At 49.1% G+C, this 54,851-nt stretch carries 62 protein-coding genes and 5 pseudogenes; 20 read left to right on the top strand and 47 right to left on the bottom strand.

Annotated features, from left to right (window positions below; translation table 11 throughout):
* Positions 1–484: 484 nt before the first annotated feature.
* From CWM61_RS24525 to CWM61_RS24515, 3 genes are read right to left on the bottom strand one after another with little or no spacing between them, the layout of a single operon-like run.
* Positions 485–802: a hypothetical protein gene (locus CWM61_RS24525; protein ID WP_100632099.1), complete on the bottom strand. Its 318-nt coding sequence runs from the start codon at positions 800–802 to the stop codon at positions 485–487.
* Positions 803–816: 14 nt separating this feature from the next.
* Entirely contained in the window at positions 817–1,167 is a 351-nt protein-coding gene (locus CWM61_RS24520; RefSeq protein WP_023340954.1) for a hypothetical protein, read from the bottom strand.
* Positions 1,164–1,436 (bottom strand): hypothetical protein, encoded by a 273-nt coding sequence (locus tag CWM61_RS24515; protein ID WP_100632098.1) that lies wholly within the window; start codon positions 1,434–1,436, stop codon positions 1,164–1,166. Before CWM61_RS24515 ends, CWM61_RS24520 begins: the two co-directional genes overlap by 4 nt.
* A gap of 600 nt (positions 1,437–2,036) precedes the next feature.
* Here CWM61_RS24515 and CWM61_RS28890 point away from each other — a divergent pair.
* Complete coding sequence (locus CWM61_RS28890; RefSeq protein WP_133122474.1) at positions 2,037–2,726, top strand: trypsin-like serine peptidase; 690 nt, start codon at positions 2,037–2,039, stop codon at positions 2,724–2,726.
* A gap of 9 nt (positions 2,727–2,735) precedes the next feature.
* Positions 2,736–4,028 carry a hypothetical protein gene (locus CWM61_RS28885; RefSeq protein WP_133122473.1) on the top strand — a complete coding sequence of 431 codons (1,293 nt, stop codon included), beginning with the start codon at positions 2,736–2,738 and terminating at the stop codon, positions 4,026–4,028.
* Between the two features lie 500 nt (positions 4,029–4,528).
* On the opposite strand, the gene CWM61_RS24500 is transcribed toward CWM61_RS28885, so the two are convergent.
* The 25 genes and pseudogenes from CWM61_RS24500 to parM form a co-directional block, all read right to left on the bottom strand.
* The gene (locus CWM61_RS24500; protein ID WP_223156217.1) at positions 4,529–4,648 is read right to left on the bottom strand and encodes a type I toxin-antitoxin system Hok family toxin; all 120 of its coding nucleotides are present in this window, start codon (positions 4,646–4,648) and stop codon (positions 4,529–4,531) included.
* Complete coding sequence (locus tag CWM61_RS29990) at positions 4,593–4,745, bottom strand: DUF5431 family protein (protein ID WP_224222653.1); 153 nt, start codon at positions 4,743–4,745, stop codon at positions 4,593–4,595. The genes CWM61_RS24500 and CWM61_RS29990 overlap by 56 nt, the downstream gene beginning before the upstream one ends.
* 175 nt (positions 4,746–4,920) lie before the next feature.
* Positions 4,921–5,160: a hypothetical protein gene (locus tag CWM61_RS24495; protein WP_052451810.1), complete on the bottom strand. Its 240-nt coding sequence runs from the start codon at positions 5,158–5,160 to the stop codon at positions 4,921–4,923.
* Positions 5,160–5,387, bottom strand: a complete 228-nt coding sequence (locus CWM61_RS24490) for a hypothetical protein (protein WP_100632096.1) — start codon at positions 5,385–5,387, stop codon at positions 5,160–5,162. The genes CWM61_RS24495 and CWM61_RS24490 overlap by 1 nt, the downstream gene beginning before the upstream one ends.
* Complete coding sequence (locus tag CWM61_RS24485; RefSeq protein ID WP_100632095.1) at positions 5,387–6,115, bottom strand: plasmid SOS inhibition protein A; 729 nt, start codon at positions 6,113–6,115, stop codon at positions 5,387–5,389. The genes CWM61_RS24490 and CWM61_RS24485 overlap by 1 nt, the downstream gene beginning before the upstream one ends.
* Positions 6,112–6,543 carry a conjugation system SOS inhibitor PsiB gene (gene psiB / locus CWM61_RS24480; protein WP_100632094.1) on the bottom strand — a complete coding sequence of 144 codons (432 nt, stop codon included), beginning with the start codon at positions 6,541–6,543 and terminating at the stop codon, positions 6,112–6,114. The genes CWM61_RS24485 and psiB overlap by 4 nt, the downstream gene beginning before the upstream one ends.
* 44 nt (positions 6,544–6,587) lie before the next feature.
* On the bottom strand, positions 6,588–8,645 hold the full coding sequence (locus tag CWM61_RS24475) for a ParB/RepB/Spo0J family partition protein (protein ID WP_100632093.1): 2,058 nt from the start codon (positions 8,643–8,645) through the stop codon (positions 6,588–6,590).
* A gap of 69 nt (positions 8,646–8,714) precedes the next feature.
* Positions 8,715–8,963, bottom strand: coding sequence for a DUF905 domain-containing protein (locus CWM61_RS24470; protein ID WP_100632092.1), 249 nt, complete (start codon positions 8,961–8,963; stop codon positions 8,715–8,717).
* A 48-nt stretch (positions 8,964–9,011) separates the two neighbouring features.
* Positions 9,012–9,554 carry a single-stranded DNA-binding protein gene (locus tag CWM61_RS24465; protein WP_100632091.1) on the bottom strand — a complete coding sequence of 181 codons (543 nt, stop codon included), beginning with the start codon at positions 9,552–9,554 and terminating at the stop codon, positions 9,012–9,014.
* A gap of 713 nt (positions 9,555–10,267) precedes the next feature.
* Positions 10,268–10,588 (bottom strand): hypothetical protein, encoded by a 321-nt coding sequence (locus tag CWM61_RS24455; protein WP_100632089.1) that lies wholly within the window; start codon positions 10,586–10,588, stop codon positions 10,268–10,270.
* 36 nt (positions 10,589–10,624) lie between these two features.
* A pseudogene (locus CWM61_RS24450) lies at positions 10,625–10,868 on the bottom strand (DNA polymerase III subunit theta).
* 193 nt (positions 10,869–11,061) lie between these two features.
* Positions 11,062–11,253, bottom strand: a complete 192-nt coding sequence (locus CWM61_RS24445; protein WP_100632088.1) for a hypothetical protein — start codon at positions 11,251–11,253, stop codon at positions 11,062–11,064.
* A gap of 42 nt (positions 11,254–11,295) precedes the next feature.
* Positions 11,296–11,802 carry an antirestriction protein ArdA gene (locus CWM61_RS24440; RefSeq protein ID WP_100632107.1) on the bottom strand — a complete coding sequence of 169 codons (507 nt, stop codon included), beginning with the start codon at positions 11,800–11,802 and terminating at the stop codon, positions 11,296–11,298.
* A gap of 44 nt (positions 11,803–11,846) precedes the next feature.
* Positions 11,847–12,275 (bottom strand): antirestriction protein, encoded by a 429-nt coding sequence (locus tag CWM61_RS29705; protein WP_100632087.1) that lies wholly within the window; start codon positions 12,273–12,275, stop codon positions 11,847–11,849.
* Positions 12,276–12,954: 679 nt separating this feature from the next.
* The gene (locus CWM61_RS24425) at positions 12,955–13,722 is read right to left on the bottom strand and encodes a hypothetical protein (protein ID WP_100632086.1); all 768 of its coding nucleotides are present in this window, start codon (positions 13,720–13,722) and stop codon (positions 12,955–12,957) included.
* Between the two features lie 53 nt (positions 13,723–13,775).
* A complete protein-coding gene (locus CWM61_RS24420) occupies positions 13,776–14,195 on the bottom strand; it encodes a DUF1380 domain-containing protein (RefSeq protein WP_100632085.1) in 420 nt (139 codons plus the stop codon).
* Positions 14,196–14,204: 9 nt separating this feature from the next.
* Entirely contained in the window at positions 14,205–14,426 is a 222-nt protein-coding gene (locus tag CWM61_RS24415) for a hypothetical protein (protein ID WP_001568042.1), read from the bottom strand.
* A complete protein-coding gene (locus CWM61_RS24410; protein WP_001568041.1) occupies positions 14,426–15,127 on the bottom strand; it encodes a DNA methylase in 702 nt (233 codons plus the stop codon). Before CWM61_RS24410 ends, CWM61_RS24415 begins: the two co-directional genes overlap by 1 nt.
* A gap of 71 nt (positions 15,128–15,198) precedes the next feature.
* Positions 15,199–15,392: pseudogene (locus CWM61_RS29700) on the bottom strand (hypothetical protein); the annotation flags it as partial.
* Positions 15,393–15,513: 121 nt separating this feature from the next.
* Positions 15,514–15,849, bottom strand: a complete 336-nt coding sequence (locus tag CWM61_RS24405) for a hypothetical protein (RefSeq protein WP_100632084.1) — start codon at positions 15,847–15,849, stop codon at positions 15,514–15,516.
* Positions 15,846–16,067: a hypothetical protein gene (locus CWM61_RS24400; RefSeq protein WP_020805715.1), complete on the bottom strand. Its 222-nt coding sequence runs from the start codon at positions 16,065–16,067 to the stop codon at positions 15,846–15,848. Before CWM61_RS24400 ends, CWM61_RS24405 begins: the two co-directional genes overlap by 4 nt.
* 67 nt (positions 16,068–16,134) lie before the next feature.
* A pseudogene (locus CWM61_RS30245) lies at positions 16,135–16,376 on the bottom strand (hypothetical protein); the annotation flags it as partial.
* Positions 16,377–16,535: 159 nt separating this feature from the next.
* Positions 16,536–16,766 carry a hypothetical protein gene (locus CWM61_RS24395; protein WP_023329036.1) on the bottom strand — a complete coding sequence of 77 codons (231 nt, stop codon included), beginning with the start codon at positions 16,764–16,766 and terminating at the stop codon, positions 16,536–16,538.
* 62 nt (positions 16,767–16,828) lie between these two features.
* The gene (locus CWM61_RS24390) at positions 16,829–17,500 is read right to left on the bottom strand and encodes a plasmid partitioning/stability family protein (protein ID WP_001568039.1); all 672 of its coding nucleotides are present in this window, start codon (positions 17,498–17,500) and stop codon (positions 16,829–16,831) included.
* Positions 17,501–17,502: 2 nt separating this feature from the next.
* Positions 17,503–18,474 (bottom strand): plasmid segregation protein ParM domain-containing protein, encoded by a 972-nt coding sequence (parM, locus tag CWM61_RS24385; RefSeq protein WP_100632083.1) that lies wholly within the window; start codon positions 18,472–18,474, stop codon positions 17,503–17,505.
* Between the two features lie 232 nt (positions 18,475–18,706).
* Here parM and umuD point away from each other — a divergent pair, with 232 nt between their 5' ends.
* Complete coding sequence (gene umuD / locus CWM61_RS24380) at positions 18,707–19,138, top strand: translesion error-prone DNA polymerase V autoproteolytic subunit (protein WP_001568036.1); 432 nt, start codon at positions 18,707–18,709, stop codon at positions 19,136–19,138.
* Positions 19,138–20,409, top strand: coding sequence for a Y-family DNA polymerase (locus CWM61_RS24375; protein ID WP_100632082.1), 1,272 nt, complete (start codon positions 19,138–19,140; stop codon positions 20,407–20,409). Before umuD ends, CWM61_RS24375 begins: the two co-directional genes overlap by 1 nt.
* 81 nt (positions 20,410–20,490) lie before the next feature.
* Here the strand turns inward: CWM61_RS24375 and CWM61_RS24370 are convergent, their stop codons facing one another.
* From CWM61_RS24370 to repE, 3 genes are all read right to left on the bottom strand, one after another.
* Positions 20,491–21,465 (bottom strand): ParB family protein, encoded by a 975-nt coding sequence (locus CWM61_RS24370; RefSeq protein ID WP_165785307.1) that lies wholly within the window; start codon positions 21,463–21,465, stop codon positions 20,491–20,493.
* Positions 21,465–22,670, bottom strand: a complete 1,206-nt coding sequence (locus CWM61_RS24365; RefSeq protein WP_015632469.1) for an AAA family ATPase — start codon at positions 22,668–22,670, stop codon at positions 21,465–21,467. The genes CWM61_RS24370 and CWM61_RS24365 overlap by 1 nt, the downstream gene beginning before the upstream one ends.
* An 814-nt stretch (positions 22,671–23,484) precedes the next feature.
* Positions 23,485–24,240: a replication initiation protein RepE gene (gene repE / locus CWM61_RS24355; protein WP_012539983.1), complete on the bottom strand. Its 756-nt coding sequence runs from the start codon at positions 24,238–24,240 to the stop codon at positions 23,485–23,487.
* Between the two features lie 630 nt (positions 24,241–24,870).
* On the opposite strand from repE, the gene CWM61_RS29515 reads away from it, so the two are divergent.
* Both CWM61_RS29515 and CWM61_RS24345 read left to right on the top strand, forming a co-directional pair.
* Positions 24,871–24,984 carry a hypothetical protein gene (locus CWM61_RS29515; protein ID WP_032072094.1) on the top strand — a complete coding sequence of 38 codons (114 nt, stop codon included), beginning with the start codon at positions 24,871–24,873 and terminating at the stop codon, positions 24,982–24,984.
* A gap of 128 nt (positions 24,985–25,112) precedes the next feature.
* Positions 25,113–25,370: a hypothetical protein gene (locus CWM61_RS24345; protein ID WP_032408936.1), complete on the top strand. Its 258-nt coding sequence runs from the start codon at positions 25,113–25,115 to the stop codon at positions 25,368–25,370.
* A gap of 57 nt (positions 25,371–25,427) precedes the next feature.
* On the opposite strand, the gene CWM61_RS24340 is transcribed toward CWM61_RS24345, so the two are convergent.
* The 4 genes and pseudogenes from CWM61_RS24340 to CWM61_RS24330 form a co-directional block, all read right to left on the bottom strand.
* A complete protein-coding gene (locus CWM61_RS24340; RefSeq protein ID WP_022644886.1) occupies positions 25,428–26,213 on the bottom strand; it encodes a site-specific integrase in 786 nt (261 codons plus the stop codon).
* A 2-nt stretch (positions 26,214–26,215) separates the two neighbouring features.
* Complete coding sequence (locus CWM61_RS24335) at positions 26,216–26,854, bottom strand: hypothetical protein (protein WP_022644887.1); 639 nt, start codon at positions 26,852–26,854, stop codon at positions 26,216–26,218.
* Between the two features lie 48 nt (positions 26,855–26,902).
* Entirely contained in the window at positions 26,903–27,223 is a 321-nt protein-coding gene (locus CWM61_RS28880) for a hypothetical protein (RefSeq protein WP_032072060.1), read from the bottom strand.
* A 127-nt stretch (positions 27,224–27,350) separates the two neighbouring features.
* Positions 27,351–27,599: pseudogene (locus CWM61_RS24330) on the bottom strand (hypothetical protein); the annotation flags it as partial.
* A gap of 92 nt (positions 27,600–27,691) precedes the next feature.
* On the opposite strand from CWM61_RS24330, the gene CWM61_RS24325 reads away from it, so the two are divergent.
* The 6 genes from CWM61_RS24325 to CWM61_RS28875 all read left to right on the top strand — a co-directional run bounded on the left by CWM61_RS24325 (position 27,692) and on the right by CWM61_RS28875 (position 34,175).
* Positions 27,692–27,880 (top strand): hypothetical protein, encoded by a 189-nt coding sequence (locus tag CWM61_RS24325; protein WP_100632079.1) that lies wholly within the window; start codon positions 27,692–27,694, stop codon positions 27,878–27,880.
* 174 nt (positions 27,881–28,054) lie between these two features.
* A complete protein-coding gene (locus tag CWM61_RS24320) occupies positions 28,055–29,326 on the top strand; it encodes a metallophosphoesterase (protein ID WP_100632078.1) in 1,272 nt (423 codons plus the stop codon).
* Positions 29,327–29,339: 13 nt separating this feature from the next.
* Positions 29,340–30,410 carry a GTPase-associated system all-helical protein GASH gene (locus tag CWM61_RS24315; protein WP_100632077.1) on the top strand — a complete coding sequence of 357 codons (1,071 nt, stop codon included), beginning with the start codon at positions 29,340–29,342 and terminating at the stop codon, positions 30,408–30,410.
* Entirely contained in the window at positions 30,407–31,348 is a 942-nt protein-coding gene (locus CWM61_RS24310) for a TRAFAC clade GTPase domain-containing protein (RefSeq protein ID WP_206054237.1), read from the top strand. The genes CWM61_RS24315 and CWM61_RS24310 overlap by 4 nt, the downstream gene beginning before the upstream one ends.
* Positions 31,345–32,223, top strand: coding sequence for a TRAFAC clade GTPase domain-containing protein (locus CWM61_RS24305; RefSeq protein WP_227521401.1), 879 nt, complete (start codon positions 31,345–31,347; stop codon positions 32,221–32,223). The genes CWM61_RS24310 and CWM61_RS24305 overlap by 4 nt, the downstream gene beginning before the upstream one ends.
* Positions 32,199–34,175: a hypothetical protein gene (locus CWM61_RS28875; RefSeq protein ID WP_165785306.1), complete on the top strand. Its 1,977-nt coding sequence runs from the start codon at positions 32,199–32,201 to the stop codon at positions 34,173–34,175. The genes CWM61_RS24305 and CWM61_RS28875 overlap by 25 nt, the downstream gene beginning before the upstream one ends.
* A gap of 59 nt (positions 34,176–34,234) precedes the next feature.
* Here the strand turns inward: CWM61_RS28875 and CWM61_RS30240 are convergent.
* Positions 34,235–34,527: pseudogene (locus CWM61_RS30240) on the bottom strand (hypothetical protein); the annotation flags it as partial.
* A gap of 377 nt (positions 34,528–34,904) precedes the next feature.
* Between CWM61_RS30240 and CWM61_RS24290 the strand changes: the two are divergent.
* Together CWM61_RS24290 and CWM61_RS24285 are read left to right on the top strand one after the other, a co-directional pair.
* Complete coding sequence (locus CWM61_RS24290; protein WP_100632074.1) at positions 34,905–35,489, top strand: hypothetical protein; 585 nt, start codon at positions 34,905–34,907, stop codon at positions 35,487–35,489.
* A 176-nt stretch (positions 35,490–35,665) separates the two neighbouring features.
* Positions 35,666–37,495 carry a hypothetical protein gene (locus tag CWM61_RS24285; protein WP_100632073.1) on the top strand — a complete coding sequence of 610 codons (1,830 nt, stop codon included), beginning with the start codon at positions 35,666–35,668 and terminating at the stop codon, positions 37,493–37,495.
* Between the two features lie 168 nt (positions 37,496–37,663).
* Here the strand turns inward: CWM61_RS24285 and ppl are convergent, their stop codons facing one another.
* Positions 37,664–40,351, bottom strand: a complete 2,688-nt coding sequence (gene ppl, locus CWM61_RS24280; protein ID WP_100632072.1) for an anti-phage protein Ppl — start codon at positions 40,349–40,351, stop codon at positions 37,664–37,666.
* A gap of 150 nt (positions 40,352–40,501) precedes the next feature.
* A complete protein-coding gene (locus tag CWM61_RS24275; protein WP_100632106.1) occupies positions 40,502–41,332 on the bottom strand; it encodes a hypothetical protein in 831 nt (276 codons plus the stop codon).
* Between the two features lie 250 nt (positions 41,333–41,582).
* Here CWM61_RS24275 and CWM61_RS24270 point away from each other — a divergent pair, with 250 nt between their 5' ends.
* Positions 41,583–41,765 carry a hypothetical protein gene (locus tag CWM61_RS24270; RefSeq protein WP_100632071.1) on the top strand — a complete coding sequence of 61 codons (183 nt, stop codon included), beginning with the start codon at positions 41,583–41,585 and terminating at the stop codon, positions 41,763–41,765.
* Positions 41,766–41,881: 116 nt separating this feature from the next.
* Here CWM61_RS24270 and CWM61_RS24265 read toward each other — a convergent pair whose 3' ends face one another.
* Both CWM61_RS24265 and CWM61_RS24260 read right to left on the bottom strand, forming a co-directional pair.
* Positions 41,882–42,772, bottom strand: coding sequence for an HNH endonuclease (locus CWM61_RS24265; RefSeq protein WP_100632070.1), 891 nt, complete (start codon positions 42,770–42,772; stop codon positions 41,882–41,884).
* On the bottom strand, positions 42,769–44,580 hold the full coding sequence (locus CWM61_RS24260; RefSeq protein ID WP_227521400.1) for an AAA family ATPase: 1,812 nt from the start codon (positions 44,578–44,580) through the stop codon (positions 42,769–42,771). Before CWM61_RS24260 ends, CWM61_RS24265 begins: the two co-directional genes overlap by 4 nt.
* Positions 44,581–44,859: 279 nt before the next feature.
* Here CWM61_RS24260 and vapB point away from each other — a divergent pair, with 279 nt between their 5' ends.
* From vapB to CWM61_RS24240, 4 genes are read left to right on the top strand one after another with little or no spacing between them, the layout of a single operon-like run.
* Positions 44,860–45,090 (top strand): type II toxin-antitoxin system VapB family antitoxin, encoded by a 231-nt coding sequence (gene vapB, locus CWM61_RS24255; RefSeq protein WP_100632068.1) that lies wholly within the window; start codon positions 44,860–44,862, stop codon positions 45,088–45,090.
* Entirely contained in the window at positions 45,087–45,503 is a 417-nt protein-coding gene (locus CWM61_RS24250; protein WP_100632067.1) for a type II toxin-antitoxin system VapC family toxin, read from the top strand. Before vapB ends, CWM61_RS24250 begins: the two co-directional genes overlap by 4 nt.
* A 33-nt stretch (positions 45,504–45,536) precedes the next feature.
* Positions 45,537–45,731 (top strand): hypothetical protein, encoded by a 195-nt coding sequence (locus tag CWM61_RS24245; protein WP_100632066.1) that lies wholly within the window; start codon positions 45,537–45,539, stop codon positions 45,729–45,731.
* 16 nt (positions 45,732–45,747) lie between these two features.
* On the top strand, positions 45,748–45,978 hold the full coding sequence (locus CWM61_RS24240; protein WP_100632065.1) for a hypothetical protein: 231 nt from the start codon (positions 45,748–45,750) through the stop codon (positions 45,976–45,978).
* Positions 45,979–46,284: 306 nt separating this feature from the next.
* Here CWM61_RS24240 and CWM61_RS24235 read toward each other — a convergent pair whose 3' ends face one another.
* From CWM61_RS24235 to CWM61_RS24205, 7 genes are read right to left on the bottom strand one after another with little or no spacing between them, the layout of a single operon-like run.
* Positions 46,285–47,172 carry an ABC transporter substrate-binding protein gene (locus CWM61_RS24235; RefSeq protein ID WP_100632064.1) on the bottom strand — a complete coding sequence of 296 codons (888 nt, stop codon included), beginning with the start codon at positions 47,170–47,172 and terminating at the stop codon, positions 46,285–46,287.
* Positions 47,169–48,410 carry an ATP-grasp domain-containing protein gene (locus CWM61_RS24230; protein ID WP_100632063.1) on the bottom strand — a complete coding sequence of 414 codons (1,242 nt, stop codon included), beginning with the start codon at positions 48,408–48,410 and terminating at the stop codon, positions 47,169–47,171. Before CWM61_RS24230 ends, CWM61_RS24235 begins: the two co-directional genes overlap by 4 nt.
* A complete protein-coding gene (locus CWM61_RS24225; protein WP_100632062.1) occupies positions 48,407–49,627 on the bottom strand; it encodes an MFS transporter in 1,221 nt (406 codons plus the stop codon). Before CWM61_RS24225 ends, CWM61_RS24230 begins: the two co-directional genes overlap by 4 nt.
* On the bottom strand, positions 49,624–50,679 hold the full coding sequence (locus CWM61_RS24220; RefSeq protein ID WP_100632061.1) for an FAD-dependent oxidoreductase: 1,056 nt from the start codon (positions 50,677–50,679) through the stop codon (positions 49,624–49,626). The genes CWM61_RS24225 and CWM61_RS24220 overlap by 4 nt, the downstream gene beginning before the upstream one ends.
* Positions 50,669–52,213 carry a class I tRNA ligase family protein gene (locus CWM61_RS24215; protein WP_100632060.1) on the bottom strand — a complete coding sequence of 515 codons (1,545 nt, stop codon included), beginning with the start codon at positions 52,211–52,213 and terminating at the stop codon, positions 50,669–50,671. The genes CWM61_RS24220 and CWM61_RS24215 overlap by 11 nt, the downstream gene beginning before the upstream one ends.
* Positions 52,206–52,592 carry a cupin domain-containing protein gene (locus CWM61_RS24210; RefSeq protein WP_100632059.1) on the bottom strand — a complete coding sequence of 129 codons (387 nt, stop codon included), beginning with the start codon at positions 52,590–52,592 and terminating at the stop codon, positions 52,206–52,208. Before CWM61_RS24210 ends, CWM61_RS24215 begins: the two co-directional genes overlap by 8 nt.
* A gap of 16 nt (positions 52,593–52,608) precedes the next feature.
* The gene (locus tag CWM61_RS24205) at positions 52,609–53,853 is read right to left on the bottom strand and encodes a SidA/IucD/PvdA family monooxygenase (RefSeq protein WP_100632058.1); all 1,245 of its coding nucleotides are present in this window, start codon (positions 53,851–53,853) and stop codon (positions 52,609–52,611) included.
* 439 nt (positions 53,854–54,292) lie between these two features.
* Here CWM61_RS24205 and CWM61_RS24200 point away from each other — a divergent pair, with 439 nt between their 5' ends.
* Positions 54,293–54,634, top strand: coding sequence for an NIPSNAP family protein (locus CWM61_RS24200; protein ID WP_100632105.1), 342 nt, complete (start codon positions 54,293–54,295; stop codon positions 54,632–54,634).
* Positions 54,635–54,851 lie beyond the last annotated feature (217 nt).

Raw genomic sequence — 54,851 nt, 5'->3', positions numbered from 1 at the left:
AGCTTTATCGCCGGCACGGTGAAAGCGGCGCGGCCGGAACGGTCGCAGCAAGCGCTGCCGTTGACCTTGACTTCAGACATCAGACACTAGCCGTCAGGCCCGAAACCGCTTTGCGGGTTCGGCGGAGCCCGGCAGGTGCGCAGCAGCTGCCATGGCGGAGTGTGGCTCGACGACTGGACAGCGCAGCTGGCCAGGAGCCGAAGGGGTCCAGTGTGGGGGTGCTTTTAAGCCTTTTCAGGTTTTAAAGGGACACAGCAGGAAAGAAAACCATCACAGGAAGGAACGGGGGAGTATCAGAACAAAAGCCCGCAGAGTAAACACGGGCTGAGCCAACTGGCGAATCGAGATAGGTCAATATATGCAACATACAGCTCAATAACCGGGCCGGATATTATGATCCGCGTCACAAAATTAACACCACCACATATAGGGATTTATAAATTCCTGAAACTGCAGTTGTCCGGATCACAGACAGGTCAGGAGGTTACTTATCGTTGTTTTCACTCAGATTATTCGCTTCGAACGCGATAAGAAATGCTTTCAGCCCGGCACAAAACGCATTGAATTCTTCCGGCGTAACCTCTGCGGATCGGTTTATTCTTGCTCCGCGAAGATGAGAATTACCGGATGCATTTTTTTCCGCCCCGGCACTGCGGATTATCGAGTCGGCCCGGCTTTTTGAACATGGAACACCGCCCAGGCTGATAATTTGTGCAACATCTTTCCTGTTGAGGCAGCCAATCGCCCCGGCAATCATCTTAAGATTAGCCGTAAGTTGTCTGCAGGAAAGTACGTCACCCATCGGTTTTACCTCCTTCAGCGATCGAGCCGCTCGACGGTGGCCAGCAGTTGTGGATAGGTCGCTGACAGGCACTTTTCATACAGTGATTCAGCCGCGGGGATACCCTCCAGATAGTAATCCGAGTCCCGGATTTCCTGAGCCAGATATTCAATAAAGGCGGGTTCCACAACGGAGCCATTCAGCACATTAAGCAGAACCTGTGTTTCTTCGTCATCGAGAGGAAGGGCACAGGCGCGAACCAGATGCGCATAGCGATCAAAGATATTATTCAGCCGTTCAGTCACCCCTTCCCTGTGGGAGTTCAGATGTGCTCGCAGCTTAGGCGAAGGCGTGAAAGAGGGGTTGCGGGAGATCTCTTTTTTCATTGGTTATCCTCAGCATACTGGCCCGACATAATTAAGAATTTGCGCCGCTCCCTCACGAACTGTTGGTACCATTTACGGGCAACACTGGCCAGATCATCCTCAGAAGCGCCACAGAAAAGCGTACTCCCCATAAACCCTCCCCCACGGCAAATCTGAGCACCGGTGTTACCAGGGCGTCCCGGGGACTCCAGGTGAACATAGCCGCCACTGTCGGGTGCGTAAAAACTGAAAATTTCGCCGGTTTTACGGGATTTTATCGTGAAGTTCATGCTTGATCTCCTTTGGCTCACCCGCGACTGCGCTTCGCCTCTCTGAGTTAAGTGGATTAATTACTGTTCATTACACAGACAATAGTATGACAGGAGTCATACAAAATCCAGTAAAGAGAGGAAATGTTGAACACAAAAGATAATTAATGCTGATATGTACGCATCCATTAGCATTAATACCCGGTGCATATAAATTTCCCGGCGTCCCGCAGACTGATTCGACGCCTTTCAGCACTGTAGCTCTTGCGCAACAAGCCGTTACTCATGGTCAAGCGCCTCATTGTTTCCCATTGCGGCCAGCAGAACTGGACGGGATTACCAACATTTTAGCGTAGGAATGATGTAAAGAGGATTTATAATAACCGGTTAGGCTGCTAAGAAGTATACAAAATAACACTGTGCATTAAAATACAGTTTTCATTTATTAAACAACGATGTTTCCCAATAACTTAGCAATTAAAAAAAAGAAATGAGCTTTATAAGCTTGCATTTAAAAATCAATCTGCTATACATGCATTATGTACACCATAAATTACTAACGCTACGCCCATAAACCCAATCGCTTGTAATTCTACATCATTGTGTAGAAAGGTGGTGATTATGAATTCAAAAAATCCCCAAAATGCTTTGTTAAATAACATGAAGCCATTTAGTTCATCACCAGGCGTTCCACCCAGGCAAACTATTGATGAAAAAATATGGCCATGGAGTTCTATTGGGCTATTGGAAGTTGGCAACCAGAATGCTTCTGTTTTTGGTTCAGGATTCATGTACGCCCCAGACGTTATTGTTACAGCCAAACATAATTTTACTCAAGTCTCAGACTGGGATGCTGCCGGTGTATGGCTTGAGTTTAATTCAAACGAAACGTTCCATAAAAAATATGATATATATCCACCTCAATTTCATAGTCAACTCGATTTAGCGATAGCTATATTAGCCGACTGTAACGTCAATCCGTTAAATATAAGTCATATTATACCTTCAGAAGACATACTTCTTGGAGGGTATGGAGTTGTCCGCAGTGATGGTTCCAAATGGTTAACATACGGTAGTGGGAAGATAAGTAAAACAAATTTAAGCAGTGTCACTTATTTGTTAAATACAAATGAAGGTGATAGCGGCGCTCCAATTATCATTTATGACAAAACATATAAAGTAATAGGTATACACACTCAGGGTTTGAATGATACAGATGGGAGCTCAAATTTCAACCATGGTATATTATTAACTCAAAATGTTATTTCAGATATAAACAACATGATCAGTGCGGCTCGCAATAATATATAGGGTGAAATAATGAAAGTTAATACAAGAGATTTTTTTACCTTACTAACTTTAATAACATCTATGAGTTTTACCAGTGGATGTTCTTCAGGCTTCCCCGGAGCTAGACCAAAAACGTATGCGGCTCCCGGTGAGGCTAGAGTATTTGCAAGCACTGACAGATGCCCACATGCGCCAAGCGGATTAGAATCTGCAATTGTCGTATCTGCAGTTGCAGCCATTACATCCCAGGCATTATCAAATTTCGCAACCGTTCTGGAGAAAGGCGCAGAGGGAGGGGAGTTACAAAGCAGCACGTCCATATTGAACATGAATCTTGACCCGGGAGTTATTCCCCGGTGTATAGTAATCGTTCGTGGGGATTTTGAAAGTACATCATTAAATAGTAGAGCGTTAAGCACTAATAATATATTTAATTTCTCTCCACCCTCTGCTGAACAAAGTAAAAGAATAACTTCATTAAATTTACCTTCAATTTATAGAGTGGATCATTTAATTGAAATAAGTGTGATTCCTTCATCTAATAAAACGGCTTTAGCATTTGCACCAAACTTTGTGCGTATCGACAAATCAATTGATGGATCAAAATCCGGCGAAAGGGACTTGTCTGTTTCTCTAAAATTCAATAATTCAAGCTCTACAGAGAAAGGTAGCGTGATATTAATTCAAAACAATAAAATCGGAAATACCCCAACCGTTTACACCAAAGATATTAATACAGACCAGTACCCAATTGAATCTCCCTGGTTCTCCTCATTTAATACACTCCAGACTACTAGTAATGTGACTGCAGACGGTTCAGCACCTCATACTGAAAAGAGAAAAGGAACAGTTAAAAGTGTCCCAAATGACCCAAGGAAACAGCCGGAAACAGTTTTCTCAAAAAGTGATTTATCTCTTCCTGTAACATTAACATCGACAGTCATAGAAACCAGGCCAACTAATGAGGGCTTGGCTTTTATTGCGGCTATATTTACTTCAATCAAACCAAAAATAGAAGATAGCCTCAAAGAATATTATGACCCAACAATTCAATTAAATACCGAAAAAAATTCCCTGACAAATCAAACAGATTATTTAATGGCATTGCAACAAGCTGAATCATCACTCATAGACTATTGTTCCGGCATGAAACAGGATAACTCGGCTGATGGTAAAAAGGATAGACTGGTTAAATCGGGTACTGCACGTATAGACCAACTGAAGGCTAACAAAGCAGCCCTCGAGGCTGGTATTTATCCTCCATACAAGGAACTCGTCAGGCTTTCATCTGAAAATACTAACGGTGATAGTATTTGCCAGTAGAGCAATAAGGGTATCCGTCTTTACTGGTATGAAACTCTGTAAGGTAACAGCTCAATGAGTCGCGAAAGTGGCTTTTTCGTGGATGCTGGATGGACCGAATTACCTGAATATCCAACGTCAAAGAGATATAGTTATCTCTTTGAATACTTACCGCACAAGGCACTAAGTTTATTTTGAACGTCTGTCTGGAGTTCAGCAGAAGGTTCTTGAGTTACTGTGGGCACAACAGATTCTTAAACCACACTAACAATAACTTTTCCCGGCAATAGCTAATGGATGCGAACACTAGTATTAGCATGAATAGCGGGCAGCGCCGGAGGCGCTACCGCCTCCCCCCGTTCCCCGCAGGGGAACTGCCCTTACCGGAAGTTAAGGCGTGCGGTCGCATCGGGAAGGAAAAAGGGGCTACCGGCGAACCGGCAACCCCTTCATAAAGGCGCTTCAGGCATGACAGACATCATCTCCCCTTAATGGCGGGGGTTTCCCCCCGCCGGGGTTAGCTACTTAGCGGATTCGTAAGCCATAAAAGCCGCCACCTCCCTGTTCGTGTCCCTGTACCGGATTTCACAGAGTGATTTCCGGGTGAGGTAAGTGAATATCAACAGTGTGAGGCACACTATTAATACACACCCGAGCAGAGTGTTTCGCGGCAGTTTCATGGCCTTCTTCTCCTTGCCTCGCGGCATCTAAGAGGCTATCCTGATGTTGTCTAGGCATACAGGTGGCCTCGTGGGTTAATGAAAATTAACTACGGGGCTTTCTGCTTTCTGCCACACAACACGGTAACAAACCACCTTTACGTCATGAGGCAAAAAGCCTCAAGCGCCGATGTCATTATACCCTGTCGTCTCTCATCCACCCAGGACTAACAGTCTGATAACTGAATATATCCTCAAACACCTCCTGACTCGTTTTCTCTCTGTAAACCCAGCGCCTGCCGGATTTCAGCCGCCCGTTGTTCACTACCGGCGTTCTCTCCGGCGCGATACACCAGACTGATTAAGGACAGTAACTCCTCCCTGTCTTCTGAAGTCAGCTTGACCTCCAGACGGCACAATACTTTTCCGGTGACCGCATGGCGAAATACCGTTCCCACATCCTTCCGATCAAACTTCCGGCTGACAATACTCATCAGAACTCCCTGTCGCTGTTTCCTGCAGACCAGTCCCTGATTTGTTCATCCAGCGCCTGAATATGCTGATCGACATATTCAACCAGCCGCTCTGTTTCTGTTTCCAGCCAGCCACTCAGCCCGTCCCATTCACAGGTCATTTCTTTAAGTCGGGAAGAAATGGTATTCAGTTTATTGCGCTGGCTGCGGGCCACCTTCAGCTCCGTTTTGCAGGGGTTATTTCTCATTATTTTCTCTCCTGCAACTCAAGTTTGTTGGGAACCAGCCAGCGTTCGCGTTCCAGAATGTGTTCCCCGGTTCCCCTGACGATAAAACTGATTTCATGCATCACCTCATACAACGGTGCATGACTGTAACGCAGCCAGACCAGCTCCCTGAGTGAGGCGAATCGCGTCTGCCAGCGCCAGAAGGCCGGTTCCAGCTCACTCGCGTCAAACTCGTCGCTCCACCGGGTGTACCAGGTGCAGACAGTTTCTGGTGACTGAAAATTCAGTTCTGTGACAGCCTGTCCCAGCAGGTTCTGACGCAGTAACCAGGACTGCTCGACCTGACGGGCTTCACGGCGCATTTTTCGGGTGAAGGCAATGTCCTGACGTTTCAGCCTGCGTATTGTCCGGGTATGAAGGACCTCCGGAAAAAGTTCAGCCTGCACATCCATTGTCAGCGGCAGCGGACAGTATTCCCCGTGGCTGGAGATAAGCATATCCAGAGCCTCTTCCACCTGTTTCAGGCTGGAAAGGCGGTCTTTTGGATCACGGTGAAGGCCAGGGATGCGGCGGGCAACGTCACTATTAATCCGGCTGCAGCCTGTCAGCAGGCGCAGGAATGTCCGGACGTGTGGCATCGATGGCAGACGTGCGCCACGCTGGCGAGCCTCTTCCACCGTCATGATGGCCTGCAGCGCTGCCTGACGGGCTGGCTTCAGGGATACAAGAGCACTGGATGACGGGATCATTGTGCGCCCTCCTGTGACAGCGTGTTGATGATGCTGGCAAACGAGTAGCCACCGGCGTCAAGACACTCGATGAGATCCAGAGTGTGGGTGATGAGTTCAGGGTTGAATGCATCCATCACGCGAACGACAGAGAACGGCTGTCCGTCACGGGTAACAAAGACCACTATCCAGCGAGGATTCAGCTCCCCCGGACTGCATACCGCCACATCAAAGTGACCATGAGGGGGGGTAAAACGGATCTGGACAGGAAAGAAGCCGCCAAATTCGCACCGGTATTCAGCATTCACGGACCAGCCGGACGGTGAGGTCAGATCGCGCATGACTGCGTGGCTCAGCTCCCGGCGGAAATCTTCACCGGCAGCGCGGTAGTCTTCCAGCTCGTCGGTTGACATGGTTTTCAGGACATCCAGAGTCAGTAAAGTTTTCATTTTTAGTCTCCCTTTCGCCGCCCCCGAAGGGGCGGCTTCCGTGATCAGGCGGCGCAAGCCGGGTTGTTATGGTCAGTGACGTCGTCGGAATCAGCGTTTGTATCGTTCTGACTCGTTACCAGGCTGAGTTCAGACTTTGCAGCAAGCTGTTTCTGGTTGTCTGCACTGGTCATCCATTCCGGAACCCAACGGATTTTTGAGAGGAAGTGCTCTGCATGTTCAGCGGCATCCTTTTTCTTCATTTTCGCGGCGTCCAGTGCTGCGCCTGCCAGTCCGGCCTGAGAGAGTGCCTGTACAATGTGTGGCAGCTTCATGTGCGAGAAAAGGTTATCAGCCGTCGGTTTCCACCAGTCACGAAGGTCAAACTGAATGGCGTTTTCCACCCCATCCAGCGAACTCTGGTGTTTACGACCAAATTCATCCTTGCTCTGTACACCATCAATGGAACAGGCGGTGCAGAAAGCCATCAGCGCCATCAGGGTTGCGCCATCGAGCGTAAAGAAGGTGGTCATATCCTTTCGCCAGTTTTCCGGCAGCAGGGCTTCAAGACGTTCTTTTTCTGACTGGATGGCCTGAAAAGCAACGCTGTTTTCACCGTCAGGTGCTTCACGGGTCAGCGCGTAATGCGACACACTCACGCTAATGCAGAACGGCTCTTTGACGGACGTCGTGGTATGGAAAACCGAGTTACACATTTTCCAGACCATCAGCGCGACGGCTTTCTGCGGCTGCTGCAACAGGGCCGCCTGAACCGCCAGTGTGCGTTCAGAAGAAAGGCGGGTCAGCAACGGAACACTGACGGCGTCCAGCGGATCGACTTTTTCAGGGGCCTGATCGGTGGAGGCATCCTTCTCCTCCATTTTTTCATCGGCGCGCAGTACTACGCCACGCTGCACCGTCACCTCATGACCATTCCAGGAAACCACCACACCGGAGGTCTGCTTATATTCATCCGTCCATGCCCGGTGTTTTGCCCGGTGCGCGATGGTCTGCTGTTCTTCCCAGACGGCTTCCAGAGCCCCGGCCACGACATCAGCATTCACGCCGGGGTTCTCGTCTTCATACTTAGCCTCCAGAGCTTCCAGCTCCGCAAGACGTTCTGATTCTGTCTCAGAATATTCAATCGGTGGAACAGACTGCAGACGCCAGATTTTAGTGTCCTTCCCGTAGTGTGAAATCGGGTCAAGACGACCATCACACCATGACCAGCCTTCCGCTTCGCGGAGGTGCTCCGCGATATTCTGCAGTTTTTCCAGCAGGGCGGTATCGAGCGATGCGCTTTTGACATAGCCGCCGTTTTCGCTGCTGAAGAGATCAACCCGGATTTCTTCCGGACTGAATGCGGCCTGCCCCACAAAGCGGAATTTATCGCCGTTTGTGGAGACCTCTTCTGAGGTAATGAGGTTACGGATCGAGGAAACTGATACTTCATTATTCCAGGACCGTTTGCGAGCGGATTCCAGCACTTCCACCTGGCGTTTCTGATCGCTTTCGAGCGCCAGTGCCTGGCAGTGTTCGGTGGTGATTTCATCTTTCGCCAGCGCCTCCAGAATTTCGGGAGCCAGTTCGGTCAGCTTCAACATGCGCTGAACATGACGGGTACCGAACCCAAGCCAATCGCCAATCTGCGCGGGAGTTTTCCCCTGCTCTGCCAGCGTGCGGAATCCGGCGATCTGTTCAGACGGATGCATTGCCATCTGCTGTTCGTTTTCTGCCATTGATGCAGCAACAGCCAGTTCATCAGGTACCTTTTTCACCATCACCTGATATCCGGCATCGATACGTTTTTCACTCTGCAGGAGCTGCAGCGCTTTCAGGCGACGACCACCTGCAGCCACACCACACAACCCGTCAGGGAGAGAATGAACGACCAGATTCTGCAACAGGCCAAGCGCATCAATGGAATCTGCCATTGAGCGTACTTTCTCCGCCGGATAAGGGATGGTCCTGACGTTCAGGGGAGATTTCACCAGGGCCGTCACCGGGACATACTCAATCGGTGCGGCATCGAGAGCCGCTTTCAGCGCTTCGGCTTCAGCAGCTTTAAGGGATTTTTTGCTGGTTTTTGGAGCAGTTTTTACCTTAGACTCTGTTGCAGACATAATTGATACCTCTTAGCTATTGATGAATGTCTGCCGGACAGCCCACCTGTCCGGCCTTCTTCTTACTGCTTACTTCGTTTTGCGTACTCCGTAGTCCCGGATATAACGGTTCATCAGGTCCTCGCCGCCCGGTTCAAAATTCCAGACGCGCCAGACCATGCTGCCGTCATCCTGATGACGGACGACAAGGCGAAAATGGGTCCCCTGGTCATCTTCAATCGCCACATTCTGATACTGCGCTGCGACAACCTGAGCCTGCTCGCGGGTAAACGTGCCATCCGGCAGGGATTCAAGCGGGGACAAAACGTTATGGTCCATGTGTTTCTCCTTTTCTGCCCCGCCTGAACGGGGCGTCTTCATCGTGGTTTAAAAGGGCGCGTCATCATCCATTGGTGGGAAATCATCCGGGAGTGGCTGAGGCGGTTGCTGAGGCGGGGCGGCATCCTGACGGCCTTTCTTACCGCCCTTCGCTTTCGGGGATTTAGCTGCTGCCTGAGCAGGTTGTGCCGGGGTGGCAGGATTCTGCGGCTGCGCGGCGCTCTCAGGTACACCGGATTCACGGCGGCCGCCGAGCATCTGCAGGGTGCCGTTCTGCCCGACCAGCACCTCGGTGACGTAGCGCGTGACTCCGGCATCGTCCTGCCAGTTGCGGGTGCGCAGCTGGCCCTCGATGTAGACCTGTGCGCCTTTACGCAGGTATTCGCCCGCCACTTCCGCGAGCTTGCCGAACATGACAACACGGTGCCACTCGGTGTTTTCGCGCATCTCTCCCGTCTGCTTGTCACGCCATGTTTCAGACGTGGCCAGCGTCAGATTGGCCACTGCGCCCCCGTTGGGCATGTAACGCACCTCGGGATCCTGTCCCAGATATCCGACCAGAATGACTTTGTTAACGCCACGTGCTGCCATGATGAATCTCCTTAATCCGTTGTTTTGCCTTTTAAAACCATCACCCGTTGAGTTGCCGGGGCCGCGGTTTTGACTTTGTGCGGGGACCTGCTGAACCTGCCCCCTGGATAAAACCTTCACCCGTTTGAGAGCCGTTCGCCGCGAGGGCAAAGACGCCACGGCCTGACGCATCTGTCCGGGGCAGGACACAAAAGTTTTTGCGGTTCCATGCAAAAAGTTTTGTGGACTGTTCATTACACCCTGGACAGCCAATGCGACAGGTTGTGGCTATGTCAGCCCGGGCGAATGGACTCAAACGGGTGATACGGCACCAGGGGAAAGGAGCAGGCACCCGCCGCAACGACGAAGAGCGCGTGCGCGAAACGGCGTTGCCCTGCAGAGTGCCGGCAGCTTTATCGCCGGCACGGTGAAAGCGGCGCGGCCGGAACGGTCGCAGCAAGCGCTGCCGTTGAACTCAGACATCAGACACTAGCCGGCAGGCCCGAAACCGCGTTGCGGGTTCGGCGGAGCTTACCGCGTCTTTTCGCGGTTAGCGGAGTGTGGCTCGACGACTGAACCGCGCCAGCGGGTCAGGAGCCGAAGGTGGCCCCGGGGCAGATTGTGTGAAAAGAAAGTTAAACAGAGGAAGAGCTGCAGCAAGATGGAGAGTACCGGTAGGTCTGGTCTGGTCTGGTCTGGTCTGGTCTGGTCTGGTCTGGTCTGGTCTGGTCTGGTCAGGACTGAGATTCGCCCTTCTCTTTTCTGTACTGAACAACGCAGTACCAGGCAGAAGCAAGGAAAGCGAAAACGGTGATCAGGACACGAAATTCGTCACCCGGCTCTTTCCCCTGCAGCATCAGCGTTATGATGATGCCGGCAACGATAATCCACGCCATGCCACTCCAGAGGAGCAGCTTATCCGCCACGACATTAATCAGAACAAAAGCAACGGCCAGGATAGCCCCCCACAGGGCCGGAACAGGCTGAAACGGAATAAAAAACAGGTTAATACCGGTTAAAAGCGTCACGGCAGCAAACATCATAGACATACGCACAGATTCCCCTCCCTGGACACACTGACTGTAAGAATATCAATTCTGCTGATCATCGCCCGGTTTATTATATTCGGGTGCATTTGCGCGCGGCAACTGCTGACTGTTCAGTCGATGTACGCGGAGCCGTTCATGGAAATATTCGCGCATGTGTTCAGGCTGTTCCCGTTCAACAAGCTCAGGCACACATCCTTTCCTGCCAGGCAACGGCAGCGGCCACCTTATCGACGGCAACTTTGTCCTGCTCCTCTTTTGGAAAAGAGGCGATATTCCACTTTGACATATGTATCACCGGTCTGCTTTACAGGAAGATATCCCTGATAATACGCGTATTCCCGGACAACAGCGACTGACAACGGAGAAGAGAGTGCGCGGCGCCGGAGGCGCGGCGACGACTCTCTCCGGCAGGCGCAGCCTGCCAGGGTTTTGCGCGCGGACTGACAGGCACCCTCCGGCCCGGACGCCTGCCATCGAGCTTACTGGCCCTTGCCGCCCTGTATGATAAAGTGTCCGCCAATGTAGACGGCACACTGACAGGTCATGTATTCGCAGATTTCATCCATCACCTGCGCAGTGGTCAGTTCCCGCTGACCGGCATCGCGGCGGCGGGCATTAATCAGGGCTTTGTACTGTCGCAGGATATCGCGGCTTTGTGGTGCAAGTTTCATGTGCTTTCTCCTTAACCGGCGGGCTTCCCGGCCTGATATTAATCAGTTGCTGAATACATAGCCTTCATGGAAGACATAGCCGCTGCTGAACAGATCCCGCGCGTAAGCCTCATAATCGAAATAGACGCGCAGGGATTCAGGCACCTCGTTTAACAGGCCGTGATCCTCCACAAAGCCATAAGCAAAATCCTCCTCGCTTTCAGCCTCGCCGCAATACGCATCATCAAAGGCGTCATAGTCGCACTCGCCGGTATATTCCGCCCAGGCCACAAACGCGGCGGCGCGTCCTTCGTCCTGAGCCTGCCGGAATGCCTCGATAAACGCCCACTTAACAGAGGATTCAGAGGCAAACTGTGACGGAATACCCTCGATGTCCTGAAACATAAACTCGGGGTCATCCTCGGCGGCATGCAACGCCCGGCAGGCGTCATAAAATTCGTCTTCGTCGTCGAAATCGGTTAAATCAAACCATTTGCCAAAAATACTGCCGCTGTTGTACTGGTGATACGTGCCCACGTAGATGGCCGGAGTGGTGATGGATGAATTCATTTTTTCGTCTCCCTGCGGGGCGGCATGGCCGCCCCGGTCGTTAATCAGTCCAGCGCGGCGTAAATGGCGTTGCATTCCGGGTGAAGGGTAATGTGATTCCAGAGCTGGGCATCACGCAGCATATAAAGGCGAGTCAGTGCCGGGTTACTGCTGTCATGATGGGCCGCCAGACGGCGATTAATCGCCAGGCTGGTCAGAATAATGCCCGCCGCGTCGGCGCTGACCATGCGATCAAACCAGTTTTCACTGTTGAACAGATGAACCCGGCCACAATCCGGCATCATGTAACCGCCGCCCTCTGGCAGCCGGATAAAGTGCCAGAACTCACTGCTGTATTCAGGCATCCATTGTTTCGCCAGCGCATACACCTGCAATTCTGCGAGCATAAAATCAGCGCCGAACATGTAGGGCATAAAAGACAGGCGGTCACACTCTTCAACATTCAGGACGGGGCGTGTTGTCACATACTGCATGGTAAAACCTCCGTAATCACATGGACTGCGGCACCGGGTTGTGCCGTGCCGACACGTCAGCCCGGCGGAAAGCGGAAGATGCAGGGGCGACACCGGAGGCCGCAGCGCAGATAAAGCGCGAAGCGGGTCTGGACGGTTTTCGAGCGAAACCTGAGCGAGAAAACGACGGGAAGAACGGCGAGCATCATAAAAAAACTGCGACCGGGCGAGGATGGCGGCGTCAGCGAACCCTTGCATCTGCAGCAGCCGGGCTAAAGTGAAGGCACGGCACTACCCGTCGCGATGCAGGAGGTTGAATACAGGGTTTCTCCCCCCGTTTTTCGACCACAGGGAGAAAAGCGGAAGCAGATGTCGCGACGCGACAGACGCAGGAATAAGGCCACAGACCGGAGGGATGGGGCCGGGTGAAGCGGAGCCGGCGGCAACGGCAAGCCGGCGACTTCCTTATCCGGAGATGGGTGCGCCAGCAAACTCCAGCCTCTGCGGCTGCCGGGCTAAAGTGAAGGCACGGCACAGCCAGCACACGGCACGGCGATAACAGAGGGTTGTGTTCACCCAAAAGGCCCGGAAACCGGGCCGGGTGGACGCGGAGCTGGCACGGCGACATCCTTATCGCACCACTCCTCCTGTGCCGGCAGGCTGACAAGGGAGGGTCCCCCTCCCCTGATGCGCCGGGCTGTCACTCCTGAGTTCTGCTGGCGCGGGCCTCTCTCACCATTTCCCTTAAAACCCGGCGATCAAACCAGCGCCGGACCGGAGTGTCCGTAAAACGCAGCTGATCAGCGATAACCCCTGCGCTCCTGATAGTTTCCTCCCGCTCGTTAACCAGGGTGAGCAGGACCGGGCAGAATCGCGCATCGCGAATAAGAATGGCATCGAGGACCTGATCCAGCCTGTCGGTTTCGTCTTCGTCCAGGCAGTTATCATGATCATACTCCACGGCCAGCAAGCGCCAGTCACCGATCCGCCTGTCCATCAGACGGGGATTGACGGACGACGTCAGCGCGGCGGCGATGCGCTTCGTATCCCGGTGGACGATTTCCGATATCTGCGTGAGGGAGGCTTTCAGGAAGGCCAGCAGATCGTCACATTCCGCCGCCGTCAGCCACTCCTGAGCGTAAGGCAGGCGGATAACCTGACAGTCAGCCAGCCGCTCCGGATGCGGATATGCCTGCACCGGAAAGAGATGCAGACGAGCCGGGGTTCCCGCCAGCCGCCGGGCGCTGGCGAGCAACAACGCTGCCCAGCCATACGTCAGCGGCTGACAAAGCTGTTCCGTAAGCGTGAGGATTTCCACGCCACTGAGAGAGCCGCAGGCGGCAAGCCAGCCGGGTACGGTTTCAGGGGCGACGGGCGCCATATCAACAGTGTCGGGCCAGCCAGCCTGGCGCAGCATCCGGTCGCCGTGACGCAGAATAAGCGTGTTAAGGGTTTCATTTTTCATCATTATCGTCTCTGTCCGGGGTATATCACCCCGCAGCGTGGCGGGGCGATCTGCTGTCAGCTTTTCAGTAATGCCCGCACTTTTGCTGTATCCGCCAGGCGGCGCATTACGCTTTCCGGCACCGGGAGATTGCGATCCCGTGCGGTCCATTCCCTGTCCCACAATGCCTGTTCGGCGGTAATCAGCAGGGTTTCAAGCAGGTCAACCGGCACAGTCACCCTCTTCCCGTTCTCTTTCACCTGGTCTATCAGTGCCATCACCAGGCCAGCTGACACGCCCGACTCAAGCCGTTGTTCTTCCGGTATAGCGTCCATGCGTTCCAGTACTGCCCTTACGTCATGTTCTGAAAAGGAATATTCCATCCCGTCAGCCAGTGCTTCAATATCCGCCGGGGTCCAGATAATCAGGTTCAGCGGGGTTTCTGCGGGATATTGCTCATTCAGCATCCTGCAAAGATCTTCACGGGTTCCGTACATGTTCTCTCCTCAATCCAGAAAGCTTTCATCGAGCATCAGTGCAATATTGAACGCCTCATCCATCAGGACGCTGAGACGTCGCAGACTGATACCGGCAAGCCGTTCCGCCAGTCCGTCGTACCGGTAGTGGTACGTGTCTTCCAGCACTTTCAGGGTGGTTTTCAGGTCGCAAAGATTGTTCGCCAGCCCGGCCATATCGCGGCGCAGGGCTTCGTGTCCGTCGTAATTCATTACGCGGCCTCCGGGAGCCATTCATCGTTCGCCGCCGGGGTATTGACGGCCCGGTGCATGGCGGCCAGTCGTTCGGTTCCGGCCCGGTGGTACTGCGCCAGCATTTCGATGCCGATATAGCGGCGTCCGGCACGGTATGCAGCGACGCAGGTCGAACCGCTTCCGGCAAACGGGTCGAGAACAATCGCGCCCGGGGCGCTAAATGACTCAATCAGCGGCTGTAGCGCCTCCACCGGTTTCTGCGTCGGATGCAGGGTATTACCGGTATACGGGAAGGGCAGCACATCCGGCAGCGGTTTAAGGGGCGGCACGGGGCGGCCTTTGGCAAGGACATAAGCCCCTTCATGGCAGTAGTCCACAAATCCGCGTCGGGCCCTGGCGTTACGACGGTTGGAGGCATAGTTTTTGGTGAACACAAGCTGGCCCACGGCATAGAATCCTGCCGCCTTCCACGCGGCCATAAAGCGGTCCACACGGTTCCAGCCGTAGAAGCTCACCATCAGCGCGTCTTTTTTAAGGACGCGATACATCTCCAGCGTGGCCGGTTGCAGCCACTCGTCCGTCACATCCCCGGCAATCTGTCTGCCCTGACGGTCCTTAAAACCGACGAGGTAAGGCGGATCGGTCACAATAAGGTCCACGGCACGGTCGGGGAATCCGCGCATCACATCAATACAGTTCCCGAGAATGAATCTGGACATGGCAGCACTCCTGTAGTCTGAGGGGGCAGGAGGCATCACCGCGATACCGTTCCCTGCCGCACGCTGCCTGTTCATCGCGTCCGGTCACGGGTCAGGCCGACCGTGGAATACCGCAGCCGTCCGTCTTTTCGACGGCAAGGATATGCCGCGAAAGCGGCTTGAAGGGCGTTCCTTAAAAGGGCGAGGGACTGGCGTACACTCTCAACGACGCCGGGCCGGAGCGGAAAAACCGCCCGTCCCGTACCAGACCGGACGCGAGACACTGGCAGCGGGTGGCAGGTTCATCCCCCCGCGCCGCCTGGCGGTCGCGGATAAAAGCGGAGCCGGAAAAGGCGACGGCATCAGAAGGGCAAAAAAACAGGGCATTGCGCCCTGTCGGTTGAAGGTCAGCGTGTGATATCCCGCCAGTCATTTCCGTACTCATCCATGATGACCGGTGCATCGGGTGTGCCGGAAATCACCCACGCATCAAGAAATCTGAGGCCACGCAGGATGCTGTTTTCCACGTCATCGAGCAGGACGATGCTGTTGAACCAGACGACACCCTGCAGGTACTGCCAGCAGTGTCCGTCGTCCTCCCGGCTTAATGCTGGCCACCAGGTACGACCCATTGCCTGAATACCCGCTTCGGCATGTTCCAGGTCGGGCGCACAGACAATAAAGTTGACCATAATTTCGACGTCATCGACATCGACACTCATACCGATCAGCCAGTTGTTCATGCTCGTTTCACCTCGTCGATTGCCGCCTGCAGGTGGCACCAGTTGAAGCCGTCATTCGCATCATGGCTGTCCTGCGCACGCTCCATCGCCGCCTCGATGTCACCCTCCGTGAGCGAGTCGTCGAGTGAGAGAAAATCATCAGCCAGCCAGAACGTGCCGCAGCACAGTTCGTCTTCCGGGTACTGCGCCAGACGGGCGCTGAAAGCTTTAACGGTCATACGTTTTTCCATTCTCTTTTCGGGCGGTATCCGCCGACTCCTCTGTGGTCAGTGTGTGCAGGAGATATCACCGCGATACCCTTCCCTGCCGCACGCTGCCTGTACGCCGCGACCGGTCACGGGTCAGGCCGACCGTGGAATACCGCAGCCGTCAGTCGTTTCGACGGCGAGGCTATGCCGCGAAAGCGGCTTGAAGGGCGTTCCTTAAAAGGGCGAGGGACTGGCGTACACTCTCAACGACGCCGGGCCGGAGCAGATAAACCGCCCGTCCCGTACCAGACCGGACGCGAGACACTGGCAGCGGGCGGCAGGCTTGCGTTAACGCCAGGTGAATGGGGGAATTGTCGGCTACCTGTCCACAAATCCGGGGCTTAAGATTGTGGATAACCTGAAGGCAAAGGACGGAGAAGCGCGGGAGAACAGACGCCACCACGCCTGTTCTTTTTTTGAACAACCAGAAAATTTGTATCAGCGGTTCAGGGATTTATCCCCGGCCAGGGACAGGCCAATATAGACGCCCGCCCCCCAGATGACCTGCGACAAAATGAAAACCCACTGCGGAACGTCGAAAACCAGAAGCGGAAGCAGACATATCGTCACAATGCCAATCAGCCGGCTGCCAAATTTTCTGCGCACCGGTTCACTGCTGTCGACGGGAATGCGGGCGAGACGGAGAACATTTCTGAATCCTGGTGACATGAGAACCTCCCTGGGATGCCAGTCATTTGAAATCGGTGTAGTAGTGGATGTGATTCGTACTGTTAGTCGCCGAATGCACGCCGCATATTTTTCTTTATTTCCCGGGTATCCGACCCGGACACCGGCGCGGCAGATGCTGCCGGCGTATCCGGTACTGCAGCTGCAGCCCTGTTCACGTCAGCGGTGCCGGCCATCTGCTGAACCAGTGCCTGCAGCTCACTGACCGAGGTGGGCGGTACCGGCATACTGGCCAGCAGGCGCGGCAGTTCCGGCGCCGTCGTGTGGAGGGCAAGACCGGTGATAATCAGGTTTCTCAGCAGATCCCCACGCAGACGGGATGACGCTTCCGTCAGCACACTTTCCACCCGTTCCCCACTCCGGCCATTCTGAAGCGTCAGGGTGTAACGCCGGCGCTGGTATTCTGTCTCCGGTGACACAGGCAGAGCAGCCTCGCCATTTTCGGGCTCATCCGGAAGGCCGGTGAGTGAGGACCAGGTTCCGGAGACCAGGGCCATCACGGCGCAAAGGCGGACAGCGCTCAGTTGCCCGGCAAAGAACACCGGGATCAGCGCCGGTAAACGGGCATCCACCTGGTATACCACCGCCCCGGCGGTGGCGGCGGTACGGATGAACTCACCGCGCAGGGGCTGTGAGATGGTGCTGATGGTTGCCATTGCCGCGATGTCGGTGCGATCGTCGCTGTGCAGATAGAAAGAATACTGGCCGTCCGGCACGTTTAGTCCTCTTTATTGTAAAGGGCAATCTCCCTGGCCAGCGCCATCTGCGGATCGCCGATAACCTCGATACGGTCAGGAGCCAGAGGCCAGGCCTGACGGATAGCTTCTTCTATGAGGGAAGCCCCTCCCCCGACCAGGAATACCCGGTTAACGTTCCTGAAGGCCGTCAGCTCACTGGTGACACGCGCCCCCAGGGAAGTGATCGCCTCTGCTATTTTGTTCCGAACCTCGTCGATTTTACCGGCATCGTTGATCACACGCTGCAGATACTGACGATCATTGCGGTTGCGGATGATAGTGTCAGCGATGAGGGCGCTGGTTTCGCTGTCTGCCGCCCGCAGCGCGCCTGAAGCTGCGCGGGTGACCTGTGACACGCCGACAGACGGATTACCGTGCACCGCACTGATATCATCAAACTGGCCGACAATCACACCGGCATCGAGCGTGGTGCCACCGAGATCGATAATCAAGGTGGTCTCCGCGGGGCCGGGCTTCAGCTCCGCGAGACGGGAGAACGCCGCCGGTAGTGATTCCGGCATCACCTTCACGTCCGTTACGGTAAATGCCCTGCCCTTATTCAGAACCAGCTCACGCATCAGGTTTTCCCGTTTGCGTCGTATGTTCTCCTCGTTCCGCTGGCAGTCCCCGTCGTAATACTCACTCAGGGGCAGCGTCACGGTCAGGCTCACCGGCTGCGGCTCCAGTCCGCTGTTCAGCAGCGCATGATGCACGGCCAGCAGGTTGAGATCACCGTACTGATATTCCACGTTTGTTGTCGGGATGGCATCCCGGCTGACGCTGTCCCAGGTGTATTTCAGCGTACCCACCTGATAGTTGAACGTTGCCGCACTGAATTCCGCCACTTTCCAGCCATGACGGAAGGAGTTCGCAGAAACCCGGGTCTGAAGCTCATCTCCTTCAAACCATGCCAGCTTAACATTAGTTGAACCATCATCGCAGTAAATATTCATCATTATGCTCCGTTAATTACACTCAATTTGATACTAATTATACGAGCAAAATGAAAAAATCAAAGTAATACTTCTCAATATGAGCAATATAAAAATATCAAAATGATTAATTTAAGCATTTTGAACACTTTTATTTACTCAAAATGTTCTTAAGGCATGCAATCTGGATTATCGTCACGCTGTTAAATACACTGTATGTATAACCAGTGAAATTAGAGTATCAGGAGGAAAGATGAAGCTACAACTTTTCAGCACCGGGAAAGAACTCCCGCCACAGGCCCATCCATTGTTTGCCGATCTGGCCAGCTGCGGTTTTCCCAGCCCTGCTGCTGACTATGTCGAGTCCGATCTGGATCTCCATGATTACTGCATACGGCATCCGAGCGCGACGTACTACCTGCGTGCCAGCGGAGACAGCATGGCCGACGGCAGTCTGTACAATGGCGATCTGCTGGTTGTGGACAGTGCTGAAAAGCCGCGGCACGGCGATATCGTTGTCGCCAGCGTACAGGGGGAGTTTACGGTGAAACGGCTTCTGCTGACGCCACGGCTGACGCTGCAGCCCATGAATGCCTCCTGGTCGCCGATTTATCCTGACCCCGACGAGCTGGATATCTTTGGCGTCGTCACGCATATCATCCACCGACCGAGGGAGATGTACTGATGTTTGGCCTGGCCGATGTGAACAGCTTCTATGCCAGCTGTGAACGTGTTTTCCGCCCGGATTTGAAAGGAAAGCCGATAGTCGTCCTGAGCAACAACGACGGGAACGTAATCGCTCGCAGTGCCGAGGCGAAGCCCTGGATCAAAATGGGGACTCCGTGGTTTCAGATAAAAAACGAAAGGTACCCGGAAAAAATATATGCATTTTCAAGTAACTATGAACTTTACGCCTCGATGTCAGCGCGCGTGATGAACTGCCTGGAGGAACTGGCACCCAGGGTGGAACAGTATTCCATTGATGAGATGTTCCTCGACCTGACCGGCGTGGAGCACTGTATGGGGCTTGAGGACTTCGGCCGGCAGCTGCGTCAGCACGTGTATGACTGTACCCGCCTGACCATTGGCGTGGGCGCCGGACCAACGAAAACCCTCGCAAAATCAGCCCAGTGGGCCTCAAAAGAGTGGAAACAGTTTCGTGGCGTACTCGCTCTGACCAGGGGAAATCCGCAGAGAACGCGGAAACTGCTTTCACTGCAGCCAGTTGAAGAAATATGGGGGGTGGGTAACCGTATTGCACGCAAGCTGAATGTGCTGGGCATAAAGACCGCACTCGATCTGGCTCTGACGAACCCGGCCTTCATCCGCAAAAATTTTTCTGTGGTCCTTGAGCGAACGGTACGTGAACTGAACGGGGAAAGCTGCCTTTCGCTTGAGGAAGCCCCTTCGACTAAACAGCAAATTGTGTGCAGCCGCAGTTTTGGCGTGAAGATCACTGAGTTCGAGTCGCTCCGCCAGGCTATCTGCCAGCACGCAGAGCGGGCCTCTGAAAAGCTGCGTAAAGAGCGCCAGTATTGCCGGCATATTTCCGTTTTCATCAAAACGTCCCCGTTCGCCGCTAAAGAGCCGTACTACGGCAACGTGGCCACGGAAAAACTGCTTACCCCGACTCAGGACACCAGGGACATCATTGCAGCCGCCACAACGGCTCTGGAGCGTATCTGGAGGGATGAGCACCGGTATGCCAAAGCCGGAGTTATGCTGAATGACTTCACCGGCTCCGGCGTTTCGCAGCTGCAACTGTTCGACGAACGCCCGCCACGCCCTCACAGTGCTGAGCTGATGAAGGTTCTGGACGGGATCAACCACTCAGGGCTGGGTAAAGTATGGTTTGCGGGGCGGGGCATTGCCCCGGAATGGCAGATGAAACGGGAGATGCTTTCTCCTGCTTATACGACACGATGGTCAGATATTCCTGAAGCGAAACTGGCGTAAAACTTTGGCGATTTCACCTTGAAATTCTCAACCTAAACTTCTTAATTACAATAAGTTAGATGTGAAATCGCCATGGCGAAATTATTGACTCAAATTTCTTTCAAGGACCTCATTGATAGCCTTGTCCAGTTCATCCTGAACCACTTTTGACATACGGCTAAACTCATAAGTCAGCGTGCGCCCTTTCACACGCTTGCGCGCGAACTTGTCCTTTTCTTCAAAGGTCCAGAGTGGGGAAATCACTGACTTTTCCTTGGGAGGTGGCGCTATCAATGCCTGAGATGCCTGAGAAATCAGCTTCAGTATACTGGCTTTCTGTTCGTCTTCTGGTCGCTCGCAATCACTTAAAATTGCATTATGCCGATCTGAGACAGACTGAATGAGTTCTTCAGGCGTTAAGCCCTTTTCACTGAGTTTTTCGTTAACTTCTAAAAGAATTTTATAGTCACTAAATGACAGCTCCGACTGAACCGGGAACAGAGCAATCAAGTCTTGCGGTACTGCCGCCGCCTGCAGCGCCCTGGTGACCTTAGCCTGAGATAACCCCTCCAGTTCAGCAATTTCCTTTTGATTGAATCCGGACTCTTTAAGAGCTATCAGTCTCAGGCCTATTTCCCGAAGGTTATGTTCTTTAGCTGTCTGGATATCTTTAGCCAGTTGGCGAGCTTCATCAGCTGATAAAAGTTCATCGGTAACCATGACATCAAGGCCTGTACGGATATAAATCGCTGAGGCTCGCCGTCTTGAACCATCCAGTATCTCAATCTTTTCACCTTGCTTAATACCAATACAGGGGAAGAACTGCTGAAACTTAATCGTCTGGATAATGGATTTCAGAGACTCCCTGGTTAGAGCAAGTTGATCTCGTCCATTGTTCTCCTGGTTTACGAAGGTCATACTTTCAACGTCAGATGCAGGTATCCGAACAAACCTGAACGTTACCTTCCTGCCGGTTTTTAAGGTAAATACCTGGCTTCTATCGGTGTCAGTCATCTCGACCATTGACGCCTGAGTATTTAACTGTCTGCCGATGGTTTTTCTTCTCTCATTCGACATCACATACCTCCGTTAGTACGAATGAACTCAATGCGATCAAATACTGCCTTCGCAAAGTCCTCCGCTGCTGATTTTGCGCTTTTTAGCGCCTCTGTACTTCCATCATAGGTTGCGGGATTTGCTGAAATAACGGTGTCAAAAGTCTCCCCACAGCGTTCGAAACCATCCAGTCTCGGCAGAACCATATCGAGCATATCGGCACCGAAAACCTCTTTGGCCTGGCTATGACAAATTTTGTGATCAGACTTGTTCAGGATTTTGGACATGAAGCCGACGTTACCGATGAGATTGCAGGTGTGCCCGTCCATTTCGATCGAATCAATGAGGGCAGGGAGGCTGGCCACAAACTTCAGGGAAGAATGAAAATCAACCGTTGCCGGTGGAAGGGGGGTCAACATCAGGTCTGCCGCACCAATACAGTTTTTCAGGAATGCATCAAGGTGAGGACCGCTATCAAGGAAAATAAAGTCGTAGTCATGCTGGAGCTTGTCGATAATGTTCTCTTTAAGCACTGCATGAATATTTTGCCCTGGCAGATGTTCTTCACACAGCCCCTTCCAGCCTTCAGCAAGGAATGCATCGTCAATGGAAGCGGGAATGACATCAACACCCGGAATAATCGACGGCACTATAAAATCGGAAAGTAATTCTTCACGAGACACGTTCTGGAGCATGGCCTGAGCAGCCGTATTTTCAACCAAGCCCACTGAATTCTCATGGCTCAGGAACATTGTCAAAGATGCCTGCGGATCGAAATCGATGGCCAGAATACGGAGGTCTTCGAACAGAAGCTGAGGATGAGCTCGAAAAGCATGTGATAATGAAGCGGTAGAGACTGTCTTGGAACCACCACCTTTAAGATTACAAACAAAAATCGTGAAGGCTTTATCGAAGCGATCCCTGTACTTGGGCACTTTACGATGGAAATACAGATCGATGACATTCTGAATCGTCATCGCGTATTTCATCGTATTGCCGGAAGGTTTCTTTTTAAAAATGTAGCCACCGGCTTCCATTTCGGCCACAGCATACTCAACACTGCCTTTACTGAGTTTAGGCAGCTTATACAGGGCGGCTTTGCTGTATTCCTGATAGAACTCGGTAAGTTTCAATTCCTCTTTTTGCTGGCGTATATTTTCGCTCAAAGATGTCAGAAGCTTACCTGCACGTGTGGCGACTTTCCGTAACTGCTCAATATTGTCCATTCATCACCTCATGATGTTTTTTGTCATTTTGAACAAAAAGAGTCATGTTGCAAGTAAAAAATCATGTTGTTTTGATTTCGCTCTCAACAATTGGAGGGTTTGGACAAGCCAGAAGGGTGTTCCACTCAAACACCGTTCTGAATCGCAATTTTACGCTCAGGGGCTGATTTTTGTTACGACCGTTCAAAGATAGCTTTTCTGTAACAGTGCTCGCCGCAGCCATGAGACCGAGCGTAGCGAGCGAACTGGCGAGGAAGCAAAGAGCAGCCGTTCAGGCAGATAGCTCTTACGCCCAATACATGAATAGGTTTCCATCCTCTGTTGGAAACAGGTCAACTTTGCAGGCAGCCCTGACTGTGGGATACGGGTCAGGCCGGGTCTGCGGGAAACACCCCAAGCGCAGGCACACGCGCAGATAGCCTGTTAAGGGCAATAAGTGTGACAATCTGCCCTCATCAGTTATGACGAGCTCGACCACTGCCTCAGGCCTTGCGACTAAAGGGAAGAGGGAAAGAGGGGGAAATCAACTGTGACAAACTGCACTTATTCAACTGTGACAAACTGCACTCATTTAACTGTGACAAACTGCACTCGTTTAACTGCGACAAACTGCACTCGTTTAACTGCGACAAACTGCCTTCATGTATTGTGACAAATTGCCCTCAAACTTGGTTTCACTACCGGTTACAGCCAAAAAAGTATTAATAAGCGCAGGCTGCCAGGGAGGGAACAGCAAAACTGTGACAAATCACCCTCAACCTGCCGGATCAAATGTGACGAACCACCCTCAAATCTGTGACAGATAACCCTCAAACTATTCCGTTGTAAGGGAGGTGATATCACGGAAAGAGAATACGATATGAGTTGTCTGGCGGCCTTTCTTTTTCTCGATGTAAGAGAGGCGCATTGGTGTCCGGCTGTTGATCTCATCAACACTTGCCTGCAGGAAACGGCGGCGAAAGTCCGGCATACGCTGGTAACTTTGAGGTAACTGGTAGCGCTCCATGATCCAGTCGATTTTCAGGGACACGACACCTGAGCCATCAGGTTTACGGTACTGACACAGGGATTCGTATAAACGCATGGCATACGGATTGGTAATCTCTTTTGTTTCACTGAGCCGGAACTGCGTAAACCGGTTCTGTAACCCGATAAAAAAGGGAATGAGATAAGGGTTGATATGTACGCTGTAAAGCCCTCTGGATGGGCTGTGGGCACGTTTGATAAACCAGGGAAAGGATTCATACCCTTTTTCATCGCCGTCATCCTCTTCAGGGCGATAGAAAACCACTTCCTTACCCGCAAAACCTTTCAAAGCCTGTCGTATATCCTTGCTGGCTTCAGCGGAGGTCAGCCCGAATGTTTCAGCGTATTTAGCAACATGAATTTCGCAGATACCGTCGTGTTCCTGCAGCGAACCATCGGATTTCCTAATCTGGTCAACGAACAGATACAGCATACGCTTTTGATCCCTGGAGAGACTATATGCCGCCTCAGTCAGCTCATTTGACTGGACAATCCGCGGGCTATTTTTACGTTTTTTGTGGTTTATAACCGCTATTTCCGCCATGACAGATCCATGTGAAGTGTGACAGGTTTTCAGATTGTCACACTTCATAAAACAGAGTCAACAGGGATGGATAACTTTGTAAAAAGCAACGCCATCTGAGGGCAATTTGTCACAGGGTTAAGGGTGATTTGTCACAGAAAGGACGGCTATTTGAGGGTGATTTGTCACACTGAAAGGGCGGTTTGTCACAGTTCCCCCTCTGGAACCCGCATGGATAAAGGCCTGCGGGCATTCTAAAAATAAAGATCTAACAACTATAAAAAAAGATCTTATAAAAATATCCCGGTGGATAAGTGGATAACCCCTGGGTAAGGAAATTTTTCATGCATTGAGCGTCAGCAGAATATGAAAAGTACTCTCCCCTGGTGCTTCCTCGCTCACTCGGGGCTTCGCCCTGTCGCTCGGCTGCGGCGAGCACTGCTGGCTCGATCATATCCGTGGCCGGAAGATGCTACTCCTCCCCCTAGTCGCTCTCCAGTACCCGCTACAGCGAGGCAAGCCGCACGAAGATTTCTATCGTCCCTGCAGGCATATTCGAATCGTTTTATTACCGCTGGTTGCCGTCGTGACAGAACACTACTTCCTGTAAAGGGGGACTAAGGCCCCTGAGTCACACACCTGAAATTAATAATGCGGAGTTTTACGATAATGACCTTGCTGGAAATTTTCCTGACCGCCTCTCCCGCTTCTCAGGGGGCAACAATCCTGTTCCTTGCCATGCTGATCTACTGGCAAAAGCGATAAATCCATGCGAGCTGGCCTTTGGCCAGCTTCACTGTGTAAGGGGAAAAATGCGGCACATCCAGACATTTCACTAGGCAATTTGAGTTCAGCTATTTAAGCTTGGGATCCGGACAATATGAGGTAACAAGATGAAACTTGAAGCTATACAGATAGATAAGACCGTAAGAAGTAGTCTTACTTCTTTCACTGACGGGGTGATTATTCGTGATACAAAGGTATTGATCACGCTCAATCTCCCGGATGGTTGGAAACCCACTTTTGAGGGAGAATGGCGGGATATGTCGGACGCCGACAAATTGTCAGCTCGTATTAAAATGCTGCAGCATGCGATTTATGAGCGGTATAAGGGATATAGTGCAGATATTCCCGCCAGCTGGGCCAGATAACTTCTGACAGACCTCACCGGCGAGCAGGACGTTCGCCAGCATCATTCTCCTGAGTAATTAAATATTCCCTTTCAGCATGGCTACCGCATCCGCTTCGGGCATCTGAAACTGAACTCGATGCCGCGCAGCAACATCAAGTGCGAATACCTTCGTATAGACTTCCGTCGAGCTCAGTGACTTGTGTCCCATCAGGCTCTGCAACACTTTCAGCGGTATGCCAGCATACAGCATGTGCATCGCGTAGGAGTGACGGAACGTATGGGGGGTCACCGGTACTGAGAACGTCACCCCGTCGGCGGCAGCTGCGTCAACAGCTTCATTCAGCCAGGTACGGACGGTACGATCGGTGATTTCCCAGATGCGTGCCTTCTCCGTTCGGCCGGTGCGCTTGTTGCGACGTTCGAGAGGGATTTTCAGGGTGGCCACCATCATCTGCAGCTGGCTGACGTAGTGGTGATCGGAAAGGGGAACCAGACGATGGATCTTACTGCCTGCGGGGGCACGACCTGCCGTCCTTGCCGCTTTCTCGGTGCGCTGCTTGAGCGTGGCCAGTTGTACGAACGGATATGGCGGCGCCAGCGAAAAATCCCCTCTTGTCAGCGCCAACGCTTCATTAATTCGCGCCCCGGTATTCCACAGAGTGGCCAGCAATATCTTTCTGTGCAGATCGGGGACGTAATGAAGCAGGGCGCTCACTTCGGGCGCCAGCAGGTATTTCGGCAGTTCATCCTGCACCAAAGCCATCTGGCGCAGCGCCAGTGCTGCCTGATAATCGATAGTCAAAGGCAGTTGTGTTTGCTTTTCTTGGCTAATAAATGTTGAAAGACCAGTCAAATTATCCATTACTATCGTTTCTTGCCATTTACGTTTTTGCGATCACAATGCACTAAGCGCCAGTACCTTTTTCTTGCTTTATGGAGCAGGAACAACACGCCCTGTTTACCTTTTAAATGTATAGAATCCGGCAACCCAACCTCACGGCGAAGCTTGGCGGCCAGAAGAAAAGCTTTAATTGCCTGAGTTAAGACATACACACGATCTTCATAGTGAAAATACATATAGCCAGTATCTACAGTCTCTGGCTTTAATGTGAGAAGCATTACAGCCAGATTGGCATCGAACTCACGAATTTTGAATATATAGTTTGTATTTAGAGTACGCCAGTCACCGGATACACTTGATAAATTCAAAGTGGGTATCTTTTCTGCCTTATAATGGAGAAGACGCTTTTCAGTATCCACTTCTAACCATTTAATCGCATAGTACTCCAGCAAAAAGACCAACTCCGTAGCAATAAAAAGTCGCTCACTGGCCTGCTGCGCAGCAGTAGCTCTTTCCTCACGTCTGCGGGTGAAATGATGGGTCAGGCTGACACCGCCGAGTGCAGCTCCGATTGACGAAACCGCCGTAATGATCTGCGGCCACAGACTGGCGCTGTCCTTGACCACCTTCACGCCCTCAGTCGCAATAAACCAGTCAGCCATATGTGTTCCTTTATTGATAAATCCCGCCAGTCATATTCATTTAGCTACTTAGCAGCACCAGTCTGGTCTGGGCGGTAGTTCTGAATAATTTGCACAATCTTCAGTACCTAGGGTGATCGACGCATACTCGAAGCCATGTGAGAGGTCATATTCACTTGCTCCTGCGGGTACGTTCGTATATCCCCCAATCACTGAAGAGGGAGCCTGCCATGCTGCGCAGCCATCAGAGAGCCAACGCCATGCAAGTTCGTTTCCTTGCGAGTCCAGTAACTGAACCATTTCTTTTCCGTAACTATTCGCAGTTTGATATACCCAGACGGAATTCATGGCCTTGCTAATGAGATCCCGAATAACTTGATCAATATCCATTTAATACCTTATTGAATAGTCCCGCCTCGTAATCATCACCCGCTGACGCACCTGACCGTCACACCGGATGACATTCGCCTGCGAAATCATCACTCACATGATAATAATCAGCCATATAACCACGGAACTAAATTACCGGATGGCCGTTCCGTCCGGATCCGACTTTTATCGCTATGCCAAGTTTCCGGAAGTATACCACGGTCAGGGAATAAGCAAAGCGGCGTTTTCCGGTGGTGAGCGGCCGGTCGCGGGGCAGGGGAGGGACACAACATATAGCGTCATTTTCAGCTGGGAACACCGCTACATCTTGTGTCACCGGGCCGCTGCGCGCCGGAGGCCGGAAAGCAGATCCGGAACATGCTTTTTTCGGATCTGCTGAGAGGAGAAGAGGGATTATTGCAGGATAAGCACAAAAAACAGTGAATTGTTGTGATGAGAGGATTATTGTTATTCAGGAAAGAAAGGGCAATGATTATTGCCCTGAGTGAACAAATCATCCTGACGGCGAATCAGCTACGAAGCGGCACGCATCATTTTTCTGCAAGAACATCCGTCCTGACCTCTGACAGTGTGGACGCTGTTGAAGGCCGCTTTGTGCCAAAAGCGGAAGTTAATCAGATGCGTCACAATGAACAGTCAATTGATTGCTATATCTGAGAGCACAAACTGATGTTATTTTGGAGTGCTCTGCCCCTGAAAAAAACAGAAGGAGTGAACATGCTCAGACGCTGGTAATGGATCATAGCAGTAAAATGGGAAACCTTTTGATAGGATAGTACATCTGATTTTTAATTAGCTTTGACGGTTGGCCAAACCTGAAGGAGTCGTACTTTGCTCATATTGCACTTATCTGATATTCATTTTCGAAAATCTGAAATTCAGACCGCTCAGGATCCAAACTTCCATTTAAGGAATGAGTTGATTCGTGATGCTGCACAGAAGTGTGCGCACATAGGTGTACCTGATGTAGTGATTGTATCGGGAGACATTGCATTTTCAGGGGATCCCGAGGAATTTTCATTTGCTACGGACTGGCTTGAGCGTCTCTGCGAAGCTTGTCAGTGCTCAATGGCATCGGTATTTGTTGTACCGGGCAACCATGATGTTGTGCGAAACTTAGCGGATCGAAATTTAGTTCAGATGATCCACCGAACAATCAAGTCAGCACCAAATCCCAATGCTGAGATTATGAAACAGTTAAGCGATCCTGATCCCCGACGATTACTTTATGAAAGTCTGGACAACTACAATCAATTCGCACAGCAATTTTTCTGTGACTTACTTCCCCCTGATAGGACTCGAGTTGTTCGAGACCTTGTGTTAAATGATGGCTCGACTTTAAGACTTTGGGGGCTTAATAGTTCATTTGTTTCAAGTAGCAATGATCGTCCTGGCGAGTTGTTTGTTGATCCTGCTAGCCTCCAGATTACGCGTGGAGATGGTGTTGTTAATGCAGTTATTACTCATCATCATCTTACTTGGTTAGGTAATGCGCGTGAGCTTGAAGATCATCTTAATGACGTGGCTCCATTACAAATTTTCGGTCATATACACACTAATCGAGTAGACATGGTTCGCGATTATGTGCGGCTTACAGCTAGCGCCATGAACCCTGATCGGCATGAAGATGGCTGGGAACCCGGGTACAATCTTATTGAATTAGATGTTAGCGGGGAGCCAACAAGGCGAATGCTTAACATTCGAGCTCATATCAGAGTGTGGCAAACTGCACCAGGCGGATTTCAGGCGAAAATGGATAGAAACTCTTCCATATTTGAGCATTCTATACGTCTGGAAGACTGGAATTCATCGACTGAAACATCCTCAGGTTTTGTTGCACAATTTCCTCCGTCTGCGCACATATCAGAAATAATGTCTGTGAGGGAAGGAAATTCAATGAATACCCTTCGTGAGCTTGGTCTGCGTTTCTACCGCTTAACATTTAGTCAAAAATTAGAGATTGCCGGGCGTCTGGAGTTGTTAGAAGACGACGATATGCGTTTACCTGACTATGAACGTTTTCGACAAGTATTACTCAGAGCTCATGAGAGAGGAATGCTTGATGAGTTTGCAGCAGCTGTGACCGAAGTTGAACAACGATAAAGGGACAATAAGTATGGCAATGTTAACATTCGCGGATCGTTATGCTGAAGCGGGTTTATCTCCTACATCAGAAACAATAATTTCTCGTCAAGAACCGGTCAAACGGATCGTGGAAAATATTAATGAACAGCAAATACTTGATTTAGCATCATTTTACTACGGCAATGCTGATGTTTCTTTAGAATGGTTTCGAGATGAGTTCGCAGAAGAAGATGCAAGTTTTAGCTTGTTGAATAATGAAAGAGAAGCTCGTGTATTATCCGCATCAGTTATGGGGGAACTAATCGATCAAGAAAATGCTGTTGCTATCTTGGCGATATGTGTTGGGAGCGTAAAAGGTTTGCGTCGACCTTTACAGTCTTTGTGGCTTTTAAACAACGCCGAAGAAAGTTTTATTAAGCTGGCCATTGCAGGGAGAGCATTTCAAGATATTCCTATCAAAATAGTTCCCACTGTTACTCCCAAACTTGACGAAGAGATTGCGGCTTTGAGTGCCACAAATGATTGGGCAACGCTAATCACCCTGCTTGGAAAGATTCGGACAGAAGCCCAAACATCGGCGAAAACAGTTGCAAATCAGAGTATGGGTATACTGAAAAAAATTGAGCGACAGTCTGCATTGATGCGAGAAGAAAGCCAGATGCTTTGGTGGCTGACGGGCGGTTATAGTAGGGCTTTTAATCGTAGTTTCACTACTTTCTCAACCCAACAAGCAGCAATAACCGCCGCAATAGACTTAGGGGCTTTGACTAATTCGTCCGAATTTGGCCCTGTTGCTATACCTGCAATGCTTGAACGCGTAATTTTAACTGCTAAAAAAGGGCGCGGGGCACAGCCCAAAGAACTTTCTACAGCTATCGATGGTTTCAGTGTGGAGGAACTTCGTTGTCTTAAGGTGCCTGCAACATTACCAGCCAAACTTGCCCCTATTTCAACCGCGATTGAGTTAGCTGAGACAATTGGTATTGGTTCTTGGTATGTGCAATTTCAGTCGAGAACAGGGTTTGAATCTTCAATTCAGTTAGAGTCTCTAGCTTTGGCTGAACAACTTTACCGTGAATATCTTTTAGGGCGACTACTGTGACAAATCAGCTCAATGAAGAAGAAACTGATGTTGATGTTTTTGATCAACCGGAATCAGTTAAGGTTCAATCTGTTGATCCCACACAAGCTTGGGTATCGCTACCTACTTCTACAATGCTTACTCTGGAAGAGGCAGATCAGCTTCTGCGTTGGCGTGATGCTTCAATAATAACCATAGTTGGGGAGCGTAACGGTGGTAAAACAACATTAGTAACCGAAATATATGGCCGTTACCTACGCGGTGCTTTTGCAAATTCATATTTTTGCCATAGCCTGACATTAATGGGATTTGAACGAAAAAGCTTTCATTCTCGGGCTGAGTCAGGAAGGTCATATCCAGACACTGATAGAACTTCAGCTCAAGATGGCTTACGCTTCTTTCATTTGGCATTGTCAAATGAAACAGATCTTTTACGCCGTGATCTTCTTATTTCGGAACGTGCTGGCGAAGTTTATCGAGAGATCCGAGATCGTCCAGATCGTGCTGTAGACATGATAGAGATTCGCAAGGCAACAACTATCGCTTTTATCGTTGATGGTGAGCGCGTAGCTTTACCAAGAAAACGGTCAGAGGTTTTTTCTTCTGTAAGAAATATCGTGCGTGTTGTGATTAATTCAGGGAATATTTCATCTCACACACAGATTCAATTGGTTGTTACTAAATTTGATTTACTTGAGGGAGATGAAAAATTTCAAGCTCGAGACGCCTTAGCTACCTTTGAGCAAACTATTGAAACTATGTTGTCTGGAAGGTTTCATTTTGAAATTTTTCATACTGCTGCTCGTGCGCTACATCCTAATTCAGAGCCAGCACAAGGGTTAGCTCCACTTCTGAAAACCTGGTTGAGAGCGAAACCACTTGAACATATTGATAATCCTCGTCTTCCTGAGTTGACAGATGAATTTGATAAACTGCTAGTGAGGAGAGCTGTCCAGTGAATTCAAATTTCATAATTATGGGATTACCTGCATCAGGTAAGACAACTTTTTTAGCAGCACTCTGGCATTTGGTTGAATCTGATGAGACGAATTGTCTTTTAGAATTAGATGCTTATGAGGGGGATCTTACCTATCTTAATCGCATAGCTGAAGCATGGCGGAACTTTGAACCCGTTCCTAGAACATCTCAGGTCGGTGATATGAACGTAGCGATTCATTTGCGAAATCGCGAAACTGGTGAGAAAGGAACAGCTTTTTTTCCTGATCTGGCTGGAGAGGTCTTTGATCGACAAGTAGAAGATAGAATCTTCCGGAAAGATTTCATGAAAGGTTTTTCTGATGACGATGGGATTTTATTTTTTATTAGCTCAGATGTTAGAGAAGACCATCTATCTGTAACTGAGCTCAATGCAAGATTACCTGGTAATGGTGAAACGGAAGAGTCTTTGAACGATGGTTCTGCTGATGAGAATGTTGAAATAAGAATAACTGAATGGGAACCAAAATTATTACCTGCGCAAGTTAAAGTTGTGCAGCTTCTTAGTGATATTATTAGGCCACCCTTTGAGCCTCGCTTGCGACGAATCGCTTTATTAATATCTGCATGGGATTTAATCCATAATTCAGGAGTAACACCTAACGATTGGCTAGAGGTAAATATGCCACTTGTGGCACAATTCCTGAAGACTAATAGAGATTATTTTGACCATCAGATTTATGGTGTTTCTGCACAAGGAGTTAGCCTTTCTGATAATTCCGCAGTTGATGAGATTGCTACTTTATTAGCAAGTCGAAGAATTAAAATTGTTGGTCCGGAAAGCGAAGGGAATGATTTGACCGAACCTCTTGTATGGCTTATGTCGGCGGGCGAATGAAATTAGATCATTGCTTATTTGGTTATGATGATGGTCATAGATTGATTGCTTCATCATTACCTCTTGGTGAAGAAAGTGCTTATCTTACGGAGTTAAGTGATCTCGCTCCGGGTGTTGTTTTCGGAAGTTCAAAGGGTTATTGGACTGGTTCTCCCGCGCCTTCTATTGGGCGTTATGTTTTAATGTATACATGGCCTGCTCCAGAGATGCCAAGGCCCGGGTGTGTTTGGACTCATGCTTTATTGTTAGAGCCAGCAATGTTGGAATCTATAGAAGATTTGTCTATATTACAGGGCGTTATTACTCGTCCTGGCGTTTCTATAGAGATAGATTATTACAGACAGCCTCTGGAGGTTGATCTAAACAAAAAAAATTCCTCTCAGTTACCGTTAGATATTACAATTGTTGAAAAATTGATTGATTCACTGTATGGAAAAATAAGTACGAAAATTGAAGTTCTTTCTTCAGATAGGCTTGACCAGCCATTATTTGCTGTTTGGTCACAGCAATGGCCTAAGCTTAGACGTAATTTTCGATTCCAGACAGCTGTTTCCCGGATGCAAAGACCAACAGGCTCTGCTCGTTTTGATATTATTGCTATCTTTTCTCAAGATGAATCTAACAATTCTGAAAGTGAGAACATCTCCTCTCGTTGGTTAAATGATGCGCTAACAGATGTGCAAAGTGGAGGTAAAACTTCATTGCGTACTTTCCTATGGGAATATGGGAGAGATGTTCGCAAGCAGCGAGGATCATTTAGACCATTGACTGAAATCTATTCGCTTGGTTATAAATCTCAAGCGGGAGCTGTGCAGCGTATAATTAATATTATTTCTGAATCATTCCCTACTTTAAATGATGCGAAACATTTAAAACAACATTTAGTTGATGGTATCTTAGCTTGTCATGAGCAAATTATGTTGATCAGTAACATAATGTTGAGCGGTAATGAAAAGGAAATAATGTTCCCAGCAATTACAATGGCTGGGATTGATAATTTAATTGGTTTTTGGCCACAAAAAGCAGAGCCTGTTTTAGATCTCTTTATTTTATCATCACATTCTAGTTCTGAAAGTGGAAAAATTATATTTGAAAGCTTGATAGAGGCTATTCAATCATCTGATTTTTGGACACTTAGTTATGCTCACCCAATTGCCCGTAAAATTGTAACTGAAAGAAATCCTGAGTTTTTACTCGCAAATGGATACAAATTAGACGATATTGATGTGTTAAACTTGCTTCCTTTGGTTCCTTCCACTACTAAAGGACTTACACATTTTATAAATGACATAATTTCGCAGGATAATAAAAATATCGCAAGTATGGTGTTTGATTATTTTCCTAGTATCGCTGTCGCACAAGTTGTGCAAAGACTAAATGTAAAAACATTCGTACCAAAAGTTTGGAAGAATGAGTTTTTATCGCAATATAATTATCTTCTTAGAGATGAGGTAATTCGTAATATAACTCATTCAAGTTTACTTTTTGATATTGCGGATGTGCTTGGTTGGTTGTCGGATGCTGTGATTGTCGAAGGTTTAGAGCCTTGGTATAACTCTTTAATGGCTGTTACTAACGATCTTGATGAGCCAGAAGCAGATATGCTTGATTGTTTTTTTATTCTCCTTGCTATAAAGTCCGGTGGTGATAAAGGGCTTCATGTAATTGAAAAATTGTATGTAAATATTCATCATAAAATATTGAAGTCTAAGTTATCACAAAAAGCTCGTGATATGCTTCTTCCTCAATTACCAGATGTTGGTTGGTTACGTGGTTGGGATTTAGGTTATCGTTTCCGTTTAGCTATTGCAAAAGCGTACGTTCGCAATAGATGGTCTGTAGATAGTTATGTTGGCTTAGCTTCTGATAGTAAAGGCCGTGAATTACTAGCCGATGCAGCTTCAGATGTCGAAGGTGGACGTGAATATTCTAACGCGGCTTGGCGTTATTGATTAATTATTTTTCGAAAAGATGATAAGGATAGATTTACTTATCATCTTTTTATATTTTATTAAACTGGATCTTGGGATGATGAATAAAAACTTTCCTTTTCTGCTATTTTCAGAAAATAGAACTTATTAATCGAAGCGCATGATAGCATTAGAATTTTCCAATCATCCCCCAGCCTTCCCCCCCTCTCCAGAGCACCATTCACCGCCACGCCAACCCTCACTCCAGCCTACGTCCTACGTCATCGCCCCCAGTCAGAACGTAGGCAGCACCAGAAATATCAGCCCCATCACCAGATTAATAATCACATCATCCTGTGTATTCTGAATTCCTGGCATACCAGCTACTGTGGGAATATCACAGCAGTCAGCTATCGAGCTAAATTGCTGCGCGGAATAGTGCTACACTTTTTGCCAGCCCCTGCGGGATAGGGGGCTGCTTTTCGCTCATAGCTGCCTGTCAACCTGCACTAAAACCATTCTAAAAGTCCAATCTTGAAGTTATCCATACATCTCTCTCGAGAGATTCACGGGCAAAGATCCGACTCCACCAGAAATCGGATCAGAAGAAATTCAGGAGAGATATAATGCGAAGACAGACTCAGCAATGCTGCACAAAATGCAATAGTAATCACTAAAGATAAATATGATGCAGATTTTTATTTTTGCATCATATAAAATATTTAAATAGCATTATAATAAAAACACAAAGCTCTTTCTCAGGATGTAAAAATGAAAGATGAGAGAAAAAATAAATTATCTGCAGCAAAAGGGACTCTGACGGTACGCCACCTGCCTGCCGACGTCGATGCGGCGATCGCGGCGCAGGCGAAAGCGGCCGGTAGATCGAAAAGCGACTTCATTCAGGAATTTCTGTCAGCGTCGTTCGGCGACATCATCGGCAATTTTTCGCACGGCAGCGAGCTGGTTGCCCTGATGGATCGGGAGCTATCTGGTGTCACTGGCCTGCCGCTGACGGAAAACTGGTATGACGCCGGGCCCACTCTGGCCGAGAACCGGGAATACTGTCAGTTGTTGAACATCCGTAGTGACACAGATCTCCAGCGGATCATGATGGCGGGTGTGCCCTGGCTTTCACTGCGTATGCAGCAGCTGGATTCAGGCATTCCGCTACTACCGCAGGGGATCTCACTAACCTGTGCCCTGTTTATTGAAGCCGCTGGCCGGGAACGACCTCAGCTGAATATCTTCCGTCGTCACCTGTTCTGGTATATGGATGAAGCACTGTTCTGGCGGGAGGTAGACGCCATCCGGGCTGCCAGATTGTTGCCCGCACTGGAACATCCGGACTTCTGAAAAAAAAACCACCCCTGCGGGTGGCTTTCTGAATATGAGGCCCTGAACCTTCCCGGGACTAAGCCACTGACAGAAGGGAGAGCCGTTTTTTTCGGTGACATCCCCCGCATGGCGGCAGATGATTTAAATATGGTATGAATGAATAATAACTCACTGTACAAGAGATTTCCAGACCTATGCGTATCGACCGACGTCTGAGCAGGGATGTACTCACCGAGCATCAGCTCTATTTTATTGAATGCTGGTCCAACTTCTGCCATAAAAACAGTCCGGATACTGACCGGGTCGGGTACAGCAATCCACTCAGCACTATCCGAGAACTGCTGTTTCTTTACGAAATGGAAGATCGTTTCAGTGCCGATAAGAAAAGACTCCGGGTTGCCACTGAACTACTCGAGTTACTCGAAACCGATCTCGTTCTCAGGAGAGAGGCATTTGAGGACATCCCCGCTCAACTGGTGAGTCTTCTGGACAGAGATTTACTGGTTGATCCCACTCGCAGCCCGGTGGAAAAACGACCTCGTCTTATCTGTAGCCTCTGTGTACAACTGGCGGATATCATCGAGGCCAGTTATATCACTGAGGCTCTTGAGATGCTTGAACAGGAGTTGTTTACAGACCCCCCTCTGGATGAAAACCATGCGCGGGATATTTACTCACTGACGAACGGAGTGATGAGTTTACTCCTCACCCGGGGAATGACGCTGACGGAATGTTACCTGCTGTACATCAATATTTTCAGAAATGTGAGTCCTGAACCAGACGCTTTCCGGGCCGCCTTTCATTCGTTCCGGCAGAAACTGGTCACGCCTACTCGGGATGTGACAGTTCGGATGTTTATCACCAGTGAGAAACTGCACACCCTGCTTAACACGCAAGGACCCACATTACAGTTCAATGGATGTGTGTTCCAGCCACTTGATGAAGCCCGGCAACGCTTCTCCCTCGCTGTCGATATACCGGTTTGCTCAATGTCTGACACGTCTGCCCGTAACATGGCCGGTCAGATGCTTCGTGAATCTCTGGATGTCATTGCCTACATGGTGGGTAAGGGAGATATCACCGTCCAGAAACAGTTCATGATAATCCGGGATGAAGACGAAACCGAAGTGCCGCGCTTCGATAATGAAATCGAGGCAAACGCGGACCGGTTAACGGACGAGGAATTTGCGCGCTTCATGGTGGCGATGAACAGGCTATTCACGGATACACCGGATGTGTCCCGTAAAAAAATCAGCTCCGCATTTCGTTTTTTCCGTAACGGTATTGAAAGCCAGGTTCAGGAGAGTCGTTTCACAGCTTACTGGTCGGCACTTGAATCATTAACGCTAGGGGTTGCCCCTGGCACACCATCACATGAACAACATGTCATCAGTGTTGTGGCTCCCTGCATGGTGCTGGATTATATTGTTAAGCAACTATTTTCACTGAGAAAAGTTCTGCGCTTCATCCTGCGAGAGCCGGGACACACCTTGCGCACACCGGACATTGCTTCACTTCCGCTGGGACAGCTCTATGCCCTTCTTAAAGATGCGGATCGGGCCCGTGAACTTCAGACAGATTTACAGCACTTTCCCTATGTCATGTACCGGGTGCGTAAGCTTGCCGGGATCTGTGCGTCACCCGAGAAAATGGCGGATAAACTGGGGCAGCATGCCGAGAAAGTCACCCGACATCTTCACCGCCTGTACCTGCTAAGAAATACCATTGTGCACAATGCAGGTACCAGCCCGCACATTGACCTGCTGACGGTGAACCTTGAACACTATCTGCGAGCAACAATCAGCGCGTTGTTTAATATTGTGGTGATCCACCCAACCGTCAGTACCGCAGAGGAGGCATTTACCCGGTGCCAATTTACCAGTGAGTCAGTTTTCAGGGAACTGAACCCTCTTCACGGTATCACTGAAAAGAAAGTATACACAGCCATTGATAATCAGCTGAAAAATGGGACGCTTTCCCGTAGCGATGCACGTCTGATAGCATGGCTCAATGCTCACCCCTGACGCGCTGGAGAGGGTTGCCAGGGGAAAGGGTCACTCACCGGCTACATAGGCCTCGATCAAGCTGTTGGAGCTGCCTGATCGGGGCCTATGTTCGGGTTTTCAGACACTCAGTGGCTCGCAGGTGTACTCTTTTTACTCGTCTGTCGGCCCCAGGGAGTTGGCTGTTTCTTAGCTGAGTATCCGCTCATAGCGGGAACGAAATGCTTTTTCCCCACCCTCCATTTGCCGGCAAATCAGCTCCTTCACCGGCGTTTCCTGAAGCGCTCCACAAAGTCCCGGGTACAGGCCAGAGCGATCGTGTTGCATACTGATAACGTATTCCGCATCACCATTGACCACTATTGGGGCAGAATGCGACACGATAATCAACTGCCGGCGTTTCTTGTTTGCCATGATGGCAGGGATCACACTCATGCTCAGCATCAGGCAGTCCAGGTCGTCTTCTGGTTGATCCAGCAGGAGGGGATCGGTGCCATACGACAGGAGGAACTGCAACATGCTAGCTCCTTTTTGTCCCGGCGAAGCAGAGGAAATATCTTCCATCCCTCCTCCGGGTGTTTGGTACCGAATGTGTATCCCATCATCCGGATACCAGCATTGCAGGGCATCCAGTTGCGCTTCATTCAGACCTTTAAGGCGATTTCTGAAAGCACCGTGGAGCTCAGCCCCGACCCCCGGTTCCTCGCGATGGATAGCAAGATGCAGAGCTTTAAGCGTATCCAGCGCAAGATATTTGTTTTCCGTAGCCGACGGTAGCGGACTATACGGGCGCAGGCTGATGAAGCCATGAAGTAGCCCGCTACCGTCACCATTATCATAGATACGATCGGCAAAGTTTCCGATGCCGGTTACTGCCTGATAACCAGATACGGTGTCTTCATGCGGGGCACAGAGCGGCAGAATTTTAATTTCCAGTGCGCTGAGAGACAGAGAGGACAGAAACGCCTTTCGCTTTTCCGTCAATACCATCCGATGGTTACGCATTTCAGCCAGTAATCCTTTGGACCTCGCTGCGGAGGCCGCGATCGTCCCGTCAAGATCGGCGTAATTTCTCAGTTCCGATTTCAGCGACTCACTGCGCGTCATCAGCTCATCGAGGACGTCCGGATTGAGCCCCTGTTCTCGTAACACCATGGCCTCACGTTGTACGGTTTCCTCCTGGTTGCGAACCGCCTCTTCCAATGCGAGAAAAGGGGGCTCCTGCTTAATGGTACGGAGTTCCGCGGCATAGTCCGACAACAGAGTGTCAAGACGCTGGTCATACTTTTGCTGTACGTCCAAAAGACGCGTCATAAAAGCTGTCAGTGGCGCAGACGACTCCACCTGGAGCTCAGGGACTTGCACGGGTTCTTTCTCCTGCGCCCTCAGACCAGCGACACGCAGTTCATTATGCTCCAGAGGAAGCGTTGCCGCAGACAGTTCAGCTCGGGCCGTGGCCAGACGGGTGCAAACAGGATAGTAAGCGCTCGACCGCAACTGGCTGATGGCCCGTTCAGCATCAGACAACTCCCCCTGTAGTTTTCCCGCAATCGTCTGACTGGCCAGGTGACCACGCAGCGTGATTTGCTCATTCAGGTAGTCCCTTTCCAGTTGATCCCAGCGCTCTTTCCAGGCTCGTTTGTTGACCATCGGACTCTCGTCACAGACGCGCAGGAATGCCCCTGTGTCCGATGCCAGTTCGTAGAGCATTTTCTGGCTGTATATCGAGAGGGGAAAACGGTCTGCTGACCAGTGATTGTCCGGCACCCACTGACCTTCGCTGAAGATATGCAATTCATGACAACCACCGGGCCGCCAGCTGAGCCGAAAATCGGTGCCCTCTTTGTGGAACACACATTCGATGAAAGAATCTGTATCCATGCCCATTCCTGTCTGACTAAACAGGTTCAGCTTATTGATTTGTGACGCAGTCAGCCCTTCGTTTTTTCGCATGGCCAGACGAATACTTTCGATAAGCGTGGACTTACCACTGCCCCGGGAGCCAATCACCGCGTTGTAAAAAGGGCTAAACTCAACGGAGGCTCCATTCTGATCCACCGGCTTGCAAAGACGGGTTCTGAATGTCAGGCTGCGTAAATGTGAAGCTGGTGCCTCCGGTGGATTATCATCGAACAGCACGCAGTTTTCCGGATCGAGTAATGCATGCCTGAGACCGTCAAAATCAGGGGCTGACATCTTCAGCCAGCAGGTGCGCGCTCCCGCTTGTTCAGGGTGGTGCGCATCTGATCCCCGGAGCCATGGCAAATCCGCAATTAGACGCCGGTGAGTCCCGTTCGTAATATCTTCCTCCCGGTGTCTGATCTCCACTGCATGAGGCTTTGACTGAAAAGCGGCTGTCAGTTCTCCCTGATTAGTAAGGCTTGTCAGAACGCCTTTCGCCGCATCAATGTGTGCGAGGATACAAATCGCTTCCGGGTTACGACGGATATTACTGATGATGCCTGCGGGTCCCAGCTGAAGCACAAGCTGATGATTAGGGGTTTCACGCGAAATAGGGCAGTTGTTGTTGCACTGTGCCAGTAGTCGTTCCACCTCGGCACTGGTGCTCTTAGTGTGCAACACGGCGAGGATATGGACATTGCCGGTGGCCGTGAGCTCTACCCCCGGAAACAGAGCCAGCGGCCGGAAGTCTGCCAGTTCACCGGAATTGGCATCCCGATACATGTTTGCCAGTTCCGCTTTCAACACGTCAACCCAGGCCCCACTGTTATGGTCACTGATGACAACACAGTCGACCTGCTGTCGCATGTAAGCCAGCAGCCATTCCCGGGGCTGGAGATCCGGTACTCTATAATCATCTGAGGCCGGGGTATGGTTATGAAAATCAAATTTAAACCAGCGTGAGCCTACCGTCATTGTTTCTTTTCCATGCGGTGCCTAAGGTCATACCACTATAGAAGCATTCACCTGGTAATTCAGTAACTGTTATGATTGCTGTTGCCATGAACTTCAGTCGGTCTGGCAGAACAGTCAGAAGGCAATAAGATCTCCGTCCACATCAGGAGTCTACATATCGACAGCCTTCAGTGGCTTAAATGGCCATGCTCCCCGTTCGCCTCTTTTGCTGAATTCACTCCGGTGTACTTTTACCGTATCAGCGGAGATCACTTCAGTATACTCCAGCGTTACAGTGGCCAGCGTTGCCAGGCTACTGTCCGTCAATGTAAAGTCTTTCGGCAGACCCCATGGGCCCTGCCTGACGTTCTCGATGCTACTGAATAATTCGCGGAGATAATCGGGGAGTATTTTGCCGCGCCCGTTAATGATGGCCCGATCGCTTTCTGACAGACAACCAATTTCCGGGTGCTCCCTGGCTATAACCTGCAGGACGCCAGGGAGCCCTGGCCAGTATTTACCTTCATAACGACAGGTCAGGCCATCGAGCGTTTCATGAATATAAGAACGGTAAAGTCCCTCATTATCTTCAGCCATCCCCATCAGTTCCACAATGTGCGTGGTTCTCTTAAGTGTGAATGCGTTCCGGTTCAGGATCTCATCTCGGGCCAATATCATCTCTGCCAGTTCAGCGGCCGTCTTACTGATAGTCCGGTTCAGTTCTTCAAGCTGGTGATAATCCGCTTTCAATCGGGAAACGATATCAGCTCTACTGAAACGGCCCGCCAGTATGATTTGCTCAAGAAGACAATAACATTGCTGCCAGGTTAGTGCCTGACGGGCAATGTTCTGCCAGACCGACTGCATTTCATTCTCACGACTCAGTAGCCGCTCTATCAGTGGCCATACCGACATCCAGCAGGGACCTGCCAGCAAATCAGCCTGGTATTGTCTGAGTGTATCAGTGACATCAGTTGCAGTGCTGGTGCGGGTATAACGCATTTTTTTTCTCCAAAATCTCTGTTGCCTCATTATCCATACCAGAGCCAGACATGTCGGTAACGTAGCGAGATAAATTCCAGCGGGCATACATTACCTAGCGATTTCTCAAAACCATCAGGGTACCTGCCACTTCCGGTATTACCTTTTTTCGGATCTCCGGAGAAGAGGAGAAGGATTATTGCATGAATGGCACAAAAGGTGGCGGATTGTTGTGACTGGGGGATTATTGTTATTCAGGAAAGAAAGGGCGATGATGATTGCCCTGAGTGAACAAATTATCCTGACGGCGAATCAGCCACGAAACGGCACGCATCATTTTTCTGCCAGAACGTCCGTCCTGACCTCTGACAGTGTGGACGCTGTTGAAGGCCGCTTTGTGCCAAGAACGGAAATTGCAAACATCTTTCTCGGGGCAAGTCACTGTTGCCAATGACCTGCCCAGGAATTGGTTAGCAAATTACTACCAGATTTTGTAAAAATAGACCCTTCATATTAAAAGTATGCGTTCACTTTCAATAAGCGTCTTAATTTTCTATCTTTCATCATGTTCTAGATCCCCCTGAAAAACTCTGCTGAGTTTGCCAGGCACTGATACATAACTCTTTTCCAATAATTGGGAAAATCATTCAAATCTATAATAGGTTTCAGATTTGCTTCAATAAATGCCGACCGTAGCTGCTGAGAGGTGGCGATTGGACTAAATTGTCTTATAACTTTTGCGAAAGAGTTTCTTTGAGTAATCACTTCACTCAAGTGTTTTCCTGCCTCCAAGCGATATCTGTTAGCAATATTTAAAAGCGTGAAATGATGAATAGCTCTGTGTTTGTCTTCCTGCCGCCAGGTCGCCGGGCATTCAACATAAAAACTGATAGCTCCCGGGGTTCCGGAAACGAAATTTGCATATACCCATTGCTCACGAAAGAAAATATCCTTGTCGATATAGGGATGAATCGCCTGGTGTTCCTCATCCACTGCGAAAACTTGACCTTTCTCCCCCATATTGCAGTCGCGGCATGACGGAACTAGATTAATAGGCATCACCGAAAACTCAGGATAATGTGCAACAGGAAGAAAATGATCGATATTTTTTGTCTGTCCTATATCACCACAAAATGGGCATTTTTCACCTGATGAAACTAGCATGTCATCGTAATATTCTCTAGCGGGTTTGTTTTTATCTCGGAGATTATTTTCATAAAGGTTTTCTAATTTAACCTTTGTTAGGTTACCAACTACCAAGGTTGTAGGTGCAAGAGGGTGTGTCCTAGCGTAGGTAAATAACTGACCTGTTGAACTTAATGCTCTATATTGCTGTTCTTTATGCAAAAAAATGGGGAAGTGAGCAATGAAGTTATTTCTAACATTTATCTGCTTCATACCTTCCGAGCACTTATTAAGCATTTCGCTATAAGTTCTCGCTGGAAGAGGTAGTTTTTTCATTGTACTTTACCTTCATCCCTATTCATTATCATCGCTTTTAAAACAGTTCGCCCTTCTAATCCTATCTGTTCATTATAATTTTTTAGAATAGCTTCATAAGAAAGCCCTGAATCAACGGACTGTGATAATAAATGGTGGTATCCTGAATTTGTCACTTCAAGTAAAAACACCTCACGAGTTAAAACACCTAAGTTCTCACCGAAAGTTTCAATATCCGGACGGATAATATTTATTGCTTCTCTTGACCGCAGAACTTTCCACACGCAGGATTTTGGAACCTCTTGCAGTACTACTGGGGAATGAGTTGCAATTATTGCTACACCATTGCGTGCATCGAGTAAGTCGCTTAATGTTCGTAAAAAAGCAGAGAGCAAAGGTGGATGCAAATGAACCTCTGGTTCATCGAATAAAACCAATGACTTTTCACCAACAACATCTACTAATCTTGTGATAGTAAATAAAACAATTGCATGCCCAGAGCTCATTCGTAGCAGATACTTCTTAATATTATCATAAAGCAATTTAGTGAATTTATTATTGTCTACTTGAATCTGTGATTCATTACGTCTTAATTCTTCATATTTAGAAATGAGACTGATGAGTTCCATATTGGAAAAGTTTTCATCACTACTTAGTTTTTTAATGGCTTCAAGCCAGAGTTGTCTCTTTCTATCTGCTCTCATGCAACCAATAAATGCTGAAACGAATTCCAGACGAAGATCGTCTAGTGATTTTAAACTATTACTGGCAGCATTCTTAAGTCCAATATAAAAATATTGTGTACCTTTTGCAGGGTCTGGTTGTTCTTTAGGAGGAGTAAAAGGATCAAATGCGCTAAACGAAACTGAAATAAGCGATCGAAAATATCCTTTTGGGATTCGTGACTCGATAAATCTATTATTTTCAGAGAAAAAATACTCATTGCTTTCTGGATTGGTGATTGCACCAATCATCCCATTCAAAATTGTTGTTTTGCCACACCCATTCCGCCCGATAAAAGCATGAATGTTCGTGCTGGGCATTGAATTAACCGCCACTTCAAAAGGTATAGTTAAATCACTGAATCCGGAAGCACCTTTTCTGTTAAATGAAAAGTGGAAATCTGACAATTCCGGCAAACCATTTAACACGCGTGCGAACTGCCCATGAATTTCTGAAAGAGTGACCCCTCTAAGTAATGAGGTGTTAAGGACACTTTCATTTTCAATGTCGACTAATCGATTTGGCCGTACTACTAAATCCTGCATAGCTTTAAGAAGGTTATTTTTAAAATCATTGCTTAACTTGCTGAGATTAACATAATAGTCAATACTTTCACCTAAGGAAAAAAACATTTCAGGGAGTTGACTGAATTTTTTATCTATTAATGAATAAGTACTTACTTCTTCTTTTTGACCGATAAAACCAATTTTAACATTTCCGATATCGCATTTTTCACCATGCTCATCAAAGACAGTAAGATAAAACATTGTAACAAATGAATAATCATTCCAGCCATCTGCCCGTAGGAAGGCCTTATTTTTTTCCACTGCAGGAATATACCCACCTCTTTCAATAACCCTAAACTCTAACATATAGTAACCCTTAACTTTTATTAAAATAACCGAAATGTATTTGGCGGCAACACAGGATCTTTCATTTAAGTTACTCCCTATTACATACATTTTCCATCTAACAATTAGTAGTATTGAACTTAACAGGTTATCGTGACCTGCTTCCGGTTGATTATTACACGCCAATGTTAGTCCTACATCCCTGCGGTTATGACAAATGCCAACTTCCGCTCCTCGCTCATAGCTGCCTGTCAACCTGCACTAAAACCATTCGAAAAATTCAATACTGGCGTTATCCATACTGCTCTCTTGAGCGGTTCATCGGCAAAGATCCAACTCAGCAACTTTTCGGATCTGCGGTGAAAAAACGAGAAAAGGATATGTTAAGCATATCTATATGCCGGGCATCTGCATAGGGCAGGCATACGCATATGGTTGTCATCTGCATATGTGACACCTATACAAACAGCTCAGGTAGGCATATACTGCACATATGCAATCACACACCATGCAGATCGGAGAGGAGGAACATCCATGCGCACAGTTTCGATATTCAAAAACGGCAATAACCGCGCCATCCGTCTGCCCCGGGACCTGGATTTTGACGGCGTCAGCGAGCTGGAGATCGTCCGGGAAGGGGACAGCATCATCCTGCGTCCCGTCCGCCCGACCTGGGGCTCATTCGTGCAGCTGGACAGGGCCGATCCAGACTTTATGGCGGAGCGTGAAGATGTGGTCAGCGATGAAGGACGCTTTGAGCCATGAAGAAAACCTGGATGCTCGACACTAACATCTGCTCGTTCATCATGCGCGAGCAGCCAGCAGTGGTGCTGAAGCGCCTGGAGCAGACGGTGCTGCGTGGTGACCGCATCGTGGTCTCGGCCGTGACGTATGCCGAGATGCGCTTCGGCGCCACCGGCCCGAAGGCCTCGCCGCGCCATATTCAGCTGGTCGAAGCGTTCTGCGCGCGCCTCGATGCCATCCTGCCCTGGGACCGCGCCGCGGTGGACGCCACGACGGACATCCGGGTGGCGCTGCGCCTCGCCGGGACACCGATCGGCCCGAACGACACGGCCATTGCCGGACATGCCATCGCGTCGGGCGCCATCCTGGTGACGAACAATGTGAGAGAGTTTGAGCGGGTACCGGGCCTGGTGCTGGAAGACTGGGTAAAATAAAACCGATAAAAATATGTAACGGAGACAACTGGCATGATGTCACAACACAAGAGCTTAACCGGGCATATTAACACTTTAATCCAGACCGGATTAACCCCTGAACAGGCTGACATTTTAACCGATGCCTTAAAACAATGCCTCGGGCGTGAGGATATGAACGAAACGGTCGCTAATGAACTTCATTTTCTGATGATGAAGTTAGCCGCGGTTAAGACGGCAGGTAACTAAATCCGGAGGTGATCTCATGAGTTACGGCTGGCTCTTCGACAATCCGGATGATGAAATTTCGGGTGATAATCATATCGATCTGGAACACCTCCCTCCGGAGCTAAAACAGGTTGCTCTCCAGATAGTACAGAATCAGATCGATCGTGATACTGCGGAGAAAAAACTGGCACAATTAATACAGCAGCTTGAGTTTGATATCACCGCAGCCGAACTCTCAGCGTATTTTTTTAAACCGGGCCATGCTTGATCGATGACCACGTGCGGAACTTACTGAAGGCCCTGATGCGTTGTTGCGCGATCATCGTATCGTGATCCCGGTCATCCCTTTAGCCCGAATGCGCTCCGGTGCTATCCTGGCCCGAAGCCGCAATGCGACTGGCCGGTGTGTCGTTCTGTTGACCAGTAATATGCGGGCGTTTGTGAAGATCACCGGACTGGCGCTGGAAAGCGGGATACCGTCGGGACGGGGAATGCCATAACACCATTCCCCCATATCAGTAATACACGCGCAATTTTGTAATTATCTGATTTTAAATCATTGATAAGGTTCAGGCTAATCCAAATCTTCTGAGACCAGATTGCAACCTTCATAACAATGGGACCTGTCGAAACCCTGTAAGCCCAGATAAGTGCTGAACCTTAATCCGCCGTCCGTTCTGCCCTGAACAGAGGGCAGCGCACCGGAAGCCAGAGAAAGCGCCAGTAAGGTTTCATTCCAGTACGGGCGCTTCAGTCCGTGCTGTGATAGATGAGAGGCAGAACGAACACGAGACAGGCGCTGAGGACGTATAATGCACGACCTGTGCGCTTCTGAGCTGTCAGAATCATCAACCAGGAGTATCCGGTAAATTTGCGTTTGAGACAGTAGTTTAATGATACGGGATGCAAAATCGCTGTAACCAATAATGATGAAGGTATCTTCTCTTTCAATTCTGCCCGGTAATTCACGAATTACCCTGACATCACTCATCAGGGGAATATAATCCATCAAACGGTTAGCGTACATATTGTCCTGCACCACGACATAAACGTTCCCTTCCATGTGATTGATAATACCGTCTTCGAGGCAATAGGAGATCAGTTCTGAATTATCTTTCTGATACCGGAATAATTCAATCTGGTTTACTCTGTTATAATCACCCAATTCACAGGCTGTTGAAGCCGGTAGTATTAATGGGATCGACTGGCGTGAGTACAAAGGCAGTGCAGCCAGAGCAGCAATACTGGAAAAATGTCCTACCACCACGTCAGCCCCCCACTCAATCAACTCGCCGGCAGCGCGAATGCCCCCATCCAGTGATTTTTCATCATTGACAATTTTAAGCGTATTTTGTTTGAACTCAGGGAAATGCTTGAGGCTATAGTTAATAGCCTCAATGAACGTTTGTGTATGGCTATTGGCGTCTTTCCCTAACGCAATCGCCAGTCCGATTTTTTTCAACGTGTAGTCACTATCACTTGCTTGCTGTAGCGCATTGCTTTTTCTTCCGTCTCCTGCCGGCTTGCCCCCATCACGCCCAGGAAACCAATAATATCGTTACCCATAGGTGGACGTTTTATCACTGTACCGGGATGAGAGATGACCTTCAGCATAAATGTATCTGGGTCGTGTTTGATGTTATCCGGTAGCAGAATGGATTCGATGCAGCCAGGGTCGGAGATCAGGCAAAGTGCGAACGTATGTTTTCCTGTAGGGCTGTAATGCTGATAATCCGGTTTTCGTCCGGAGGCAATATCAATAACAGCCTGAATCGGGCAGTAACCTGCCGAGAGGCGTGCCATAAAATCAAGGCCACCGCCTCCAGGGCGCGCTGCAATCTCAACGATATATGGTTTTCCCTGGTGAAAACGTATTTCGGCATGCATAACACTACGGGTCAGCCCCTGGGCCACCGCTCCGGCGTGGACAGCAGCGTGCATTTGCTGCAAATCCTGCTCTGAAAGATCGGTCGGTGCATGATGAACGTCATCGTCGAAAGAATTCCCTTCCAGGGTGACCCGGTCGACAACAGAGCCCAGAACGGTATTGCCATCCCAGATATAGGCTTCTATCAGAAATTCCCGACCGTCCAGGTACGATTCTACCAGTAGTGAATTTGGCCCCAGAACGTCCGTGATACCCTCATTTTTAAACTGACTCATCTCGCTGATACCGGCCAGTGCTTTCGGGAAAAATTCCTTCATCTCCAGACTGTTATTAACGCGATAAACAAACTGACTGGCAGAGCCCAGTGTCGGTTTGAGGATCACCGGATAACCCAGCTCAGCGGCGGCATCCAGCGCCATTGCCAGCGTGTTAGTCAGCCTGTATTCCGGGTGAGGCGCATGGCCAGTGCGATGGGCATCACGCATGATGATTTTGTTACGGCTTTTCACTGCTGCCTCCACCGGAATTGTCGGAAGATTCAGTACACTGGCGATCATGGCAGTGGCAATCACACTGTTTTCAGCAAAAGTGAACACACCATCAAAATGAAAATCCTTATGCAGTTGCGATGCCAGTGCGATCAGATCACTGATATCCATACTATTGGAGATAAAAAAACGCCCTGCATGCCAGTGATCGCTGTCAGCCACGCCGGACAACACAAACAGTTCAACACCATACTGCTCTACCTGCTGATAGCGAGAATTGTAATAATCGCCAAATTGCCCCACTTCAATCGCCAGTAATTTCATTTTGCTTTTCCTTTAAAAACCAGAGCCGAAGCCAGTAAAGACAGGGATGCGACGGCGAGAGCAAGTGCCACATAACCCGCGAGAATAGTGGTGTTATCAACAAGTCCACCGATGGTGTAGGTCAGGATTACAGCTGACGTTAATCCGATTGCATTACTGAACCCGAAAAAACGTCCGGTGTAATGAGACGGGATCGTATTAAACATAAGAGTCCGGCATGAAATACGGGCCAGACCAAAACAGACGGCGCCAAGAGGGAAGAATACCATCAGCCAGGTCAGTGAAAACTGGGGCTGCAGGGCAATAAATGCCGCATTGGCCACATAGCCAAACAGCACGATTGTCAGCAGCGAGAATCGCTTCTGCAGGAAAGGAGTCATTGCCGCTGCGATGGCAACGCCCACACCGGCCAGGGCATCCACCATACCGAGAACACCGGCACCGGAAGAAAAATGTTTGGTGACCAGTAAAACCAGAAGCATATTACTGACAGTAACAATGATGTTACCAACCCCGTAAAGCAGCATTAGCCAGGGTTTTCTGACAGCTGACGCTGGGGCAGACTCTGTTGTACTGGTGTCGTGACTGCCGCCGGAAGCCCCCACAATTTCATGCTCTCTCGGTGACAACATATAAAATAAAACGGCACTGATGATGAAAGTCGCGGCATTCAGCACGAAAACAAAATCAACGCCGATCAACTGGATAAGGAAGCCGCCAATCGCCACGGAAGTCAGTGCCCCGATTTGTACAGCCATTTCAAGTCTGGCATTGAAAGCGGCCATTCTGCCGGACTCAACCGAGTCTTTGATTATTGCGTTATTTGCCGGGAAGAACATTGCCATCGTCATTGAAAGCATGAAGCTACAGACAAATATAATCATTGATGGATTGGAGAATGTATTAATACCGGCCAAGACCGCCAACACAATCAGCGTATTTACAAGGTTAGTGAAAATACAGATCTTCTTTCTGTCATAGACGTCAGACAGTTTCCCGAACAGAAGGGAAAAAAACGCCTGTGGAAGGGCAATTAAAATGAATAGCGTACCGACAGCTTTTGCCGTCCCCATGCTTTCAGAGATAATCAGTGCGTTAGCGATAGTGAGGATCCCGCTACCCAGCGTGGACACCAGTGAAGCCAAAAGTATCAAATTCTCGTTGCGTTTGCTGATCCGATACAACGCATCGTTCTGCAATATTGTCTCATTACTCATTCTTTAACTCCGTGAATGGCATAGCGGCAGAGTTGTTGCGATAACGCCGGTGCTATTTTGAAAACAGAAGCATCACAGGCTTCAATGATGAGGCAGCCAGCGGTGTTGTGTTCCCGCCAGTAAGCCTGTTTTTGTCGTGCAGCAGACGGTATTTCAAAATAGGGCGACACATAAAGCCTGACCTTGTCATAGCTGATGCGCAGCTGGTCAAGTAAATACGCCTTACATGCCAGTTGGTGACTGCTGTCCGGTGGGGTGGGGTATGAGAAGCGACTGGCGCTCACTTTCAGCACTCTGCGATCCGGCGACGGCACACACCATGAATAATTACTGTCTCCCATCGTCAGCACCGGTCCGAACAAAGGAGTCTGGTCATCATTAAGATGAACATCGAGATGCACCTGATATTGAGACACTGGCCGGGACAGGGGATCTGAGTTGTGTTCGGCAATCGGAGTACCGGTGGTGCAAATCACCGTTGTGTAATATTTTCGCTCTCCCTGGATGAGCAGGCTTTTGCCATCCTGAATTGTGCTGAGATCAACACGATGGAAGGGCTTCAGGCTGATCCCTGGATTCTCCTCCATTTCATGGCACAGGTAGGCATAAATTTTACGTGCATCAAGCAGCATGGCATCGTCCCCGATGAATAACAGCTTGTCAGGAGAGGATATATTCAACTGCTGACTGAGGACAGAAGCGTCGGGTTCCTGAACGTCAAACCCGATATCAAGGGACTCATAAAGTTGGGTTAAATGCTGACACGTTACATTATCCACAACACGAAAGGACTGCGTATGGCAGCCGAAAGTGCTGTTAACTCCTCCAATAAGTGTGTGCCAGTAATTTCTGGAATAAGCGGCCAGAGGTTGCAGCATGGCATTGTTTTCATGAGCGTGTTTCCACAAACGACCGTACGCCCATGACAGGTTTTTGGGGTTGGGTATTGCACCTGCATCATAAAGGTCAACACTTGCGCCCTCACGGGCGCAAGCTAACGCTGTCATGACGCCTGTGATACCGGCACCGATGATGGCGATATTAGGACGCATAGGATTCACTTTCAGCAAAAGTGTTAATCGGGAGTAGCTCTGGTAATCCCCATTGCCTGTTGTAATCCGTAATACCGGTCTCAGTGATGGCACGATGAAGATCAATCATAATCAGCCCCATACCTTCGACGAGCACCTGCAACTGGCGATTAAAAGCATTCAGACTGATATCCTTTTCGCCTGAAATCAGTTCCTGCAACCGCGTGATGTGATGAAGTATCCAGTCTGCCAGTCTGCTCTGGCTGAATGTATCGATGCGACAGGTCAGTTCCAGTCGCGAGTGCATGGCCGCTATAGTTGTTGACGTTCTCTCAGTGGCATCATCCGAATATTTAGCCCAGTTCCTGGCGTTATATTCGCTGACCAGAGTGTTCCATGATGCAATCAGGCGATCGTTCAGTATCTGCTGGAGCGCCTGCCGGCTGAAATTGCTTCGATTATGTTCCGGGCTGGTCAGGCAGAGATAAAACCGGGCGTAGTCACGGGGCAGAGTTCTGACCAAATCCCGGGCCCAGATCAAATGACCGCGACTGGTCGAAAATTTGGCATTTTCAAGTTCATAGAACTCGTTAGACACAATAGATTCAGGCAGTATATATTTTCCGTCATGCGCCATCAGCAGAGCAAGATGCGTAACACCCCAGAAATAAGAGTTATCAAAGCCAAGGAAATACACCAGACGGTTACCGGTTTCAGCGCGCCAGGTTGCATCAACAGGACTGAGATCTTTCTCTCCACACGCATTGCAGTACATGGAAGCCGCCATACCTTCCGCCCAGGCGTTTATTACTTGCCCTTCGGTGCCCGGGAAACGGGAAGGAAGGCCCCAGCTTATTGGATAGGTGATCGGGAAATCAATCAGCTCGCGGCTGAATAACTCGTCCATCAACTGAAGGATATGCGGGCGCCAGTGGCCTTTTTTTGTCGCGTAATATTGCTCCAGTTCAGCACGGTATTCTTCTACCGGGAAGACCAGAATTTCAGTTTCTTTATATACCAGCGGTTCGTAAGGAGGCAGGGTTGCCATCGGTTCGTTTAACTGATCATAGTTATTAGGGTGGCCGCAGTTCTCACACAAACCGCCACGTGACTGCGCCAGACAAACAGGACATTCACCGGAAACAAAAGATTCAACCATGAACGTTTCACGCCTCGGTGAGTACGGAAGCTTCACTGTTTTCAGGCGGATCTTTCCCTCGTTAAACAATGGTGTCAGAAAGGCATACACCATTCTTTTATACTCGTCATCAAACGGGGCATAACCATCCAGTGCAACACCCCAGTCTTTAAGGCTGCTACAGATATCGTCGGCAGACTGCTGGCATAGTTTCTCAGGAGAGGTATTAAGTTTATGGGCGCTGGTCACGACATAGGTTTGACTGTCATCTGTACCGGTCGCGTAGTTAACATATTCCCCTTTCATACGTAAATATCGGGAATAAATATCTCCGGCGAGGTAAGGGCCTGCCATATGACCGACATGCAAATCGCCATTGGGTGTGGGGGGCGGGGCGATAATAAGTGTTTTAGTCATGAGTAGGTACCTGAGTGTTTAATTGATGACGATGAGTAAAACGTTCTGACATATCAGCATCCCACCAGATGCTGTACATTTCAAAAGGCTCGCCGCTTTCGTTGATAACACAATGCCGGGTGAATGGAGAAAACTGGACAGTATCACCGGCTTTAAAGGAGGTTTTTTTATTATCGCAAAGAATAAAAGCCTCGCCTTTAACAGCAACGAATATTTCATATTCATGATGTTCATGCGGTGTTGACGTTGTTCCCGGAGCAATGACGCACCATGAACTTTCAAAAGGAGCATTGAGTTCCGGCCACGGAAGCAATCGCTGGGCATGCAAATTGTTCTCGAAACGCAAATTATTGCGTTCAAGTTTTTTAAAAGAATGCATTATTTTTCCCTAAATTTTATGCAGTGATATCATCCAGAATTTCTTTTGAGCGAAATGCCAGAACACTTAACAGTGAATCGGCTATCCCGTGGGTACTCTCATTCGTCCCCTGTAAATGCAGAGATACGCCAGGAGAAAATGGCAGAATAGCTCTGTAATTTCGATCAACACGAATATGCTCAGAATCCAGTTGTTCGGATAAGGTTGTTAATAATTCAGGTGTTTTATTTTTATACCCTGTCCCCAGCAGAATAATGTCAAACCGTTCTGAATGTGTCTGCCCGGTTTTATTATTTTTCCATGTAAGCAGCACGCCATTTTCGTCATCAACAGCATGAAGTATTTCACACTGTGTCAACATGGTTGCCCGCTCTTCCCCACGCATATCCTGAAGGTAATGAAAACGGTAGAGTCCTGAAAGAGTTGATGGTGCCACACCTGAGTAGTTAGTCGTGTGCATGGCAGCCAGCGTTTTCTTTCGGCTGTCATCGTCAGCATTGAAATAGGTGTTGATGTAGTTGTTCTGGAACAATGTGTTGGTAAACTGACTGCCTTCATAGTTCACCAGGCCGATGGAGCGCATAATCATCTTTATGTCAGCATCAGGGAAGTTATCAATACAGTACTGATACATTTCAGCACTGCTTTGCGCACCGCCAATCACAGCTATATTTTTGAATGCACATGTGTCAGTTTTTCCAAGCGTAGTCAGAAAATGTGCGCTGTGCACCACTTTTCCCGGCGATACATGTTCAAAAACTGCAGGGATATTGAGATCACGTCCACCGCCGAATATAAGGCGATTTGCGTGGTAGATATCTCCGTTTTCCACGGATACTCGCCATCCTGCGATATTTCCGTCAGATGAAATATCTGGCTCAACAGCGGTTACTTTGCTGTTGTAGACTACTTTGGTCTTTTTAAGGCTATCCGCGACCCATTGTAAATAAACGGATATTTCTTTTCGGTAAGGGTTAAACGTCTGCAGGTTGATAAAATCGTCCAGGCGTTTTGTTTTATGCAGAAAATTAAGGAAACTGAACTGGCTTGTAGGATCTCGTTGAGTGACTAAATCCTTCAAAAAAGAAACCTGTGATTGTGCTTCAGGAAAGAGCATACCTCTGTGCCAGCAAACAGAGTCGTCTTTTTCAAGAATAATGGAGGATGTGATATCGTGTGGTGCCGTTCGTTCTTCAAGAGCAACGCCCACGGCAAGATTTGACGGGCCGCAGCCAATCATCAGAAGGTCTGTGTGTTGCATAAATTTTTCCCTAATCCATTTGTATCCATAGCATAGTCAGCAATGGTTGTTGCTGAGATACGCCACCTTTCATAATCCCTGGAAATTTAATTCATACGCTAATTATATTATGTTTAAATATCCTTACATTGTATAGGTGATGTAAAGCTAACATTAGCATTTTTAACAAACAACGCACATTGCGTGACATTTTAAAACTTCAGAGCAACATTTTGTAATGGAGGTATCACATAGAATAAAATGTTCAGCCATTTCTTTGTGACGGTGTTTTTTCCTGTGTTGCGCAAAATGATTATGGCATGTACTAAATCATGCAACTGGGCAGCATTTTTTATGCCGATTATGCGTAATGCAGTAAAAATGGAAATGACTCACGCACTAAAAATGTAATATGTTTTATTATCAGTATATTAATGAAATTTTCTTCAGGACAAACACAATGGCATCAGTAATCGAAGTGCTCCAGTACACCTTGAAACCTGGGACGGGTGAAGCATTCCATGCGGTAATGAAAGAACAGAGCATCCCTCTACATGAGTCATGCGGCCTGAATGTTAAGAGGTTTGGCAACTCATTGGATAATAAGGATAAATATTATCTCGTTCGCGCATTTTCTGATATATCTCAAATGGAAACCGAGCTTGCGCAATTTTATGCCGATGTCCGCTGGCGCGAAGGGCCACGAAGCAAAATCATCAATATGATAATTGAAAGTCACCGTGTGGTCATACCGGATAACAGTTTGAGTGACGACAGTCCGAGTGAATACTCGGAAAACTGACCCGAAAATCGGAAGGCCAGTCACCAACACAAAGGGCCTGAATGTCTATAACCGTCGGGTTCACCAGGGGTGGCGTGGCATTATTCTGCGTCTGATGGGTATCCATTTGTCTGACAGATCTCGTTCGTCCTGAAGACATCCCTGCCCGAAGAGCGTCCATCTGTGCCAACTGAAGACACGCCAGCGGTTGTTATGAACCTGCCGTATCCATCTCTCC

This window comes from Klebsiella sp. K-Nf6 (assembly GCF_002806655.1).
GTDB lineage: Bacteria > Pseudomonadota > Gammaproteobacteria > Enterobacterales > Enterobacteriaceae > Klebsiella > Klebsiella variicola.
This window is presented reverse-complemented; position numbering and strand designations above follow the sequence as displayed.

Coding starts and splice junctions, on each gene's coding strand:
- CWM61_RS24525 (WP_100632099.1), bottom strand. CDS start 802: ATGGGTGACGTACTTTCCTGCAGACAACTTACGGCTAATCTTAAGATG.
- CWM61_RS24520 (WP_023340954.1), bottom strand. CDS start 1,167: ATGAAAAAAGAGATCTCCCGCAACCCCTCTTTCACGCCTTCGCCTAAG.
- CWM61_RS24515 (WP_100632098.1), bottom strand. CDS start 1,436: ATGAACTTCACGATAAAATCCCGTAAAACCGGCGAAATTTTCAGTTTT.
- CWM61_RS28890 (WP_133122474.1), top strand. CDS start 2,037: ATGAATTCAAAAAATCCCCAAAATGCTTTGTTAAATAACATGAAGCCA.
- CWM61_RS28885 (WP_133122473.1), top strand. CDS start 2,736: ATGAAAGTTAATACAAGAGATTTTTTTACCTTACTAACTTTAATAACA.
- CWM61_RS29990 (WP_224222653.1), bottom strand. CDS start 4,745: ATGCCTAGACAACATCAGGATAGCCTCTTAGATGCCGCGAGGCAAGGA.
- CWM61_RS24495 (WP_052451810.1), bottom strand. CDS start 5,160: ATGAGTATTGTCAGCCGGAAGTTTGATCGGAAGGATGTGGGAACGGTA.
- CWM61_RS24490 (WP_100632096.1), bottom strand. CDS start 5,387: ATGAGAAATAACCCCTGCAAAACGGAGCTGAAGGTGGCCCGCAGCCAG.
- CWM61_RS24485 (WP_100632095.1), bottom strand. CDS start 6,115: ATGATCCCGTCATCCAGTGCTCTTGTATCCCTGAAGCCAGCCCGTCAG.
- psiB (WP_100632094.1), bottom strand. CDS start 6,543: ATGAAAACTTTACTGACTCTGGATGTCCTGAAAACCATGTCAACCGAC.
- CWM61_RS24475 (WP_100632093.1), bottom strand. CDS start 8,645: ATGTCTGCAACAGAGTCTAAGGTAAAAACTGCTCCAAAAACCAGCAAA.
- CWM61_RS24470 (WP_100632092.1), bottom strand. CDS start 8,963: ATGGACCATAACGTTTTGTCCCCGCTTGAATCCCTGCCGGATGGCACG.
- CWM61_RS24465 (WP_100632091.1), bottom strand. CDS start 9,554: ATGGCAGCACGTGGCGTTAACAAAGTCATTCTGGTCGGATATCTGGGA.
- CWM61_RS24445 (WP_100632088.1), bottom strand. CDS start 11,253: ATGAAACTTGCACCACAAAGCCGCGATATCCTGCGACAGTACAAAGCC.
- CWM61_RS24440 (WP_100632107.1), bottom strand. CDS start 11,802: ATGAATTCATCCATCACCACTCCGGCCATCTACGTGGGCACGTATCAC.
- CWM61_RS29705 (WP_100632087.1), bottom strand. CDS start 12,275: ATGCAGTATGTGACAACACGCCCCGTCCTGAATGTTGAAGAGTGTGAC.
- CWM61_RS24425 (WP_100632086.1), bottom strand. CDS start 13,722: ATGATGAAAAATGAAACCCTTAACACGCTTATTCTGCGTCACGGCGAC.
- CWM61_RS24420 (WP_100632085.1), bottom strand. CDS start 14,195: ATGTACGGAACCCGTGAAGATCTTTGCAGGATGCTGAATGAGCAATAT.
- CWM61_RS24415 (WP_001568042.1), bottom strand. CDS start 14,426: ATGAATTACGACGGACACGAAGCCCTGCGCCGCGATATGGCCGGGCTG.
- CWM61_RS24410 (WP_001568041.1), bottom strand. CDS start 15,127: ATGTCCAGATTCATTCTCGGGAACTGTATTGATGTGATGCGCGGATTC.
- CWM61_RS24405 (WP_100632084.1), bottom strand. CDS start 15,849: ATGAACAACTGGCTGATCGGTATGAGTGTCGATGTCGATGACGTCGAA.
- CWM61_RS24400 (WP_020805715.1), bottom strand. CDS start 16,067: ATGACCGTTAAAGCTTTCAGCGCCCGTCTGGCGCAGTACCCGGAAGAC.
- CWM61_RS24395 (WP_023329036.1), bottom strand. CDS start 16,766: ATGTCACCAGGATTCAGAAATGTTCTCCGTCTCGCCCGCATTCCCGTC.
- parM (WP_100632083.1), bottom strand. CDS start 18,474: ATGAATATTTACTGCGATGATGGTTCAACTAATGTTAAGCTGGCATGG.
- umuD (WP_001568036.1), top strand. CDS start 18,707: ATGAAGCTACAACTTTTCAGCACCGGGAAAGAACTCCCGCCACAGGCC.
- CWM61_RS24375 (WP_100632082.1), top strand. CDS start 19,138: ATGTTTGGCCTGGCCGATGTGAACAGCTTCTATGCCAGCTGTGAACGT.
- CWM61_RS24370 (WP_165785307.1), bottom strand. CDS start 21,465: ATGTCGAATGAGAGAAGAAAAACCATCGGCAGACAGTTAAATACTCAG.
- CWM61_RS24365 (WP_015632469.1), bottom strand. CDS start 22,670: ATGGACAATATTGAGCAGTTACGGAAAGTCGCCACACGTGCAGGTAAG.
- repE (WP_012539983.1), bottom strand. CDS start 24,240: ATGGCGGAAATAGCGGTTATAAACCACAAAAAACGTAAAAATAGCCCG.
- CWM61_RS29515 (WP_032072094.1), top strand. CDS start 24,871: ATGCGGAGTTTTACGATAATGACCTTGCTGGAAATTTTCCTGACCGCC.
- CWM61_RS24345 (WP_032408936.1), top strand. CDS start 25,113: ATGAAACTTGAAGCTATACAGATAGATAAGACCGTAAGAAGTAGTCTT.
- CWM61_RS24340 (WP_022644886.1), bottom strand. CDS start 26,213: ATGGATAATTTGACTGGTCTTTCAACATTTATTAGCCAAGAAAAGCAA.
- CWM61_RS24335 (WP_022644887.1), bottom strand. CDS start 26,854: ATGGCTGACTGGTTTATTGCGACTGAGGGCGTGAAGGTGGTCAAGGAC.
- CWM61_RS28880 (WP_032072060.1), bottom strand. CDS start 27,223: ATGGATATTGATCAAGTTATTCGGGATCTCATTAGCAAGGCCATGAAT.
- CWM61_RS24325 (WP_100632079.1), top strand. CDS start 27,692: ATGATTATTGCCCTGAGTGAACAAATCATCCTGACGGCGAATCAGCTA.
- CWM61_RS24315 (WP_100632077.1), top strand. CDS start 29,340: ATGGCAATGTTAACATTCGCGGATCGTTATGCTGAAGCGGGTTTATCT.
- CWM61_RS28875 (WP_165785306.1), top strand. CDS start 32,199: ATGGCTTATGTCGGCGGGCGAATGAAATTAGATCATTGCTTATTTGGT.
- CWM61_RS24290 (WP_100632074.1), top strand. CDS start 34,905: ATGAAAGATGAGAGAAAAAATAAATTATCTGCAGCAAAAGGGACTCTG.
- CWM61_RS24285 (WP_100632073.1), top strand. CDS start 35,666: ATGCGTATCGACCGACGTCTGAGCAGGGATGTACTCACCGAGCATCAG.
- ppl (WP_100632072.1), bottom strand. CDS start 40,351: ATGACGGTAGGCTCACGCTGGTTTAAATTTGATTTTCATAACCATACC.
- CWM61_RS24275 (WP_100632106.1), bottom strand. CDS start 41,332: ATGCGTTATACCCGCACCAGCACTGCAACTGATGTCACTGATACACTC.
- CWM61_RS24270 (WP_100632071.1), top strand. CDS start 41,583: ATGATGATTGCCCTGAGTGAACAAATTATCCTGACGGCGAATCAGCCA.
- CWM61_RS24265 (WP_100632070.1), bottom strand. CDS start 42,772: ATGAAAAAACTACCTCTTCCAGCGAGAACTTATAGCGAAATGCTTAAT.
- vapB (WP_100632068.1), top strand. CDS start 44,860: ATGCGCACAGTTTCGATATTCAAAAACGGCAATAACCGCGCCATCCGT.
- CWM61_RS24250 (WP_100632067.1), top strand. CDS start 45,087: ATGAAGAAAACCTGGATGCTCGACACTAACATCTGCTCGTTCATCATG.
- CWM61_RS24245 (WP_100632066.1), top strand. CDS start 45,537: ATGATGTCACAACACAAGAGCTTAACCGGGCATATTAACACTTTAATC.
- CWM61_RS24240 (WP_100632065.1), top strand. CDS start 45,748: ATGAGTTACGGCTGGCTCTTCGACAATCCGGATGATGAAATTTCGGGT.
- CWM61_RS24230 (WP_100632063.1), bottom strand. CDS start 48,410: ATGAAATTACTGGCGATTGAAGTGGGGCAATTTGGCGATTATTACAAT.
- CWM61_RS24225 (WP_100632062.1), bottom strand. CDS start 49,627: ATGAGTAATGAGACAATATTGCAGAACGATGCGTTGTATCGGATCAGC.
- CWM61_RS24220 (WP_100632061.1), bottom strand. CDS start 50,679: ATGCGTCCTAATATCGCCATCATCGGTGCCGGTATCACAGGCGTCATG.
- CWM61_RS24215 (WP_100632060.1), bottom strand. CDS start 52,213: ATGACTAAAACACTTATTATCGCCCCGCCCCCCACACCCAATGGCGAT.
- CWM61_RS24210 (WP_100632059.1), bottom strand. CDS start 52,592: ATGCATTCTTTTAAAAAACTTGAACGCAATAATTTGCGTTTCGAGAAC.
- CWM61_RS24205 (WP_100632058.1), bottom strand. CDS start 53,853: ATGCAACACACAGACCTTCTGATGATTGGCTGCGGCCCGTCAAATCTT.
- CWM61_RS24200 (WP_100632105.1), top strand. CDS start 54,293: ATGGCATCAGTAATCGAAGTGCTCCAGTACACCTTGAAACCTGGGACG.